The 44,663-nt window shown below is 64.9% G+C and carries 30 protein-coding genes; 22 read left to right on the top strand and 8 right to left on the bottom strand.

The window, feature by feature from the left end; translation table 11 throughout:
* The first annotated feature begins 260 nt into the window (after positions 1 to 260).
* Positions 261 to 662 (top strand): hypothetical protein, encoded by a 402-nt coding sequence (locus IRZ12_RS00660; RefSeq protein WP_296463006.1) that lies wholly within the window; start codon positions 261 to 263, stop codon positions 660 to 662.
* Here the strand turns inward: IRZ12_RS00660 and IRZ12_RS00655 are convergent.
* Positions 650 to 1,627, bottom strand: a complete 978-nt coding sequence (locus IRZ12_RS00655) for a threo-3-hydroxy-L-aspartate ammonia-lyase (RefSeq protein WP_296463004.1) — start codon at positions 1,625 to 1,627, stop codon at positions 650 to 652. The genes IRZ12_RS00660 and IRZ12_RS00655 overlap by 13 nt on opposite strands.
* 398 nt (positions 1,628 to 2,025) lie before the next feature.
* Here IRZ12_RS00655 and IRZ12_RS00650 point away from each other — a divergent pair, with 398 nt between their 5' ends.
* From IRZ12_RS00650 to IRZ12_RS00640, 3 genes are all read left to right on the top strand, one after another.
* A complete protein-coding gene (locus tag IRZ12_RS00650) occupies positions 2,026 to 2,748 on the top strand; it encodes a TerC family protein (protein WP_296463002.1) in 723 nt (240 codons plus the stop codon).
* Positions 2,749 to 2,914: 166 nt separating this feature from the next.
* Positions 2,915 to 4,642 carry a sulfatase-like hydrolase/transferase gene (locus IRZ12_RS00645; protein WP_296462997.1) on the top strand — a complete coding sequence of 576 codons (1,728 nt, stop codon included), beginning with the start codon at positions 2,915 to 2,917 and terminating at the stop codon, positions 4,640 to 4,642.
* Between the two features lie 18 nt (positions 4,643 to 4,660).
* A complete protein-coding gene (locus IRZ12_RS00640) occupies positions 4,661 to 6,058 on the top strand; it encodes an MFS transporter (RefSeq protein WP_296462994.1) in 1,398 nt (465 codons plus the stop codon).
* Positions 6,059 to 6,065: 7 nt separating this feature from the next.
* On the opposite strand, the gene IRZ12_RS00635 is transcribed toward IRZ12_RS00640, so the two are convergent.
* Together IRZ12_RS00635 and mdtD are read right to left on the bottom strand one after the other, a co-directional pair.
* Entirely contained in the window at positions 6,066 to 6,965 is a 900-nt protein-coding gene (locus IRZ12_RS00635) for a recombination-associated protein RdgC (protein ID WP_296462991.1), read from the bottom strand.
* A gap of 51 nt (positions 6,966 to 7,016) precedes the next feature.
* Complete coding sequence (mdtD, locus tag IRZ12_RS00630; protein WP_296462988.1) at positions 7,017 to 8,429, bottom strand: multidrug transporter subunit MdtD; 1,413 nt, start codon at positions 8,427 to 8,429, stop codon at positions 7,017 to 7,019.
* A 152-nt stretch (positions 8,430 to 8,581) separates the two neighbouring features.
* Between mdtD and IRZ12_RS00625 the strand changes: the two genes are divergently transcribed.
* From IRZ12_RS00625 to IRZ12_RS00600, 6 genes are all read left to right on the top strand, one after another.
* Entirely contained in the window at positions 8,582 to 8,803 is a 222-nt protein-coding gene (locus IRZ12_RS00625; protein WP_296462985.1) for a dodecin, read from the top strand.
* Between the two features lie 159 nt (positions 8,804 to 8,962).
* On the top strand, positions 8,963 to 9,601 hold the full coding sequence (locus IRZ12_RS00620; RefSeq protein WP_296462982.1) for a PepSY-associated TM helix domain-containing protein: 639 nt from the start codon (positions 8,963 to 8,965) through the stop codon (positions 9,599 to 9,601).
* Between the two features lie 13 nt (positions 9,602 to 9,614).
* A complete protein-coding gene (locus IRZ12_RS00615) occupies positions 9,615 to 10,127 on the top strand; it encodes a DUF2271 domain-containing protein (protein ID WP_296462980.1) in 513 nt (170 codons plus the stop codon).
* A 44-nt stretch (positions 10,128 to 10,171) separates the two neighbouring features.
* Complete coding sequence (locus IRZ12_RS00610) at positions 10,172 to 10,981, top strand: DUF4198 domain-containing protein (protein WP_296462977.1); 810 nt, start codon at positions 10,172 to 10,174, stop codon at positions 10,979 to 10,981.
* Positions 10,982 to 11,003: 22 nt separating this feature from the next.
* Complete coding sequence (locus IRZ12_RS00605) at positions 11,004 to 12,101, top strand: FAD:protein FMN transferase (RefSeq protein WP_296462974.1); 1,098 nt, start codon at positions 11,004 to 11,006, stop codon at positions 12,099 to 12,101.
* Positions 12,098 to 13,726 (top strand): sulfite reductase flavoprotein subunit alpha, encoded by a 1,629-nt coding sequence (locus IRZ12_RS00600; RefSeq protein ID WP_296462971.1) that lies wholly within the window; start codon positions 12,098 to 12,100, stop codon positions 13,724 to 13,726. The genes IRZ12_RS00605 and IRZ12_RS00600 overlap by 4 nt, the downstream gene beginning before the upstream one ends.
* Before the next feature lie 19 nt (positions 13,727 to 13,745).
* On the opposite strand, the gene IRZ12_RS00595 is transcribed toward IRZ12_RS00600, so the two are convergent.
* Positions 13,746 to 15,164 carry an MFS transporter gene (locus tag IRZ12_RS00595; RefSeq protein WP_296462969.1) on the bottom strand — a complete coding sequence of 473 codons (1,419 nt, stop codon included), beginning with the start codon at positions 15,162 to 15,164 and terminating at the stop codon, positions 13,746 to 13,748.
* Between the two features lie 153 nt (positions 15,165 to 15,317).
* Between IRZ12_RS00595 and IRZ12_RS00590 the strand changes: the two genes are divergently transcribed.
* Positions 15,318 to 16,511, top strand: a complete 1,194-nt coding sequence (locus tag IRZ12_RS00590; protein ID WP_296462966.1) for an MFS transporter — start codon at positions 15,318 to 15,320, stop codon at positions 16,509 to 16,511.
* 9 nt (positions 16,512 to 16,520) lie between these two features.
* Here IRZ12_RS00590 and IRZ12_RS00585 read toward each other — a convergent pair whose 3' ends face one another.
* Complete coding sequence (locus IRZ12_RS00585) at positions 16,521 to 16,913, bottom strand: ankyrin repeat domain-containing protein (RefSeq protein ID WP_296462964.1); 393 nt, start codon at positions 16,911 to 16,913, stop codon at positions 16,521 to 16,523.
* A gap of 305 nt (positions 16,914 to 17,218) precedes the next feature.
* Between IRZ12_RS00585 and glgA the strand changes: the two genes are divergently transcribed.
* From glgA to IRZ12_RS00540, 9 genes are all read left to right on the top strand, one after another.
* Positions 17,219 to 18,745, top strand: coding sequence for a glycogen synthase GlgA (glgA, locus tag IRZ12_RS00580; protein WP_296462961.1), 1,527 nt, complete (start codon positions 17,219 to 17,221; stop codon positions 18,743 to 18,745).
* Positions 18,745 to 21,891, top strand: coding sequence for an alpha-1,4-glucan--maltose-1-phosphate maltosyltransferase (locus IRZ12_RS00575; protein ID WP_296462958.1), 3,147 nt, complete (start codon positions 18,745 to 18,747; stop codon positions 21,889 to 21,891). The genes glgA and IRZ12_RS00575 overlap by 1 nt, the downstream gene beginning before the upstream one ends.
* 21 nt (positions 21,892 to 21,912) lie before the next feature.
* Entirely contained in the window at positions 21,913 to 25,284 is a 3,372-nt protein-coding gene (treS, locus tag IRZ12_RS00570; protein ID WP_296462955.1) for a maltose alpha-D-glucosyltransferase, read from the top strand.
* Complete coding sequence (gene glgB / locus IRZ12_RS00565; protein ID WP_296462950.1) at positions 25,268 to 27,463, top strand: 1,4-alpha-glucan branching protein GlgB; 2,196 nt, start codon at positions 25,268 to 25,270, stop codon at positions 27,461 to 27,463. Before treS ends, glgB begins: the two co-directional genes overlap by 17 nt.
* Before the next feature lie 3 nt (positions 27,464 to 27,466).
* Positions 27,467 to 29,554 (top strand): glycogen debranching protein GlgX, encoded by a 2,088-nt coding sequence (gene glgX / locus IRZ12_RS00560; protein WP_296462947.1) that lies wholly within the window; start codon positions 27,467 to 27,469, stop codon positions 29,552 to 29,554.
* Positions 29,551 to 31,347 carry a malto-oligosyltrehalose trehalohydrolase gene (gene treZ / locus IRZ12_RS00555; RefSeq protein WP_296462945.1) on the top strand — a complete coding sequence of 599 codons (1,797 nt, stop codon included), beginning with the start codon at positions 29,551 to 29,553 and terminating at the stop codon, positions 31,345 to 31,347. Before glgX ends, treZ begins: the two co-directional genes overlap by 4 nt.
* Positions 31,344 to 33,455, top strand: a complete 2,112-nt coding sequence (gene malQ, locus IRZ12_RS00550) for a 4-alpha-glucanotransferase (protein ID WP_296462941.1) — start codon at positions 31,344 to 31,346, stop codon at positions 33,453 to 33,455. The genes treZ and malQ overlap by 4 nt, the downstream gene beginning before the upstream one ends.
* Positions 33,452 to 36,136 carry a malto-oligosyltrehalose synthase gene (gene treY, locus IRZ12_RS00545; RefSeq protein ID WP_296462937.1) on the top strand — a complete coding sequence of 895 codons (2,685 nt, stop codon included), beginning with the start codon at positions 33,452 to 33,454 and terminating at the stop codon, positions 36,134 to 36,136. The genes malQ and treY overlap by 4 nt, the downstream gene beginning before the upstream one ends.
* A 140-nt stretch (positions 36,137 to 36,276) precedes the next feature.
* Positions 36,277 to 37,575: a solute carrier family 23 protein gene (locus IRZ12_RS00540; protein WP_296462934.1), complete on the top strand. Its 1,299-nt coding sequence runs from the start codon at positions 36,277 to 36,279 to the stop codon at positions 37,573 to 37,575.
* A gap of 33 nt (positions 37,576 to 37,608) precedes the next feature.
* On the opposite strand, the gene IRZ12_RS00535 is transcribed toward IRZ12_RS00540, so the two are convergent.
* Both IRZ12_RS00535 and IRZ12_RS00530 read right to left on the bottom strand, forming a co-directional pair.
* Positions 37,609 to 37,950, bottom strand: a complete 342-nt coding sequence (locus tag IRZ12_RS00535; protein ID WP_296462931.1) for a hypothetical protein — start codon at positions 37,948 to 37,950, stop codon at positions 37,609 to 37,611.
* Between the two features lie 97 nt (positions 37,951 to 38,047).
* Positions 38,048 to 39,616 (bottom strand): gamma-glutamyltransferase family protein, encoded by a 1,569-nt coding sequence (locus tag IRZ12_RS00530; RefSeq protein ID WP_296463010.1) that lies wholly within the window; start codon positions 39,614 to 39,616, stop codon positions 38,048 to 38,050.
* 309 nt (positions 39,617 to 39,925) lie between these two features.
* On the opposite strand from IRZ12_RS00530, the gene gshA reads away from it, so the two are divergent.
* Positions 39,926 to 41,518 carry a glutamate--cysteine ligase gene (gshA, locus tag IRZ12_RS00525; protein ID WP_296462928.1) on the top strand — a complete coding sequence of 531 codons (1,593 nt, stop codon included), beginning with the start codon at positions 39,926 to 39,928 and terminating at the stop codon, positions 41,516 to 41,518.
* Positions 41,519 to 41,536: 18 nt separating this feature from the next.
* Complete coding sequence (locus tag IRZ12_RS00520) at positions 41,537 to 43,210, top strand: Na+/H+ antiporter (RefSeq protein ID WP_296462925.1); 1,674 nt, start codon at positions 41,537 to 41,539, stop codon at positions 43,208 to 43,210.
* Here the strand turns inward: IRZ12_RS00520 and cls are convergent.
* Entirely contained in the window at positions 43,207 to 44,646 is a 1,440-nt protein-coding gene (cls, locus tag IRZ12_RS00515) for a cardiolipin synthase (protein WP_296463007.1), read from the bottom strand. The two genes, IRZ12_RS00520 and cls, sit on opposite strands and share 4 nt — an antisense overlap.
* Between the last annotated feature and the right edge of the window lie 17 nt (positions 44,647 to 44,663).

The following is a 44,663-nucleotide window of genomic DNA, read 5'->3' as shown; positions in this document are numbered from 1 at the left end:
ATCAAGGTCATCAAGCGCCGCGCGTATGGCTACCGCGACCAGGAATACTTCTTCCTGAAAATCCGTGCCGCCTTCCCCGGTAATGCTCGATGAACCTTTTTTTTTGCGCTTGGCCATCCTCTGCCTGCCGCTTTCCGGGGCGTCCTGTCGGGGATGGCGTGTGCGTCGTCGCCGATCCGGGCAGGGAAAGCGAGCGGCACATGGTTTGGTCGCTTCGGCCGTCCATTACACTGTCGGTATCTCTTTGCCGCGGGTTCGCCGTGAAGTTTTTTGTCGATCGAGATTTGTCTTGGGAAGCGTTGGCGGGCGCGCTGGGCCTGATGTTTCTCGTGTCCAGTGCCTTGCGCGGGCCGTTGCCCGAGGGGCCGTTCAGCGCACGCGTACCGGTGCTGACGCAGTATGCCGGTGCATTTCTGGCCGCGCTGCTGATGGGGGGCGCCATCGTGCTGGTCCTGTGGGGCGTCAAGCGCCTGCGTTCGGAGCGTTACGAGACCCCGCGCCGCGACCTGGCCATCGCCGTGCTGTTGATGACGATCGTGACTTTCCGCCCGGTGCAGGCAGCATGGCCCCTGTGCCAGGGTACGGGGGCGGAGGTGGCATGCGCTGCATCAGCCGGCGTAGCAGGGCCTGCAGGCACCGAGCGCGGCGTTCATGCGGCGTAAGTCTCGCGGCCGCGGGCCAAATAGGGTGCAAGTGCGAACAAATCTACGTTGCCGCCCGAGATGATGACCCCGACGCGCTTGCCCCGGACGTCAAGCTTGCCTGATAACAGCGCTGCCGCGCCCAGCACGCCGGTAGGTTCGGGCACGAACTTCATGCGCTCCATTAGGAAGAACATGCTGCGCAACAGCTCTTCGTCGGTGACGGTCAGCATGTCGTGCACATAAGCCTGGATCAGTGGGAACGTGTACTTGCCTGCCGATGTCGTGCGTGCGCCGTCGGCGATGGTTTGCGGATTCTCCACGCTCTGCAGGGTGCCGCTGCGGAACGAGCGGGTGACGTCGTCGCCAGCGGCCGGCTCCACGCCTATGACCTTGATTCCCGGCGTGTAGCCGCTTGCGGCGATGGCCGAACCCGATAGCAGTCCACCTCCGCCGCATGGTACCAGCAGGTAGTCCAGCGGGCCGGTTGCCCGCAGCAGCTCCAGCGCCGCGGTACCCTGGCCGGCGATGACGTCCGGATGGTCGAACGGAGGAATCGTGGTCAATCTCTCGCGGGCGGCCAGTTCGGCGGCGAGGGCCTCCCGTTCTTGCGTATTGCGGTCATAGGTGACGATGCGTGCGCCATAGGCGCGGGTTGCCTCGAGCTTCACTCGCGGGGCATCGTCCGGCATCACGATGGTGGCAGCGATGCCGAGCATGCGACCGGCCAACGCGACCGCCTGGGCGTGATTGCCGGAGGAGTAGGCGACGACTCCACGCTGGCGAGCCTCGTCTGGAAGGCGGGCAAGCGCGTGATACGCGCCGCGGAACTTGAAAGCGCCCATGCGCTGAAAGTTTTCGCACTTGAAGAACACGGACGCGCCGGTTTGCGCATCGACGGTTTGCGAGGTCAGCACCGGGGTTTGGTGGGCATGGCCTGCCAGCAGCGCGGCGGCGGCCTCGACGGCATGGAAGGCGACGGACATGGCGGGCTCCAACGGAAATTCCGGCCAGGTGCGGCCGACCTGCCAAGCTTATACGAAGACGCACGCCGCAGCCGCTCGGCCAGAATGCAGGTCCGCCAAGGCATGCGCAGGGGATCCTCGGGTATCTCCCAAGGTTGACGCAGGTGGCGCCAGCGGTCACAATCGCGCCTAACGTACGCGTCGTACGTTCCTCCAAAGGGGAGTAGTTCGAGGGTCGTCCGTGGCCCTTTCGCCCGATCGTCAATACGTGGAAGCTCGCCTTCCTCCGGTCGTGCGGATCACCGCCCGGTGATCGAACAAGACCTTTGCAGCCTGGCATCAGGTGCTGCATGGGTGCTCCCGTTCCCCGTCATTCCTATGCCAGCAGAGGTGCCCGAACTTCTCTGGAGACTTCCATCGTGGAATGGCTTTCGGCTCTTGCCGCAGATATCTTTACCACTCAGTTCCTCTTCGCCTTGGCCTCGATCGTCGTGATCGACATCGTGCTGGCCGGCGACAACGCCATCGTCATCGCGCTGGCGGCGCGTAACTTGCCGCCGTCGCTGCAGAAAAAAGCCATCGTCTGGGGCACGGTGGGGGCCATCGTGGTCCGCACGCTCATGACGCTGGCGGTCGTGTGGCTGCTGAAAATTCCTGGGCTCATGCTGGTGGGCGGGCTTGCGCTGCTGTGGATCGCGTACCGCCTGTTGACCGCCGAGGACGACGATCACGGCGATGCATCTGCCAATACCAGCTTCATAGCCGCCATCAAGACCATCGTCATCGCGGATGCGGTCATGGGCGTGGACAATGTGTTGGCCGTGGCGGGCGCCGCGCATGGCAGCTTCCTGCTGGTCGTGCTGGGCCTGCTCATCAGCGTTCCCATCATGGTCTGGGGCAGCCGCCTGATACTTCGTTTGATGGAGCGCTACCCGGTGATCATTTACATCGGCGCGGGCGTGCTGGTGGTGACTGCGGTCAAGATGGTCATGGGCGAGCCTCTGGTCAAGCCTTGGTTCGAGGCGCATGCCTGGGTGCAATGGTTGCTTTATCCCGTGGCCCTGGCTGCCATCCTGGGCGGTGGACGCATGGTCGTCGGCAGCCGTGCGCGCGCGCGGGGCCCCGAATCCCGCGCCGCATGAGCTTTTCGTCGCCCATTTTGGCAGGTTGGTGCCCAATTGCCCCAGAACTGGGTTAATCTTGCGGCTGCCATCCGGGGCGGTGCCGGTTCCGCCTTATGCATGGCGCCCGACCTATGGCGGGCGTCATCTTTTGTCGGATGCCACGGGCCCGCTTCTCTTGATACGCATGACTCTCGAATCCCTGACCTGCATGCCCCGGCCGGGGATGTTGTCCTGGCGCCACCTCGCATTCCGTGCTGCGCTCGTACTGCTGACCACCGTGTTGTTGATGCTGGACGACTGGATCCAGCAACGCTTCACTTCCTTCAACCAAGCCGATTTCGAGCTCAACTATTTCGCGGCGCTGTGCGCGTTCAACCTCGGCCTATGGCTTTGCGGCAGCCGCGTCTTCGTCTCCTGCATCTTGGCCCTCCTGGCCGGGATGGAGCTGGTGCAGCTCAGTCACATTTCTTATACCGGACGGCCGCTGGACCCTATCGTGCTGGCAGGCCTGTTTTCGGAATTCCAGGACGTCAAGCAGGTCGCGCTGGCTGAGTTCGCCGACCACGCCTATGTGCTGTTTGCCGTGTTGGTGCCTTATTTGACGGCATGGTGGCTGTTCATGAAGTTCATGCGGCCAGACCTGCGGCGCTGGCAGCGCGCGCTCGGCCTGGCGCTGGTGGCGGCGGGGCTGTTGTCCAAGCCTTACCGCGCTTCGTATCGCGACCTGAACGCGTTCCTGCCAGGACCGACGCGCAGCGGGTTGCACAACTCGCTCAATACGTTCAGTTTCTTCCTGGTCCACGACGTCCTGCGCGATTCCAAGGTCCTGCGCCACACCGCGCACGCGGCACCAGTTTCGGATGCCGCGTCGCCCATGGTCTCGCCGGTCGAGTCCGATACCCGCCATGTCTGGCTTTTCGTCGCGGACTCGCTGCGCAGCGAGCACCTGGGCATCATGGGGTATGAGCGCGCTACCACGCCGCGGCTGGCCCGGCGCATGGAGGATGGGTTGATCGCCCGCGCGGGCGTCGCTGCAGCCGTATCTACCGCTGCCACCATGCCGCTGATGCTCAATGCCGTGCGCGAGCCGGGCCAGCTGGGCCAGATCCGGACTTTCTCGACGAATCTGTTCAGGTTCGCCAAGGAGGCAGGCTTCAAGACTTATTGGATCTCCTCGCAGGAGTCCAAGCTACTCAACGATGCGGGCAGTCCCTACATCGACGTATCGATTACGCGGGAAGATGCACCGCAGCGTTTCCGGCAACAGGGGGACGACGCCTTGTTGTCGCTGCTGGAAGAGCAAGAGTGGCCACAGAAAACCTTCGTCGTGGTCCTCTTGCGTTCGGTCCATGCGCCTTATGAGGCCAACTACCAGCACGCCCGCGAGCATTACGCCCGCTGGCCGGACGACCCGAGCCTGCCGCGCGAGGTGCGCGGGCGCAATGCCTACGACAATGCGGTGCTTTACCTGGATTCGCTGCTCGACCGGATGATGGCTAAGTTCGACAAGCTGCCCGGCCCGCGTCATCTCGTCATCACCGGCGACCACGGCCAACTCCTGGGGACGAGGGGAATGTGGGGGCACAACGTCCTGGAGCCGGAGGTGGCGGATGTGCCGGTCCTGATCTGGAGCCGTGACGCGTCTTCCTCCGTTTCCGAGCCACTGGCGCGGCGGCGCTGGGTCAGCCACTTCGACATGGCCCGGTGGATCGCAGGACTCCTGGGCCGGGACATCAGGTACCCGTCCGCCGTCGAAGGCGTGCATTACGTGCAGGGCAAGAATCTTTACGGCGCCAATACCTTCATGGAAGTCCACGAGGGGTTGACGCTCGAATTCTCGGACGTCGTTTCGGTGGGGCATAGCTTGCCGGTTCGCCCGCGCGATCCGGCCCGCTCACTGGTGGCACGCTGAGCGCTCCATGGCTCGTTCATGTCTTCCGTCAATCAAGACTCTTCCCCTTTCGAGCTGGTGACAGGCCGCAACGCGCTGCGTTCGCTGGCGTTGGCCGGCGGCGTGGCGCTGCACGCGATCAATGTATACGTGGCCACGACCATCATGCCCACTATCGTCCAAAGCATAGGCGGGTTGACCTACTATGCTTGGAATACTACGTTGTTCGTGGTCGCCTCCATCCTCGGGTCGGCGTCATCCTACCGGCTCATCGATCGCCTGGGCCCGCGGCGCGCTTATCTCTACGCGCTGATGGTGTTTTGCACTGGTTCCCTGGCCTGCGCCAGTGCTCCGGCCATGTGGTGGCTGTTGATCGGGCGCACGGTGCAAGGCTTGGCCGGCGGCGTATTGCTCGCACTCTCTTACGCGCTGATTCGCATGGTCTATGAGCCGAGGCTGTGGCCCCGGGCCTTGGCATTCGTGTCGGCCATGTGGGGTGTTGCGACCTTGTCCGGGCCTGCCGTGGGCGGGCTATTCGCCACGCTGGGCTGGTGGCGACCCGCCTTCCTGTCGTTATTGCCCGTTGCCGCCGGGCTAGCGGCGCTCGTGGGGCGCCTGGTTCCGGCAGGCGCCCCGGAGTCCCCGTCCGGTGGGGGCGTTCCGTGGGCCAAGCTGGGAATGCTGGCGTGCTCCGTCCTCGCCATTTCCATAGGCAGCCTTTCGACGCAGCTGAGCTGGCATGTCGCCGGGGTGGCGGCCGGCCTGGCGCTGGCGGCGTGGATGTCGGTGATCGACAGGCGCGGTGCACCGAGGCTGATGCCCACGGGCGCTTATTCGACGCGTAGTGTCCTGGGGGCCAGTTATCTGACGATGGCGATGCTCGTCGTCGGGCTGACCAGCGAGATCTTCGTTCCGTATTTTCTGCAGGCAATACACGGTCGTTCGCCGCTGGTCGCCGGTTATCTGACGGCTGTCATGGCGGGAGGCTGGACGCTCGCTGCCTTGCTGTTTTCCGGTCGTACTGGCGTGGCGGTCATCCGTCTCGTGCAGGGCGGGCCCGTCGTGACGACGGTGGGGCTGGCCGCGTTGGCGCTCCTCATGCCGCATCCGGCGGGCGCCATGGCTTTCGCGGTGCTGTGTGCGGCGCTGCTCGCGGTAGGTTTCGGCATAGGCATGTGCTGGTCCCACCTCGTTACGCGCGTGTTCCGCTCAGCGCCCGCCGGCGAAGAGAACCTCGCCTCCGGAGCGGTCACGACTCTGCAGCTGTATGCCATCGCGCTGGGCGCCGCGCTTGCCGGGATGGTGGCCAATGCCGGGGGCCTGGCCGAGCCGGGTGGCCTGGAGGGCGCCCGCTCGGCGTCGGCCTGGCTATTCGGATCCTTCGCGCTTGCCCCCGCTTTGGCGGTCTGGAGCGCCAGGCGGGCGATGCGGGCTTGACCGGAAATCAGGCCTTCTCGCCTCCGAGCGCGTCCACGATGTCGGCGATGAGCTTGGCCAATTCACCGGACATGAGGGCGAAGTCGGCCTCGAAACGTTCGGCGTCATCCTGCGCCTGCACATCCGCGTTTTCTTTCAGGACGTCGAGTGGCGCGATTCGCTTGATGGCCAGGGACTCGGTCAGCACGAAGGAAACGCGATCAGCCCAGGTCATCGCCAGCCGGGTGCATTGCTTGCCGGACTCGATGTGGCGCCGCACGTCTTCCGCCTCCACTGACTGACGCACGTAGCGTACGGTCGCGCGCCCTTCGCCGGTAGAGCGCAGTTCGGTGTCTTGGTCGATGGTGAAATTGGCCGGCGCCTCGCCGCTCGCCAACCAGTCCGTCATGGCCGCGGCGGGCGAGGTCTGGACGTGCAGGCCTGCCAGCGGAAATTTGTCGATGGCCCGGTTCAGGAGCTGCAGCAGCTCATCGCAGCGGGCCGACGAGGAGGCATCGATGCACAGCCAGCCATTGCGCGTGTCGATCCAGGCGCGTGTGTCGCGCAGGATGCTGAATGCGCGGGGCAGCAGTGTTTCCCGCACACTCTCCTTGATTTCCTTCATCTGCTTGCGCCCGGGCTTGAAACCCTGCTGTTCTTCGATTTCCTGGGCCTTGGCCTTGGCCACCTGGTTTACTACCGTGGCGGGCAGCAGCTTCTTCTCGGTGCGCAGCGTGATCAGCAATTGTCCGCCCACGCCGTGCGCCAGCATGCTGCCGTTTTCAAGCGGGGGCGCCCAGCCTTGGGTCTGCAGCTCCAGGCTCGATCCAGGGGAAAAGGCGTGCGGCCGGAGTAGTTCGTCCAGCCGCTCGGGCGACATGGGCCAGGGGGCAGGAAGGCGATAGATTTGCAGATTCTTGAACCACATGGCGGACCGGGCAAAAGGGTCGATTCTATACGACCCTTGGGGCCGCATTCTTTAGCCCAGGTCCAGCGAATCGTCTTTCTTGGTTTCGCGCGGCACGTCCGGCGAGAGTTGCCAGAATATCCACGCCGATGCCGCTGTGAGCAGGCCTATGCAAATGAAGGTCGCGTGGAAAGCAGAGAGCGTGTCAGTGGGGCTACCCTGGTCGATGAGGCGGCTGAAGGCGTCCAGGATGCCACCGGCCACGGTCGCGCTCAGGCTGATGCCGAGCATTTGCATCATCGAAAGGAGGCTGTTGCCGCTGCTCGCGCCCTGCTGACCCAGGTCTTTGAGCGTCAAGGTGTTCATGGCCGTGAATTGGAGGGAATTGACGCCGCCGAAGAAAGCCATCATCAGCACCTGCGTCCAGACCGGATGAGACGGCGTGATCAGGGAAAAGCTTGCGATCGTCAATCCGACCAACACCGTGTTCACCACGAGCACGTGGCGGTAGCCGTAGCGGTTGATGAGCGAGGTGGCAATGCGCTTGCTCATCATTCCGGCCGCCGCGACCGGCAGCATCATGAGGCCGGCATGCGTGGGCGAGTAACCCAGGCTGACCTGCAGCAGCAAGGGCAGGAGAAACGGCATGCCGCTGCTGCCCAGACGCGCGAAGAGGCTGCCGAGCAGGCCGATGGAGAAGGTATGGATCCGGAATAGGGCCGGGGAGAACAGCGGGTTGGCCTGGCGCGTCGCGCGGATCCAGTAGGTGACGATGCTGATGAGCCCGAACACCAGCATCAGCACGATAGGGGCATGGCTCATCGCCCGGTGCGACAGCCCATCGAGGGCAAGTGATATGGCCGCCATGCCGAAGGCCAGCAAGCCGTACCCGACACCGTCGAACGGCGCGCGCTCGTCATTGCGTTTGTCGATCAGGTAAGTGCGCGTGGCGATGGCGCCAACGATGCCGACGGGAATGTTGATCAGGAACACCCAGTGCCAGGAGAGCTGCTCGGAAAGCCACCCTCCCAGGACGGGGCCGATCATGGGGCCGACCATGGCCGGAATCGCGACGAAGCTTAGCGCGGGGAGCAGGCGATGCTGCGGAAAGCTGCGCAAGATGGTGAGACGGCCGACGGGCATCAGCATGGCGCCTCCGGCTCCCTGGATGACTCGCGACGCGACAAGCTGGCCGAGGCTCTGTGAGGCTGCACACAGCAGCGAGCCGAGGGTGAAGAATACGATGGCGGTGAAGTAGACCTTGCGCGTCCCGAAGCGGTCCGCGAGCCAACCGGAAGCCGGAATCAGCACGGCCATGGTCAGGGCGTACGAAATCACCACCGACTGCATCCGCAGCGGACTCTCCCCCAGGCTCTGGGCCATGGCTGGCAGCGCGGTATTGACGATGGTGGTATCCAGCGTCTGCATGAAAAGGCCAATGGCCACCAGCCAGAGGGTGACGTTGAGCGTCTTTTTCGTTTCCACGGGTATGCGCCGGTCTAGGCCCTTCAGGGAGTGGCATAAGCATAGCGTGATTCCCCGGCCAGGCGCCCCGGGAGGGAGTCGGCCACGCCCGGCGCACGTGGCACGGGCATGCTCCTTGCTGGCCGCGAGGGTTCCCCAGCTAGGAGACGACGATGTCGGCACACGTATATAAGCAGCTTGAATTGGTCGGTTCTTCCACGACGTCCAGCGACGATGCCATCCGCAATGCCGTGGACCGGGCGGCCAGCACGATGCGCCACCTGGAGTGGTTCGAGGTCACGCAAATGCGGGGACACATCGAGGACGGGAAAGTTGCGCATTGGCAGGTTTGCCTGAAAGTCGGCGTGCGCTTGGAAGATGCCAAAGACAAGTGAGGCAGGGCGGCGCGGTCGCGGGCGGCCGTGCCAGCTCGTCCTCCCAGCCTGGCTCGGACGCCCTGGCCGCTCGCGAAATAGTGTGGTGGAAGCAGTGCTTGAGAATTGTTATCATTCATAATTGGATCAATTCTCTAGCAGTGCTGCGCACCGCTTCGTATGGACAAATCGTCGGATCGCTTTCTGGAACAGAAGCGTCGCTCATTCTGGTTAAAGCATCTGCATCAGTGGCACTGGATCAGTTCGGCGATTTGTCTGGTAGGCATGCTCTTGTTTGCCGCCACCGGCATCACGCTCAATCACGCCGCCCAGATCGAGGCGCGCCCGCACGTCGTTTCCAAAGAAGGGCAATTGCCGCCCGACCTCATCCGCGAGCTGGAGCAGGGGGGCGGAGCGGAAAAGGCGCCGTTGCCTGCAGCGGTTCGGCAATGGTTGCTTAGCGAATTTTCCGTCCCGGTAGGCGAGCAGCCAGCGGAATGGTCTGCGGACGAAATCTATCTTTCTCTTCCCCGGCCGGGTGGCGACGCCTGGCTGAGCGTCGACTTGCCCGATGGCGCCGTGCGTTACGAGAGCACCGACCGCGGGTGGATTTCCTACTTCAATGATTTGCACAAGGGGCGCAACACCGGCGAAGCCTGGAAGTGGTTTATCGACGTTTTTGCGATCGCCTGCCTCGTTTTTTGCGTGACGGGCTTTTTCCTGCTGCATATGCACGCGCGCAACCGGCCAGTCACCTGGCCCATGGTGGCGCTAGGCGTGGCCGTACCCTTGTTCCTGGCCCTCGTTTTCATCCACTGAAGAGGTTTTGTCTATGCGTACGCTGATCCCGGCAGCCGTCACCGGGCTGCTGGTCGGGCAGGCCCAAGCTGCCGATATGGCAGTCCGGATCGAGATTCCGCGGCTGAACGTCGCGGAGTACCACCGTCCTTACGTGGCGGTATGGATCGAAGGTCCGGACCAGAAGGTGGCCGCCAATTTGGCCGTTTGGTATGACCTCAAGCTCAAGAACGACGAGGGCACCAAATGGCTCAAGGATTTGCGCCAGTGGTGGCGTCGCAGCGGACGGGAGTTGACCATGCCCGTGGATGGCGTCAGTGGCGCGACGAGGCCGGTCGGCGAGCATCAATTGTCGTTTAGCGAGGGCAAGGCGCCGCTCGGCAAGCTGGCCGAGGGGAAATACGAGCTCGTGGTCGAAGCCGCGCGCGAAGTCGGCGGCCGTGAACTGCTGCGCATCCCGTTCCACTGGCCGCCCAAGGGTCCAGAGCAGGCGGAAGCGCGCGGGCAGCACGAGCTCGGTCGGGTCGCGCTGCAAATCAAGCCCTGATCGAACCCTATCCGAGTCCTCATGGTTTCAAAACAGGAAAGAAGATGAAGAAATCCTTGAAGTGGGTGGCACTGGCCCTTGCGTTCAGTCTTCCACTGTCGGTACAGGCGCACCGGATGTGGATGCTGCCTTCCGCGACCGTGCTGTCGGGGGCGGATCCGTGGGTGACGGTGGATGCCGCGGTATCGAACGACTTGTTCTATTTCGAGCACTTCCCCCTGCAACTGCACAACCTGACGGTCACTGCGCCCGACGGCACGCCGGCCAAGGCCGAGAACCAGTCGACCGGCCGTTATCGCAGCACCTTCGACGTACACCTGACGCAGCCGGGGACGTATAGGCTGGCCGTGGTCAATTCGGGGCTGTTCGCTTCCTACAAGGAAGATGGCAAACCGAAGCGTTGGCGCGGCTCCCCGGAAAAGTTCGCCCAGGATGTGCCGGCCAACGCCCAGGATTTGCGGGTGACCCAAACACAAGGTCGAGTCGAGACTTTCGTGACCGTCGGCAAGCCCACCGATACGGCGTTGCGTCCCACTGGCCAAGGGCTGGAACTGGCCCCCGTCACGCACCCGAACGACTTGTTCGCCAAGGAAACCGCAACCTTCCAACTGCTGCTCGACGGCAAGCCGGCTGCCGGCATCGAAGTGTCCATCGTGCCGGGTGGCATTCGCTACCGCGACCAGCTGAACGAAATCAAGACGAAAACCGACGCGGAAGGGAAGTTTTCCGTGACGTGGCCGGCTCCCGGCATGTATTGGATGGAAGCCGAGGTTCGCGACGACAAGGCCTCGTTCAGTGCGGCCAAGGAGCGGCGAGCGACTTACGTGGCGACGTTCGAGGTGCTGCCTGAATAATCCGCTTGTGGCGTACGTCCCCATGCGGGCCAAACGACAGGAGGGCGCGAGCGAGGGAAGCGGGGCGGGGGCACGCGCGCCCTCGACGCCCGCGCCGCCGCACGGCTCCCAAGACGCCGCGCCGCGCGTGCTCATCCCCCCGGCCTTGTCCCAGGAGGCGCTGAGGCTGCCAGCGGCGCACGCGCGCGTGCGCACGATGGGCGGCCTGACGATGGGGACGGGCTGGTCGGCCAAGTTCGTCGCCGGCGGCTCGCCGCCGGCGGATCTGGAAGCGCTCGTGCTGGCAGAGCTCGATCTCGTCATCGAGCAGATGAGCACATGGCGCGAAGATTCCCATTTGAGCCGTTTCAATGCTGCGCCGGCCGATTCGTGGCAGGTGCTGCCGGAGGCGCTGTTCGTCGTTCTTGAGCACGCGATGCACGTTGCGCGTGAAAGCGGTGGGGCCTACGACCCGACCGTCGGTCCGCTGGTCAACCTCTGGGGATTCGGCCCGCAGGGCGCGCGGGGCCGCCCGTCCCATGCAGAGGTGGCCGCCTTGCGGGCGCGCGTAGGCTGGCATCGCATCGAGCTAGACGCTTCCCGCAAGCGGGCGCGCCAGCCCGGAGGCGCATATGTCGACCTGTCCGGCATCGCCAAGGGGTACGCCGTGGATGCGGTTGGCCGCGCATTGCGGCGTGCTGGGGTGACGAGTTATTTGGTGGAGATCGGGGGCGAGCTGTACGGCCATGGCGTCAAGCCGGATGGCCAGCCCTGGTGGGTCGATCTGGAGCGTCCCCCGGATGCGGGGGAGGCGCTGCCCCTCACACGGGTCGCGTTGCATGGATTGGCGGTCGCCACCTCGGGTGATTACCGCCGCTATGCGGCCGACGGCCGCGGCGAATACAGCCACACCATCGATCCGCGCACCGGGCGGCCGATCGACAACGGCGTGGCGTCCGTGACGGTGCTGCATCCGGAATGCATGGTTGCCGACGCCATGGCCACGGCCCTCACGGTCATGGGGCCCGAGGAGGGCTTGGCCTGGGCTTCGCGGCGGGGCTTGGCCGCCTATATCGCGTGGCGCGCCGCAGGCGGCTACCAGGAAGCGATGACGCCCAATTTCGCGGCGATGATGGAATGAATGGGATATTTCGCCAAAGGTGGCATGCCACTGCCGCTGCCGCGGCGACGTTGTTGACGCTGACCGCATTGATCGTGGTCATCGGCACCGGCCGACCCGTCGAGCCGGAGGTCCGGCGGATCGTCGCGGGAGCGCTCGTGGCGGCCTGCTATGTTCTGTTTTGCTTCTGGGTTGCCGCGCGTCACCGCGGAGCGGCGGCTCCTGTTCCTTTACCTTGGGCGCCGGATGCGTTGCTGGTGGCGTATGCCAGCCAGACCGGCTTTGCGGAGCAGATCGCGCGCCGAAGTGCGCGTGCGCTCGAGGCTGCCGGGGTACCTGTGTGCCTGGCGAGCCTGGGGGAACTGGGCGGACCGGCCCTGCAGCGCTTCCGCAAGGCGTTGTTCGTGGTCAGTACGACCGGCGAGGGCGATGTCCCCGACAGTGCAGCGAGGTTTGCGCGCAAGACTCTTTCCGGGAACCTGCCCCTGCCGAACCTGGCATACGGCGTCCTGGCGTTGGGCGACAGCAGCTACAGGGAATACTGTGCCTTCGGCAAACTGCTGGCTGCCTGGCTGCACAGGCAGGGCGCCGAGCCGATGTTCGACACCCTCTGCGTGGACGACGGGGACGCGGGTGCGCTGCGGCACTGGCAGCATTACTTGAGCGTGTTGGGTGCGAGCGTGGAAATGGAGGACTGGGCTCCGCCTAGCTATCAGGCGTGGACGCTGACCGGGCGCCGCCTGCTGAACCCGGGCAGCCCAGGCGGGCCAGCGTACCATGTGTGCCTGTCGCCCGCTTCCGGCAGCAAAGCCGAGTGGATGGCGGGCGACATCGCAGAGGTTGGGCCGCGCAATGATCCAATGGCGGTCGAGGCGTTCCTGCGCGAGCTTGGCATGGACGGAGGGCAGAAAGTGGCCAGCAGCCAGGAAGGCGAGCAGCCGCTGCGCGAGGCGCTGGCCGACCGCCTGCTACCCCACGATGCGGCCGGGCTCGCCGCGCTGCGCGGTTTGCCGGCCGACCGGCTCGTCGATGCCCTGCCTGCCATTCCCCATCGCGAGTATTCCATCGCGTCGCTCCCTTCGGACGGAAGCCTGGAGCTGCTGGTGCGCCAGGTGCGATATCCGGACGGCAGGCTCGGGTTGGGGTCTGGCTGGCTGACCCGGCATGCGGAGCTGGGCGCATCCATAGCCGTCAGGCTGCGCAGCAATGGAGGTTTTCATCCTCCCCCCCCGAGTCGTCCCTTGATCCTGATCGGCAATGGCACGGGCATGGCAGGGCTGCGCGCTCACCTGAAGGCGCGGGTGGCGGCGGGCGCTGGGCGCAATTGGCTTTTGTTCGGCGAACGCACGCCGGGCGCGGATTTTTTCTTTCGCGACGAAATCGAGGCTTGGCGCGCCGGAGGCTTGTTGACCCGAGTGGATTTGGCTTTTTCCCGGGAGCCGGGCTGGCCCCGCTATGTGCAAGACTGCCTGCGGGGCGCCGAACCCGAGCTCGCCGCCTGGGTCGAGCAGGGGGCTGCCATCTATGTCTGCGGCAGCCTGCAGGGCATGGCCGCGGGCGTCGGCGCCGAGCTGGAGCGCATCCTGGGCCGTGACCGCCTCGACGAACTGGCCGAGCAGGGGCGTTATCGGCGCGACGTGTATTGATTCGCCACAAACGGATCCGTCAGGTCCGCTCGCTGGCTCCCTTATGGCCGCTGACTTCCGCACCGGCGTCGCGGCGCAGCCGCGTGAAGCTGAGCAGCGCGCTCAAGGCCAGCAGGGCGACGAGCATGAATGCGATGCGGAAATCGCCAACCTGGTATGACCCATCCCCCGCGCCTCGCGCCGCGGCAGCCGCGTGGAGCGCGACGGCACCGACCGCGATGCCCAGTCCCATCGACATTTGCTGCGTCGTGCTGAACAAGGTGTTGGCCGTGCTCATTTGCGGTTGGGGTACTTCGGCGAAAGCCATCGTCGTCAGCCCGGTGAACTGCATGGAGCGGGTCATGCCGCACACCAGCATGATGAGCACGATGAGCGGCACGGGTGTTTCCCGCGACAGCGCGGCACATAGGGCGATGGACGCCGCGGCCAGTGCCCCGTTGAATACCAGTACGTTCCGGAAGCCAAAGCGCCGCAGTGCTTGCGTCGTGCCCAACTTCATGCCCAGGTTGCCCAGCATGCTCGCCAGATACAGCATGCCGGCCTCGAAGGCGTTCAGTCCGAAGCCCACCTGAAACAGGAGCGGCAGCAGGAAGGGCATGGCGCTGATGGCCGTGCGGGAAATGGTGCCTCCTATCATGACGGAGCGGAACGAGGCCACGCCCATGACGGTCGGGTCGATCAGCGGATGCGGATGGCGGCGCAGGTGCAGCGCGAGCGCGATTCCGAGCATGACGCTGGCGGCGATCAACCCGGCAGACAGTAGCCAACGACCACCGTATCCCAGCATTTCGACGCCTACCATGAGCGCACTCAACGCCAGCCCGCAGAGGGCAAAGCCGACTGTGTCGAGCGGTCGCCGCGGCTGCGGCGGTGACTCGGGGACGTAAACGCGTATCAGGAAAATGCCCGCTATGCCGAATGGCACGTTCAGCAGAAAAATCCATTGCCAGCTCAAATACGTAGCCAGAAAGCCGCCCAGCGGCGGCCCAATGACAGGAGCAATCAGTCCCGGCCAGACGATGAACGCCATGGCGCGGACTAGATCCTCCTTGCCCGTATTGCGCAGGACCGCCAGCCTGCCGACCGGGACCATCATCGCGCCGGCCATGCCTTGGAAGATCCGGGCCGCGGTGAATTGGACGACGCTGGTGCTGAGGGCGCACAGCACCGAGGCCAGGGTGAAGGCAGCGACGGCCCAGGCGAACACGCGGCGGGTGCCCAGCCTGTCCGCGACCCAGCCGCTGACCGGGATGAATACGGCCAGCGTCACCAAGTACGACGTCATCCCGATGCTGAGGTGGACGGGGTTGGTGCCGAAAGTCGCCGCCATCTGCGGCAGTGCAGTGGCAATGACGGTGCCGTCCAGCGTCTCCATGAAGAAGGCGGCGGCGACGATGAGCCAGATGACGTTGAGTTTCTTCGGCTGGGCAGTGGTCATGAAACGGCGCTGGGCATCCGTGCCGGAAAGCGCGCGGGCAGTATATCGCCTCTGTTACAGGCTGGCGGGATCATCGTCCGGTCTCCCCGCGGCGCAAATCACCTAGAATCACGAAAGACCAAGAACCCAGGCCCCCGCGGCGACAAGCAGAACATGCAAGAACGGACAGATAGCACGGTGCGGCGCAACGCGCTCGTGCTCAGTTGTGCGCAAGTGCTGGGCGGGGCCAATCCGGCCATCGTCATTTCCCTGGGCGGCCTCGTGGGCCAAATGCTTGCGGAAGACAAAGCGCTGGCAACCTTGCCGGTCAGCCTCTACAACCTCGGGGTCGCCTTGGGCACTGTTCCTGCAGCGATGTTGATGCGCCGATACGGTCGCCGCGCGGCGTACATGCTGGGGGCCGCCATCGGGGCCGTGGCGGGCTTGCTGGGGGCCCACGGCATTGCGTCGGGGGTGTTCGCACTCTTTTGCCTGGCCACCGCAATTGCGGGCATCTATGGCGCCTGCGTGCAAAGTTATCGCTTCGGGGCCACCGACGGGGCCGATCCCGCCTTTCGTCCGCGCGCGATTTCGTGGGTCATGGTCGGCGGCCTCGTGGGGGCGGTCGTCGGTCCTCAGACCGTCATCTGGACGCGCGACGCCGTCGCCGGCATGCCTTTCGCCGGGAGTTTCCTCGGGCAGGCCGTGCTGGCCTTGCTTTCGATTCCCATCCTGATGATGTTGCGGGGGACCGTCAAGCCGGCGGCCGAGCGCAGCGGGGGGCGGCCGCTTCTCGAGATCGTGTCGTCGGGCCGCTTCGTCGTGGCCGTGATGGCTGGCATCGTGTCGTTCGGGATGATGAGCTTCGTCATGACCGCGGCCCCGATCGCGATGGTCGCCTGCGGGCATACGGTCGGCCAGGCCGCGCTGGGCATTCAATGGCATGTGCTCGCGATGTTCGCGCCGAGTTTCTTCACCGGGCGCCTGATCAACCGTTACGGGAAGGAGCGCGTGACCATGGCGGGGCTGGTGCTGATGGCGGTATCGGGCACGGTCGCGCTGTCTGGCCTCTCCGTGGCGCACTTCTGGCTGTCCCTGGTGTTCCTTGGCGTGGGATGGAACCTCGGGTTCATTGGCGCGACGGCCATGGTCACCGATTGCTACCGGCCTGAGGAGCGGACCAAAGTCCAGGCCTTCAACGATCTGCTGGTGTTCGGGTCGGTTGCCCTTGCGTCGTTTTCTTCCGGCAAGCTGTTCAATGCCGCGGGTTGGGAAACCATCAATTGGCTGCTGTATCCGGCGGTGGCCGTGGTGCTGGTTCCATTGCTTTGGCAGTGGGGACGCTCCGCACGCGGCCAGGCTGCCTGACAGGCCGCTTCAAGCTTTGCCGAGCAGTTCGGAACGGCCGAACATGTGCGCCGTAGTGCGCGCCGAAGGGGTGCCGAGGTCCGGGTCCGCCCCCCCGGCAAGCAGCGCTTGCACGACGTCTTCGCTGCCCTTGAACACGGCTCCCGCCAACGGGCTTTGGCCCCGATCATTGACGCGGTTGGGGTCGGCGCCGTGTTGCAGTAGTTTTTTTACTATTTCGGCATGCCCGTAATAGGCCGCCAGCATGATGAGGCTATCGCCTTTTTCATTCGTGAGATCGGCGGGAGCACCCGCCTCCAGGTAAGCCCCGAGTTCCTCGGCCCGGCCTTCCCTGGCCAATTGAAAGAGCTTGCCGGCCAGGGCGAGCACGGACGCGCTGGGTTGGTATTCGTTCGGAACCATATCATGTCTTCCTGAGATAGCAGACTCCACCCGGTCTCCCAGGAAGCAGTCATTGAAACTCGGATGGGCGTGGCCCTCCGGCCATGGCACGCATATTGCCCCTTGAGCACCAAGGGATGCAAATCCCGGGGAAAGCGTCGGCCGGACGTGTACATCTTGCTCATGGCGGTAATTTTTATCGGTGCCTGTGGCGCCTTGCACCATGCGCGCTTCGGCAGAACCCCCGAGGGCCCCCTTGATTCTCACTCATCCCGCTGCCCATGGGGAAGCATCTTTGCCGGAGAAAAATCTTGCTGCCGAGAGTCTTGCTTGTTACATCAGAGGCTTTGCCGCTCGCAAAAACCGGAGGGTTGGCCGACGCCGTGAGCGGATTGGCGCGAGCGTTGCGCGACGCGAGCGTCGACGCCACGATCTTGATGCCCGCCTACCCAAGCGCCCTGGATGCGGCCATCGAACTCGAAATGGTTGCGGAACTGCCCGGCTTGGTGGGCGGGGATGCCACAGTCTGGGCCGGCTGGGCCGCGGATGCTGAAATCCCGGTGCTGCTGCTACGGAACGATGCGCTTTACATGCGCCCTGGCAATCCATACGTCGACCCGGACGGCCGGGAATTCCCCGACAACGCGATACGCTTTGCCGCGCTGGCGCAGGCGGCACAGCGGATTTCCATGGGGGCGACGCCCATACGTGTTCCCCATATCGTGCACGCCCACGACTGGCATGCGGCTTTGACGCCACTGTATTTGCACGCCGCAGGCGTAAAACGCCCCAAAACCGTGCTGACGATCCATAATTTGGCTTTCCAGGGCAATTTCCCCTTGTCCCTGGCAGACGAACTGGGCATTCCGCCGGCGTACCGCGGCAGCGACGGGGTGGAATTCTGGGGGCAGCTGAACTTCATGAAGGCGGGACTGCGCTATGCGGACCGGCTTACTACCGTGAGCGCTACCTATGCGCGCGAAATTCTGACGCCCGATTTCGGCAACGGGCTAGAGGGCGTGCTGTGCCAGCGTACCCATGAACTGAAGGCCATTCCCAATGGGATCGACGCCGAAATCTGGGATCCCAGCATCGACCCGTTCTTGCCGGAGCACTTCTCGGCCCTCGACATGCGCGGCAAAGTGCGCAACAAGCTGGAGATGCAGCGCGCCTTCGGGTTGCCGACCGATCCCGAGGCGCCGGTCCTGGCCATGGGCAGCCGCCTGACGGCGCAGAAGATGGCGGACGTGGCGGTCGAAATATTCCCCAGGTTGCTTGCAGCGCATCCGCGGCTGCAGGTCGCGGTGCTGGGTTGCGGCGAACGGTCGGTCGAGGAGAAACTGCGGGCGCTGGCCGAGCAGCATCCGCGCAATCTTGGCGTGCATATCGGTTATGACGAGCGGCGCGGGCATCTATTGCATGCCGGGGCGGACATGCTATTGCACGGGAGCCGGTTCGAACCTTTCGGCCTGACGCCGCTCTATTCGATGTTGTATGGAACCGTGCCCATCGCCTCGCGGGTGGGCGGCCTGGCCGATAGCATCACCGGGCTATCGTCCGAGCCGGGGGCAGAAGTGGGAGCTGCCACGGGCATCTTGTTCGATGGCCAGACCCCCGACGACATGCTGCGGGCAGTGGAGCATGCATTGAGCATATTTGCACAACCGCACAAATGGACGGCTTTGCAAAAGAACGGCATGACCACGCATTTCGGTTGGGAGGCTCCGGCCGCGCAGTACCTCAATCTGTACCGCTCGCTGGCTCCGGTCGCGCCGGTGGGGGCGCCGATGGTGGCGAGGCGCTCCGGGGTGATCGCCCCGCAGGCCGCTCCGGACGTCCGGAAACGGGCTTGATGGCAGCCGCCCAGCGCACTCCGCTTCGTATCTACCAGGCGCGCGGCGCGGACCTGGGCCCGGTGCTTGACGAATCCGGGCAGTTGGCCGCCGCGTGGCGCAGCTTGATCGAGAAGGCAGCGTCGCTCGGCTTCGGGCAGGTGTTGGTCGAGGCTGACCGGGCAGAGGATCCCCAGGCTGCCAGTGCGTTGGTCCGCGCCGCCGCCCGGCGGCGCTTGGCGCTTTACCTGGATTGCGGGAAGCTTGGCGGCGCAACCGCGCAGGCCGGCTCCGATGTGCTCGATCCGCGCGCCATGCGTCCGGTGACGACGGGCGAATCGGCCACGACGGTCGACTGGGCCGCGCGCGCTGCCGCTTGGCGCGAGCTGGGCATAGGCGGTTTATTGCTGCGCGGGCTGGGAAACGTGCCGCCGGATGCGCTGCGCAGCCAGTTGGGCCAGGTGTCCGACGCGGCGGCCGGCCTTGACTTGCTTGCCTGGACACCCGGCCTTTCGCGGGCTGCCGTCCGCAGTCTCAAGGGCCTGGGATTTTCTTACGTTTTCTCCTCGTTCGCTTGGTGGGATTTTCGCAGCGCGTGGCTGATGGACGAGCGCTATGCGCTCGAGGAAGTCGGCTCGGTGCTGGCGTTTCCGGTCGATCCGTACCGGCCCGGTGCCGTAGGCGTGGGCGTCCCGGATCCGCAGGTCCGCCGCCGGGCGGCCGTGCGGGCTTTATGGGGTGCGGTGGCCACCGGTGCGGGATGGCTGGCCCCAATGGGATTTGAACGTTACGGCTTGGATGGCGCCCCGCACGACCAGCTCGACCTGACCGAGGACGTCAAGGCGGCCAATCGGTGGCTGGCCAGTGCATCCACCGACGGCCTCGAGTTGGTGCAACTGGCTGGCGCCGGCCCCGGCTGGACGGCGGCACTGCTGCGCCGGACGTTCTCGCCGCGGGGCAAGCGGCTCCATTTGCTGCTTTTCAACGCGAATTTGCTTGCGCATGCCGAGGTCGACTGGGCTGCACTCCAAGCTCGGCTACCCGATGGTGCACAACGCGTCTTGCGCGCACGGGGCGCAGGCCATCCTTCGTTGCCTGCCAGCCTGCCCGTGCGTCTCGAACCGGGGGCCGCGGCCATCCTCGAAATGGGGTCTGCGCCACCCGTGCTCGGCGGCGCGCCGCGCCGCCGCTCGCTGACGGCGGCCCTGGCTGCCCCGCGCGTGGCGATCGAAGCCGTTTCGCCAGTGATCGAGGGAGGCCGTTTCGCGGTCAAGCGCACCCCGGGGGAAGCGCTGCGCGTGCAGGCCGACATATTCATGGATGGCCACGACAAGCTCGCCGCGGACTTGCTCTGGCGGGCCGCGGACGAAAGCTCGTGGACGCGCATTCCCATGCGGCTGGTGGACAACGACCGGTGGGAAGCGATGTGCCGCCCGGAACGGATAGGCATGGGTTGGTTTGCGATCGAGGCATGGCGCGACACGTTCTCGACTTATGTGGACGAGCTGGGCAAGAAATCTGCCGCAGGGTTGGACGTGAGCGTCGAGGTCGACGAGGCCAGGGACTGGGTGATGAATGTGCTCAGTGCGCCCGGCACGGACCGCCAGGATGACGTACGCGCCCGGGCGGGCGAGGCTGCGCAGCGCTTGCCGGGGCTCTCCCCGGAGGATTGCCTCCAATGGCTGCAATCGCCCGAGGCGGCAGCGCTGATGCGGGCCCTCGATCCACGGGAGTTCGCGTCGCGTTCGCCGGAGTTTCCCGTTCGGGTCGAGCGTCGAGTTGCGCAATTCGGCAGCTGGTATGAGCTTTTTCCCCGGTCCCAAAGCGGAGACCCGGGCCGCCACGGCACGTTTGACGACGTGATTGCCAGGCTGCCGGCGATACGCGAGATGGGGTTCGACGTCCTGTATTTTCCGCCCATTCATCCCATCGGGCGCAAGAACCGCAAGGGACGCAACAACGGCTTGGTGGCGGGCCCCGGCGATCCCGGAAGCCCCTATGCCATTGGCTCGGAAGAGGGGGGGCACGACGCCATCCATCCCGAACTTGGAACGCTGGACGATTTCCGGCGATTGGTCGATGAGGCGGCCCGGCATGGGCTCGAGATCGCGCTCGATTTTGCCGTTCAATGCTCGCCGGACCATCCCTGGTTGAGAGAGCATCCCGAATGGTTTGCCTGGCGTTCGGACGGTTCGCTTCGTTACGCAGAAAATCCGCCCAAGAAGTACGAAGACATCGTCAACGTCGACTTCTATGCGCGGCCGGGAGGCCGCGACGCGGCGTCCGGGCTATGGCTGGCTTTGCTGGACGTGGTGTTGTTCTGGGTGGGCCAAGGCGTGCGGATATTCCGCGTGGACAACCCCCACACCAAGCCGCTGCCTTTCTGGGAGTGGCTCATTTCGCAAGTGCATGCCCGCCATCCCGACGTGGTGTTCCTGTCGGAAGCCTTCACCCGCCCCAAGATGATGTATCGGCTCGCCAAGCTGGGATTCTCGCAGTCGTACACCTACTTTACGTGGCGCGAAACCAAGGCGGAGCTGACGTCGTACCTGGAGGAAATCTCCCGCCCGCCGGTCTCGGATTTCTTCCGCCCCAATTTCTTCGTCAACACGCCGGACATCAACCCCCGTCACCTCCACGATTCAGGACGCCCCGGCTTCCTGATCCGGGCGGCGCTCGCGACGACCATGGCCGGCTCATGGGGCATGTACAACGGATTCGAATTGTGCGAGGCGACGCCGGTCCCGGGCAAGGAGGAGTATCTCGATTCGGAGAAGTACGAAATCCGGGCCTGGGACTGGGACCGCCCCGGCAACATCGTGGCCGAGATCGGCATGCTCAACCGCATCCGGCGGGACAACCCGGCCCTGCATTGCCATACGGGCATTGCTTTTCTCAGGACCGACCATGACCAGGTTCTCGCCTATACCCGGTTTACGCCGGAACGCGACAACGTGGTGCTCGTGGTCGTCAATCTCGATCCCCATGGGGCGCATGGCGCCCACGTGGAATTGCCCCTTTGGGATTTTGGATTGCCGGACGACGGGGTATTGGGCGTCGAAGACCTGCTGTATGGCCACCGTTTCGACTGGCATGGAAAGATGCAGTATGTCTATCTGGAACCGGACGCACCCTATAGAGTGTGGCGGATCGCTCGGCGCTTCTAGACACATCGGCAGCGAGGACGCATGAACAGCAAGCGCGCGACATCGGTGAACGCCGTCAACCGGGGAGACCCGCTCTGGTACAAAGATGCGGTCATCTACCAACTGCACGTCAAGTCCTTCTTCGATGCAAATAACGACGGAATAGGCGACTTTGCGGGGCTGCTGGCCAAGCTCGATTACATTGCCGAATTGGGCGTGGACACGATCTGGCTCTTGCCGTTCTATCCCTCGCCGCGCCGTGATGATGGATACGACATCGCCGAATATCGCGGCGTGCACCCGGACTACGGTGATCTGTCGGACGTCAGGCGCTTCATTTCGGCAGCACACGACCGAGGCATGCGCGTGATCACCGAACTGGTGGTCAACCATACGTCAGACCAGCACCCGTGGTTTCAGCGGGCCAGGCGCGCCAAGCCCGGCTCGGCGGCACGCAATTTCTATGTCTGGTCGGACAACGACCAGGCCTATGCAGGCACGCGCATCATCTTCCTCGACACCGAGAAATCGAATTGGACCTGGGATCCGGTGGCGGGTGCGTATTTCTGGCACCGGTTCTACTCCCACCAGCCGGACCTGAACTACGACAATCCGCGGGTGCTCAAGGCGATCCTCAGCGTCATGCACTTCTGGCTAGACCTCGGGGTGGACGGGTTGAGGCTGGATGCCGTGCCGTATCTGGTCGAGCGCGAGGGCACGAACAACGAGAACCTCCCCGAGACCCACGCCATCCTGCGCAAGATCAGGCAAGACCTGGATGAGCATTACGAAGGGCGCATGCTGCTCGCCGAAGCCAACCAGTGGCCGGAGGATGCGCAAGAGTATTTCGGCCAGGGGGATGAGTGCCACATGTGCTTCCACTTCCCGCTGATGCCGCGCATGTACATGGCCATCGCGCGGGAGGATAGATTCCCCATCACCGACATCATGCAGCAGACGCCGGATATTCCGCCCAACTGCCAGTGGGCGATTTTCCTGCGCAATCATGACGAACTGACGCTGGAGATGGTCACCAGCAGCGAGCGGGACTATCTGTGGGAAGTTTATGCGGCGGACCCCCGGGCCCGGCTCAACCTCGGAATCCGGCGGCGCCTAGCACCGCTGATGGAGCGGGACCGGCGTCGCATCGAGTTGATGAATAGCCTCCTGCTCACCATGCCCGGCACGCCCGTCATTTACTACGGCGACGAAATCGGCATGGGCGACAACATCCACCTGGGAGACCGCGACGGCGTGCGCACTCCCATGCAATGGTCGGCGGATCGCAACGGCGGCTTCTCCCGGGCAGACCCGGAACGCCTTGTGTTGCCGCCGCTGATGGGCAACCTGTACGGGTACGAGGCCGTCAATGTCGAAGCACAATCGCGCGATGCCCACTCGCTGCTGAACTGGATGCGCCGCATGCTCGGCAAGCGCAGGCAGTATCGGGTGTTCGGCCGCGGAACCCTGCGCTTCTTGTATCCCGGAAACCGCAAGATCCTTGCCTATCTGCGCGAATACGAAGAGACCACCATACTCTGCGTCGCGAATCTTTCACATACGCCCCAAGCGGTTGAGCTCGATCTCGCCGAATTCGAGGGGCGGGTGCCCGTCGAGCTGATGGGCGGGACGTCTTTCCCGGCCATCGGGCGCCTGACGTATCTGCTGACGCTTCCTCCTTACGGATTTTATTGGTTCGAACTGAGCCCGTCGGCCTCGCCGCCAAGCTGGCACCTGGCCACCGCGGACCAGCTGCGGGAGTTCAGGACCTTGGTGCTGCGCGGCAAGACCGGCTACGAGCTGACCGCGGAGTCCCGGCGTACGCTCGAGCAATCGGTCTTGCCCGAATACCTGTCGCTGCGGCGGTGGTTTGCCTCGAAGAACGAGCGCATCGTCTCGGGCCACATCGTCTATGGCGTCAAGCTACCTGCCCAGGACGAGCTTTATCTGACCGAGATCGAAGCCGTGCTGGGCGGCCGGAGCGAGCGCTACGTGGTTCCGCTGGGGCTGATCTGGGAAGAAACGCTGCCGCCGTTGCAGCAGCAGCTGGCGCTGGCCCGGGTGCGCCGCGGTCCCATGGTGGGCATGGTCACCGATGCATTCAGCTTACAGAGCTTCGCCATCGCGGTGATCGACAGCCTGCGCCACGGCGTCGAGCTCGAAGCGCGATCCGCCGGAGACGGCGGTCGTAGCGCGCGCATCCGGTTCCTGCCCGAAGCCGGGCTCGAGGCCGTGACCGTCGATGCGGAGACGCCCATTCAATGGATGTCGGCCGAGCAATCGAACAGCTCCTTGGTGATCGGGACGCACGCTGTCCTGAAAATCGTCAGGCGCGTGACGGCGGGTATCCATCCCGAGAGCGAGATGACCCGTCGACTGACGCAGCTCGGTTTTCGCAATACCGCCGCGCTGTTGGGCGAGGTCGTGCGGGTGGACGAAGACGGCACGCCCCACACCCTGATGCTCGTGCAGCAGTATGTAGACAACCAGGGGGACGCCTGGAACTGGACGCTGGAATACCTGCGCCGCACGCTCGACGATGCGGCGCTGACGGACGAGAGCCTGGAGGATTACGGCAAGGAGTTGCGCGGGTATGCGACGCTCGCGGCCGCCATGGGACGCCGCCTGGCGGAGCTGCATGCCGCGTTGGCCCTTCCGTGCGACGATCCGGCCTTCGCCCCGGCCAGGGCGACCGCGGACGATTGCGCGCGCATGGTGGCCGAGGCACGGCACAGCCTCGATCGCTCGCTCGACATACTGGCGGCGCGACGGGAGTGGGGTGAGTTGTCGGACGAGGTGCGGCTGTTGCTGGATCATCGCCGACGGCTCGAAGCGGCGGTCGATGGGCTGTGCGAGGGCGTAAAGAACGCTCTCCTGACTCGGGTCCATGGCGATTTCCATCTCGGCCAAGTCCTCGTGGCGCAGAACGACGCCTACATCATTGATTTCGAGGGCGAGCCCGCCCGCACCATGGAGGAGAGGCGTCGCAAGAGCCATCCGATGCGAGACGTGGCCGGCCTGCTTCGCTCGTTCGACTACGCGGCCGCGGTGGCGGCGCACGCCCCGGATGCGAGTGCCCCTGCGACGGGGCCGAGCCCCATCGCGGGTCCATCCATCGATACCGTGGCCCAACGACGCAACGCCTTGCTCGACCGGTTCCGCGCAGAAGCTTCAGACGCGTTCCTCGCCACGTACCGAGAGACCGCGGCCGCTGCGCCGCAGCCGTGGATGGATGCGGAAGCGGAGCAGGCCTTGCTGCTGTTGTTCCTGATCGAGAAGGCAGCTTATGAAGTGAGCTACGAAGCGGCCAATCGACCGGCCTGGATAGGCGTACCGCTGCGCGGCCTGGCGGCTTTGGCGCGGCGCTTGGATCCGGAAATTCGGAAGGAAGACGATCTTGACGGACAGTCGTGAACGAGGAATCCTCGCCGAGGACATCGATGCGCTGGCGGCCGGCCAGCATCCGGACCCTTTCGCCGTCCTGGGCCCGCATCCGGTCGGGGAAGCGCTTTGCATCCGAGCTTTCCTACCCGGCGCCGCCTCCGTCGAGGCCGTTTCGGATGCCGGACGCGTGCTGGCCCTGCAGGCGTTGCGCGACGGTGTTTTCGAAGGGCAGGCCGATGCCGGCTTCCTATCCCGCATGACGGGGTACCGATTGCGCATCCAATGGCCGGGAGGCCAGCAGGAGACGGAGGATCCTTACTCCTTCGGCCTGCTCTTGCCCGAAGAGGACCTGGTCCTTCTCAGCCGCGGGTGCCACGAGCGCGCAGACGAATGCCTGGGCAGCCATTGCGTGGAGGTGGACGGCGTGCCGGGCGTGCGCTTTGCAGTCTGGGCGCCCAATGCAAGGCGCGTCTCGGTGGTAGGGAATTTCAATGCCTGGGACGGTCGGCGCCATCCCATGCGGCTGCGCCACGCGGCGGGAGTCTGGGAGCTGTTCGTGCCCCGGCTGCAACATGGGGAGCCATATAAGTACGAACTGGTCGGTGCCGACGGCACTTTGCTGCCGCAAAAGGCTGACCCTTACGCCAGGCAGGCCGAGCCGGCGCCCGCCACGGCGTCCATCGTGGCCGATCCCGAACCCTTCCGATGGACGGATGATGGGTGGATGGCTGGCCGCGCCGGGCGGCACGCGCCCGATGCTCCGATTTCCGTATACGAGGTGCACGTCGGCTCGTGGCTTCGACGCGAGGACGGCAGCACGCTGAATTGGCACGAGCTGTCTGACCGCCTCATCCCGTATGTGCGCGACATGGGATTCACCCATATCGAATTGATGCCGATCATGGAATATCCATTCGGCGGTTCGTGGGGCTACCAACCCCTGGGCCTATTCGCGCCGACGGCGCGTTACGGTTCGCCGCGGGACTTCGCCGCCTTCGTGGATCGTTGCCACGGCGCGGGCCTCGGCGTAATCCTGGATTGGGTACCGGCCCACTTTCCAACAGACGGGCACGGCCTGGCGCGCTTCGATGGCACGGCTTTGTACGAATACGAAGACCCGCGGGAAGGCTTCCACCAGGATTGGAACACCTACATCTACAACCTCGGACGCAATGAAGTACGCAATTTCGTCATGGCGAGCGGCCTGGCCTGGCTGCGGCGCTACCACATAGACGGATTGCGCGTGGATGCGGTCGCTTCCATGCTGTACCGTGACTATAGCCGCGGCGAGGGCGAATGGATCCCGAACTACTATGGGGGGCGGGAGAATCTGGAGTCCATTTCCTTTCTGCGGGAGTTGAATGAACGGGTGCGCCAGCAGGTTCCCGGGGCGATGATGATTGCCGAGGAGTCGACTGCGTGGCCCGGCGTGACGGCGCCGGTGGCCGAGGGTGGGTTGGGTTTCCACTACAAGTGGAACATGGGATGGATGCACGATACGTTGCGCTATCTTCGCGAGGACCCGCTGTATCGGCGCTACCACCACCACGACATGACCTTCGGCTTGGTGTACGCCTATTCCGAAAAATTCATGTTGCCCCTCTCGCACGACGAAGTCGTGCACGGCAAAGGATCGCTGATCGGGAAGATGCCCGGCGATCGCTGGCAGCGTTTCGCCAACCTGCGCGCGTATTTCGGGTTCATGTGGAGCCATCCCGGAAAGAAACTCCTGTTCATGGGGGGCGAGATGGCCCAGGAGCGTGAGTGGAACCACGACCGGCAGCTCGACTGGGACGTGCTCGCCGATCCATTGCATGCCGGCGTGCAGCACCTGGTGCGGGACCTGAATCGCGCGTATGTCGGCCTTCGCGCGTTGCACAAGCGGGACGCCGACCCGGCGGGATTCCGGTGGGTCGTTGGCGACGATGACCGTAACAGCGTTTATGCATTCCTGCGCAGCGACGGCGAGCGGTACGTCCTCGCCGTCTGCAACATGACGCCGGTGCCGCGGCAGGGGTATCAGGTGGGCGTTCCAACGGGCGGATGGTGGAGGGAGGTCGTCAATACCGATGCGGCCGATTACGGCGGTTCCGGCATGGGCAACGGCGGTGGCGCCGAGGCCCGGCATGGCCCGTTTCACGGCCTGCCGCATTCGTTGGTGTTGACGCTGCCGCCGCTCTCGACGCTGTTGCTCGAACCCGAGGGCTAGCGCATGCGGATGCTTGCCGATCGTCTGCTGCCCGGCCGGCCTTATCCGTTGGGTGCGCAATGCGACGGGCTCGGGGTGAATTTCGCCGTTTTCTCAGCCCACGCCACCCGGATAGACCTGTGTTTGTTCGACGAGTCGGGGCGCAGGGAGATCGCGCGCATGCCCCTACCCGAGTGCACTGATGAAGTCTGGCACGGCTATCTGCCGCGCGCTGGTCCCGGCTTGGTCTACGGTTACCGGGCATACGGCCCGTATGAGCCGCAACACGGCCACCGGTTCAATCCACACAAGCTGCTACTGGACCCGTACGCCCGCAAACTGGTCGGTGCCGTGCGCTGGACCGATGCCCTGCACGGTTACCGGAAAGAAGATCGCGGCATGGATCGAAGGGATAGCGCCGCAGCCATGCCCAAGTGCGTCGTGGTGGACGACGCCTTCAATTGGCACGGGGACCAGCGGCCGGAATGGCCCTGGGGGCAGACGGTGATCTACGAGGCGCACGTGCGGGGCCTCTCCATGCTGCGCGAGGACCTGAGGCCGATCGAACGCGGCACCTTCCGGGCCCTCTCCGATCCGGCCTTCATCGATCACTTGTTGACCCTCGGCGTGACCTCGATCGAATTGATGCCCATCCACGCCCACGTCAATGATCGTTTCCTCGTCGAGCGAGGGCTGCGCAATTACTGGGGCTACAGTCCGCTGGGTTTCTTCGCGCCCGAGCCCTCTTATCTGTCGCGCGACCAGTTGGATGAAATCCGCGTCGCAGTGCGCAGTCTCCATGTCGCGGGCATCGAGGTGATTCTGGACGTGGTCTACAACCACACCTGCGAAGCGGGGGAGACGGGCCCGACGCTGTGCTGGCGTGGGCTCGACAATGCCAGTTATTACCGTCTCGTCCCCGGAGACGAGCGCCACTATATCAATGACACCGGCTGCGGTAACACGCTCGACTTGACCCATCCGCGCGTCCTGCAAATGGTGATGGACTCGCTGCGCTACTGGGCCGAGGCGTTCCGCGTGGACGGGTTTCGCTTCGATCTCGGGGTTACGCTGGGGAGGGAAGAGGGCGGTTTTGATCCGGGCGCGGGATTCTTCGACGCCCTGTTGCAGGATCCCGTCCTGTCCCGGCTGAAACTGATTTCCGAACCCTGGGATATCGGGCCCGACGGTTACCACGTCGGCCGCCATCCCCCTGGCCTGGCCGAGTGGAACGATCGCTTCCGCGACGGGGTGCGCCGCTTCTGGCGCGGCGACGAAGGCATGCGGCCGGACTTGGCCACGCGGCTGGCCGGGTCGGCCGATCTTTTCAACCGGCGCCATCGCAAGACTTGGGCGTCTGTGAACTATGTCACCGCGCACGATGGGTTCACGCTCGCCGACCTGGTGAGTTATTCGCACAAGCACAACGAGGCGAACGGGGAAGACGGGCGGGACGGCCACAACGAGAACTACAGCAGCAATTGGGGCGTAGAAGGGCCAACCTCCGATCCGGACATCCTGGCGACTCGGGCAGCGGTGGCGCGCGCCATGCTGGCGACTTTGTTTTGCTCTCACGGCACGCCGATGCTGCTTGCGGGAGATGAGTTCGGACGCACGCAGTTCGGCAACAACAATGCCTACTGCCAGGACAACGAGATTTCCTGGCTGGATTGGCGGCAAGCCAATTCGGAAGAAGGACGGGCGCTGATTGCTTTCGTATCGAGGCTGGCCGCCCTGCGGCACGAGTACGCATCATTGCGCCATGAGCGCTTCATGGTGAACGACCATTTCGTCGCGGAAGGGCTGCCTGAGATTGCCTGGTTTGATGAGCTGGGCGAGCCTATTTGGGACGACGCTTGGAACGATCCGCAGCGCCGCACGCTCGGCTTGCGCCGGGCAGTGAGGCAAGGCGACGAGCTTGAAGTGACGCTATTCCTTGTCAACGGACACGGATACGCCGTGACTTTCGTGCTACCCCCCTCATCGGTACCCTGGCGCGTGCTGATTGACACTGCCCGGCCGGAGGAGCCGGAGTCGGTCCTGTCTAGTCCGTCCCTCGAACTCGAACCACGCAGCGCGGTATTGCTGGGATGCAGGATGAGGACACCATGAAGAAGCCCTTGCTTGCCGAAAAGTTTGGTGCGCGCTTGACCCGACCCGGTCGCACGCGCTTCAGGATTTGGGCGCCCGGCCGCATGCAGGCATGCGTGGAGCTCGAGCCGGGACGGCCGGCAGCGAGGGAGTTTCCCATGCAGCCGAAGAAGGATGGCTGGTTCGAGGCCGAAATCGATTGCGGCGCCGGGACGCGTTATCGGTACCGCTTCGAGGACGGATTATCGGTTCCCGACCCCGCCTCGCGGATGCAGGATGGCGACGTGCACGATGCCAGCGTGGTCGTGGATCCCTCCGCCTATCGTTGGCGCAATGCCCGCTGGCGGGGGCGTCCCTGGAGCGAAGCCGTCCTCTACGAGCTGCACGTGGGCGCGCTGGGCGGCTTCGATGCCGTGCGGGCGCAATTGCCGCGTCTTGCCAATCTTGGCATTACGGCGGTCGAACTCATGCCCATTGCCGATTTTCCCGGGGGTAGGAATTGGGGCTACGACGGCGTCTTGCCTTATGCACCGGACCGCGCCTACGGCACGCCGGACGCGCTCAAGGCGCTCATCGACGAGGCGCACGGCCTGGGGCTGATGGTGTTCCTGGACGTGGTCTACAACCACTTCGGCTCCGACGGTAATTACCTGCATGCCTACGCGCCGTCGTTCTTCCGCGAGGACGTGCAAACCCCCTGGGGGCCGGCCATCGATTTCCGCCGCAGGCAGGTGCGGGAATTTTTTACCGGCAATGCCATGTATTGGCTGCATGAATTTCGCTTCGACGGCCTGCGTCTCGATGCGGTACATGCCATCTCGGAGCAGGACTGGCTGGAGGAAATGGCGAGCGAAGTCCGCCAGGCGCTGGACAGCCAGCGCCATGTGCACTTGGTGATCGAACACGACGGCAACGCCGTTTCCTTGCTGGAGCATGAATTCGATGCACAGTGGAATGACGACGGACACCACGTCCTGCATAGGCTGCTGACTGGTGAGAACCAGGGGTATTACCGGGACTATGACGAGCGTCCCGCAGCCTTGCTTGCGAGGTGCATGGCCGAGGGCTTTGTGTACCAGGGCGAGCCGTCCGTGCATCGGGAAGGCCAGCCGCGCGGGCGGCCGTCGGCGCATCTACCTCCGACGAGCTTCGTCTTGTTCTTGCAGAACCATGACCAGATCGGGAACCGTGCTTTCGGCGAGCGCCTGACCCAGCTCATGCGCGAGCGGGGGCGCATGGAGGCGTTGAAGGCCGCCGTCGCGCTGGTGCTGCTTTGCCCGCAGATCCCCTTGATCTTCATGGGCGAGGAATATGGATCCGAGACGCCGTTCCTCTATTTCACCAGCCATGGCCCAGAATTGGCGCAAGCAGTCCGGGAAGGCCGGTGCCAGGAGTTCGCCGGCTTCGAGGCCTTCGCGCAGGACACCGCCGGCGCGAATATTCCCGACCCCAACGATGCCCGGACCTTCGATGCATCATGCGCCGGGTTATGGGAAGACGCGGGCGATTGGTGGGCGTATTACCAGGCGCTCTTGCGTTGCCGCCGGGACGTGCTTATGCCGCAATTGGATGCGGCCCGGGCGCTACACGCCAGCGCGCTGGGATCCCACGCCGTCGAGGCGCGTTGGAGCTTGGGAGATGGGCGCGTGCTTGCCATTCATGCGAACCTCGGGGACGATGCGGTGGTCTGCACCGCCCCGGCCGAATCAGCGCAGCCGCTGTTCGAGAGCCGTGCGGACGTGGCACGCCGCTTGCGGGAAGGGGTGCTCGAAGCGGCCTCTACGGTCGCATGGATGGAGGCAGGATCGCCATGAGTGCGTCCGACGAAGATCTCGAGCGGCTGGCCGAGGCAGCGGGCATCGCCGTGCGCTGGGAGGACGCGATGGGGCAGTCCCATATCGTCTCGCCGGATGTGTTGCGGCGCATGCTCGCGGAGTTCGGGCTGGATGCCGATACGCCTGCGGGCGTCGCGGAGAGCCTCGCGTACCTGGCCAGGGTGGAACGCAGCCAACCGTCTCCGTTGAGAACGGCAGAGCAAGGGCAAGCGTTCGAGCTGCCATGGCCCGGGAACGAGGCGGAAATGCCGTTTCGCATCGAGTTCGAGGGCACAGGGCAGGGATGTGACGGCATTGCGCGCCGTTCGGCTTCGGGTGCGTTTGTCGTTCCTGGCATTGATCGTCCCGGCTACCACACCTTGCTGATCGGTGAAGGTAGCTGCACGATTGCCGTTGCCCCACGGCGCTGCTTTACCGTTTGCGATGCCCTGCATCGCAACGATGTCCGCATCTGGGCCTTGGGAGCCCAGCTTTATAGCCTCCGGCGGGAGTCCGCGGCCATCCAGTCGGGGTTCGGGGATTTCACGGCGTTGGGCAGCCTGGCCGAACGGGCCGCGCAGCAAGGCGCGGCTGCGGTGGCGGTCAGCCCCGTGCATGCGATGTTCAGCGCAGATCCCTGGCGCTATAGCCCTTATGCGCCGTCGAGCCGCTTGTTCCTGAATGTGCTGTGCATCGATCCGGCCGCGATGTTCGGTACGCAGGCGCTGGCGGCGGTGTCGGCCCGGGGCCTGGATCGCGAGCTGTCGCGCCTCGAATCGCTGGATTTGATTGACTGGCCTGCTGCCGCCCAGGCCAAGCTAGGCATCTTGCGCGCCTTGTTCGACGATTTCCCGCGCAACGTCGACGCCAAGGCCTATGAAGACTTCCAGGCATTCCAGCGGCAAGGCGGGGCGCCGCTCGAGGCGCATGCGCGCTTTGAGGCCATCCACGCCTGGCGCGTGGCGGAAACTGGTCTTCGGGCCGGGTGGCGCCATTGGCCGGAGGCGTTCCAGTCGGCGACCAGCGCGGAGGTGGATCGCTTCGCCCAGCATCACAGGCGCGAAGTGACTTTCCACGCATTCTTGCAATGGCTCGCCGCTCGGGGGCTGGCGGGCGCGCAATCGGCGGCGCGGGCCGCAGGCATGCCTATCGGCCTGATCTCCGATCTGGCAGTCGGCACCGACCCCTCGGGGAGCCATGCGTGGACGAGGCAGGAAGAAGTGCTCGCGAGGTTGTCGCCCGGCGCACCACCAGACATCTTCAATCCCAAGGGACAGGACTGGGGCCTGACGGCGTTCTCGCCGCGTGCCCTGCGGGCGAGGGGTTATCGGGCGTTCATTGAGCTGTTGCGCGCGAGCCTGGCTCACGCGGGCGGCGTACGCATCGACCATGCCCTGGGGCTCGCCCGGATGTGGCTGGTCCCGGAAGGGGCATCTCCGGCCGAAGGTGCTTACGTGAGTTATCCCTTCCAGGACCTGATGCGCCTGATCGCTTTGGAGTCGTGGCGCTATCGGGCAATCGTGGTGGGCGAGAACCTGGGTACGGTGCCCGAAGGTTTCAACGCGCGGATCGAAGGCGCAGGCATGCTCGGCATGAACGTGCTCTGGTTCACGCGCGAGGGGCACGGTGCGGGCGCGCCGTTCAGGCAGCCGCAGCACTGGTCGCCTTGCGCGCTCGCCACGACGACCACGCACGATTTGCCTACGGTGGCCGGATGGTGGCAAGGCACGGACATTCGCTGGCGCGAACGATTGGGCCTGCTTGCCGAGCACAGCAATGGGGCCGCCGAAATGGATGCGCGCATCCAGGATCGCGCGCGGCTGTGGCAAGACCTCGGCCTGGCGGGGCTCGCAGCGGCGAATGCGCCCGTGCCCGACCGGGCACCTGTGGCGTCGATTCTCGGCTTTCTTGCCGCGACTCCCGCTCCGTTGATGTTGGTGCCGCTGGAAGACCTGCTCGCGTTGGAAGAGCAGCCCAACCTTCCCGGGACGGTCGATGCTCACCCGAACTGGCGCCGGCGCCTGCCGGTTTCCGTGGAGTCTCTTTTCTCCCGGCCGGACGTGGCGGACCGGGCAGCCGTGCTGGACCGTGCGAGGAGGGCGCCATGACGCATGCCACCGCCTCGAAGGAGGGGGCCTCCACCGTTGCGCCGGGTGTGCCGCGCGCCACGATACGCCTGCAATTCCATGCCGACTTCACCTTCGAATCGGCGCTGGACCAGCTTGATTATTTCGCCCAACTGGGCATTAGCCACGTGTATGCCTCGCCCATCACGAGCGCTCGGCCCGGCTCTCTGCACGGCTACGACACGGTGGACTATGAAACGGTCAACCCCGAATTGGGCGGCGAGGAGGGCCTGCGCCGCTTCGTGGCGGGGCTGCGCGCGCGCGGCATGGGGTTGATCGTCGATGTGGTGCCCAACCACATGGGCGTGAGCCGGCAAAATGCCTGGCTGTGGAGCGTGCTTCGGCTCGGGCGCGCCAGCCCTTATGCCGAATATTTCGACATCGATTGGGAGCCGGCCGATGCGGCATTGTGCGGAAAAATGCTGGCTCCGTATCTCGGCGACCAGTACGGCAACGTGCTGGCGGCTGGCGAGCTCTCATTGGAGTGGGACGAGGCGCGCGGCGAGTATCTCGTCGCCTATTTCGATGCGCGTTTTCCGCTAGCGCCGGAATGTTCGGACGAGATCGCCGCAAATGGGATCGAGGCCTACGATGCTTCGCGGTTAGAGGGTAGGGTTCGGCTGCATGCGCTTCTCGAACGCCAGCATTACCGGCTTGCCTGGTGGCGCAGTGCCGCCGAGGAAATCAATTGGCGGCGCTTTTTCGAGGTCAGCGATCTGATCGGCGTGCGGGTCGAGCGCGAGGACACCCGCGAGGCGATCCATCGGCTGCCCTTCCGGCTTTATGCCGAAGGACTCATCGACGGCGCGCGCGTGGATCACATCGACGGGCTGGCCGATCCCGAGGGATATTGCCGCTATCTGCGCGAAAGCCTGTGCGCCCTCAATGACGGGCGACCTCCCGGATGCCCGAAAGATGTGCCCTACATCGTGGTCGAGAAGATACTTGCGGGGGATGAACACTTACCCGCCTCATGGCGCGTCCACGGCACGACCGGGTATGACTTCATGAACGACGTGGGCGCGCTGCTTCACGATCCGCAAGGTGAGCTTCCCCTCACGGAACTGTGGAAAACGGTTTCCGGCGAGACACGAGGGTTCCGCACGCTGGTCGCGGATGTCCGGCGCAAGTTGCTCGCGCAGAATTTCGCCGGGGAAAGGGAAGCATTGGTCGGCGTGCTTCACCGTATCGCGCGCGCGGATCTCTCGACGCGTGATTGGGGCCTGCCCGCCATTCGCCGCGTGCTGACCGAGCTCTTGGTGCACTTTCCCGTTTATCGGACCTACGTCGGCGCGGCCACGCCGCTGGCTGCCGACGACGTGGCCATGAGAGTCGCGTGCAAGGGAGCCCGCAGTAGCTTGCGCCCGGCTGATTTCGGCCTGCTGGATTTACTGGTGCAGTGGCTGGGGCAAACTCCCGATCCCATGACGGCGCCGGCGCTGCGTGCCTGGCGTTTGCAGGCGATACGGCGCTTCCAGCAACTGACTGCGCCGTTGGCGGCCAAGTCCGTCGAGGACACCGGGTTTTATCGCTACGGTCGCCTGCTGTCGCGCAACGAGGTAGGCGGCGATCCAGGCATGTTTTCACTCGATCCGGAGGGGTTCCACCGCAAGGTCCTCGCGCGCGCGTCGCGGCTGCCTGACGCGATGCTGGCGACGGCAACGCATGATCACAAGCGCGGCGAGGATGCGCGTGCGCGCTTGGCCGTCCTGACCGAATTGCCGGAGGAGTGGCGCAGGGTGGTGGAAGCATGGATGCGCCGGCATGAGGCCCTCAAGCCGAAGGAGGGGTTAAGGCCCGCGCCGGCGGACGAATACATGCTGTACCAGACACTGTTCAGCGCTTGGCCTCTCGATTTGTCACTCAGCGACGAAGCTGGCGTGCGGGCGTTCGCGGACCGCGTGGCGGCATGGCAGACCAAGTCCCTGCGCGAGGCCAAGCTGCGTTCGAGCTGGGTGGCGCCTGCTGACGAATACGAACAGGTGTGCGAAGCCTTCTTGCGCACCGTGCTGGACCCACGCCGCAACGGCCGCACACTTCTGGAGTTGTCGGCCTTCGTGGCGCGCGCGGGGGCGGCGGGCGCGCTGAACGGCCTGGTCCAGGCCTTATTGCGATTGACCGTGCCGGGCGTGCCGGACCTATACCAGGGCACGGAATTCTGGGATTTCAGCCTCGTCGACCCGGACAACCGCAGGCCGGTGGACTATGCGCAGCGTCGCGCCGCGCTGCAGGCCGGCCACGACGATGCGGCCCTGGTCGCCCGCTGGCGCGACGGAGGCATCAAATTCGAGTTGATACGTCGCGCATTGGCGTTGCGGCGCCGAGACCCCGAGCTTTTCCGCCGCGGGGATTACCTGCCGCTCCCGGCACGCGGCGAGGCCGAGGATTCGATATTGGCCTTCGCCCGCCGCCATGAGGACAGGATCGCGCTCATCGTGGTGCCGCGATGCGCTGCAGCGCTCGTGCTCGCGTCCGGGGGCGCTTCGCCCGTGCCGCATGTCGCACCGCAGGCCTGGGGCGCGACCGAGGTGGACGTGTCCGGCGTGATCTCCCAAGGCATGCTGCGCAACGCGCTCACAGGCGGGGAATGCCAGGTCGAGGGCGGCGCGGTCCGGCTCGCCGAGGCCCTGGCCGACTTCCCGGTCGCTTTGCTGCACGCCTGACGCGACGAGCGCCAGGCGCCTTTCTTTTCTCCCTCTTTGCGCTCCTGTTGCACGGGCGCCTCCCGCCACTGAGCCGGAACCTCTAAACTTGCGCTGCCTCGAGTGGGCGAAATCGAATAAATAAAGAGAGGGAGTGATCTATGGCGGATTCTTATTTCCCGGCTTGGCGCGAGCAGGCCGGCGGCGTGCAGCAGGGGCAGGTCATCGCACCCGATGAGCGATTGCCATGGCCCCAGATGCTGGCCATGGGCGTACAGCATGTGGTCGCCATGTTCGGGTCCACCGTACTGGCGCCCCTCCTGATGGGCTTCGATCCGAACCTGGCGATTTTCATGTCTGGCATCGGGACGCTGCTCTTTTTCCTAGTCGTCGGAGGCAGGGTCCCGAGCTACCTGGGGTCGAGCTTTGCATTCATCGGCCTGGTCATTGCCGTGACCGGCTACGGCGGGAGCGGCTTGAACGGAAACATTGCCGTGGCGCTGGGGGGCATTATCGCGTGCGGCGTGGTGTATGCCTTGATCGGGCTGATCGTGATGGCCGTGGGCACCGGCTGGATCGAGCGGCTCATGCCGCCCGTCGTCACGGGCGCCGTGGTGGCGGTCATTGGGTTGAACCTGGCCCCCATTGCCGTCAAAGGCGTGTCCACCAACGGCTTCGACGGCTGGATGGCACTCGCAACGGTGCTGTGCGTGGGAGGCGTGGCCGTCTTCACCCGGGGCATGTTGCAACGCCTGCTGATTCTCATCGGCCTGTTGCTGGCCTATGCGCTGTACGCGGTGCTGACGAATGGCATGGGGTTGGGCAAGCCGATTGATTTCACGCCCGTGGCGCAAGCCGCATGGTTTGGATTGCCCACATTCACCGCGCCGGTTTTCCAGCTCGACGCGATGGTGCTCATCGCCCCGGTCGCCGTGATTCTCGTGGCCGAGAACCTGGGGCACCTCAAGGCTGTCGGCGCAATGACCGGCCGGAACCTGGATCCATACGTCGGCCGCGCATTCGTCGGCGACGGCTTGGCCACCATGTTGTCGGGCAGCGTCGGGGGGACAGGCTTGACCACCTATGCCGAAAACATCGGCGTCATGGCGGTCACGCGCATTTATTCGACGCTGGTATTCGTCATCGCTGCGCTGTTTGCCATCCTGCTTGGATTTTCGCCCAAGTTCGGGGCCGTGATCCTAACCATTCCCTCGGCCGTGCTCGGGGGCGTCTCCATCGTCGTGTTCGGGTTGATCGCAATCGCGGGGGCACGCATCTGGGTGGAAAACCGGGTCGATTTCTCCGACAACCGGAACCTGATCGTGGCGGCGGTGACCTTGGTGCTGGGGGCGGGCGACTTCACGCTGCACTTCGGCGGATTCGCGCTCGGCGGCATTGGGACGGCCACCTTCGGGGCGATCTTGCTCAATGCCTTGTTGGCGGGGCGGCGCCAGGCATGAGTTGGGGCCGGCCCGGGGGGCCGGCCGATCGGGTCACGAGGCGGGCAACCTGGCCTCCCAGCGTCCGCCTTGCCGGTAAAACTCGTAGCGATGTTTGCCTTCGCGGCGGTTACCCCTCACGTCGGCGCTGGTCGTGACGTCGCACGTTACGCCCTGCCCCGCGGCGGTGCAGTTTTCCACGGACTTGACCTCCAACGAGCGGGCCATGTTGGTCGCGGAAGGAGCGTCGAAACCCTGTTGGTTGTTCATCGCCTGGATTTCACGCTGCATGGCATTCTGCAATGCCTGGGTAGCCTGTTCCCGGGTTGGGACTTCCTGCGCGTAGACGGCGGCGCAACAGCCGGCCAGCCCGAGGGCCAAGACGAGCTTCTTCATTGCATACTCCTCAGTAGACAGCTACGTCTTTCAATCTAGTCGGCTTGGTGCCCCGCGTTTGTAATGTTTTACGTGGAATCTTGTCGTTTGGTAATGCTCACCAGGCCGCAACCCCGCCATCGCTGCGCGGATCGGCGCCACCCTCGAGCGTACCGTCGGGATGCCGCAGTATCGCTCCCGCATGCCCCATGGTTTCGTCGTAGGGGCGCAGGATTTCCACCTCATGGCCGCGGGAGCGCAGCGCTTCGGCCACGGAGGGTGCGAAGCGCGACTCCAGCTTGAGCGTGTCCGAGGTCTGGCCCCAGGTGCGGCCGAGCAGCCAGCGCGGCGCAGCCACTGCTGCCTGCGGGTCCATGCCGAACTGCACGATGCGCGTGAATACGGCGCTTTGCGTCTGCGGCTGGCCGTCGCCGCCCATATTGCCGTAGACCAGCGTGCGCCCGTCGTCCAGCTGCGCCATGGCGGGGTTGAGGGTATGGAAAGGCTTGCGGCCGGGCATGAGCGGATTGCGGCTGCGCGGGTCGAGCGAGAAACTACAGCCCCGGTTTTGCCAGTTGATGCCCGATTCCGCCAGGACGACCCCGCTGCCGAATTCGTGATAAATGCTTTGGATGAAGCTGACCGCCACGCCTTGCGGGTCCACGACGCCCATCCAGATCGTGTCGGCTGGCCCCCTGCCTTTGCCCCAAAGTGCGGCGCGCGACGGAGAAATCTCCCGCGCCATGGCGTCGAGCCGCTCCGGTTCCAGTAGTGCCTGAGGATCCACGTCCATGTACGCCGGATCGGTGATGTGGCTATCGCGGACCCTGAAGGCGAGCTTCGTCGCCTCGACGCAAAGATGCACGTAGTCTGCCCCGAAGGGGTCGGCCGAGCCATCCAGCACGCGATCGAGCTGCCCAAGTATCAGCAGCGACACCAGGCCCTGGGTGGGGGGCGGGACGTTGTAGACCTTGCCCTGGGAGTGATGTAGCACCAGGGCTTTTTTCCACACGGGCCGATGCCGTTCCAGGTCGGCCGCGGCGAGGGGGCTGCCCACGGCCGCGAGATCCCGCGCGATGACCCGGGCGAGGTCGCCCCGGTAGAAATCCTCCAGGCCCGCGCTGGCGAGCTGCTCGAGCGTGGCGGCGAGCCTCGGTTGGCGGAATAGGGCGCCGGGTGCGGGTGGCCCTCCGTTGTCGAGGAAGGTTTCCGCAAAGCCCGGGATGGAGCGCAGTTCTTCCAGTTTCGCGGCCGTGCAGGCGGCTTGGCTGGTCGTGACCGGCATGCCGTGCCGGGCGTAGGCGATGGCGTCTTCCAGCAGCCGCTCCAGCGGAAGACGCCCGCCCAGGTGTTCGCGGGACCAATCGTAGGCGGCGCTCCAGCCTGACACCGTGCCGGCAACCGTGTTGGCCGCGAGCCCGCCGCGGAAGGGAATCGCGTCCAGCCCCTGGCGCCGGTAGCCGTCGATGTCGGCAGCTGCCGCCGCTGCGCCGCAGGCCTCGAGCGCAGCCGGGGGATGCCCCGGACGGCTCACCAGCCAGAAACCATCCCCGCCTATGCTGTTCATGTGGGGGTAGACAACGGCGATGGTGGCGGCGGCCGCGATCATCGCTTCGACGGCATTGCCGCCCTCACGCATGATTGCCAGCGCGCTCTGCGAGGCGAGCGCGTGCGGGGCGACCGCCATGGCATGACGGCCTCGGACGGGGGCGGGCGTGAACGGAGAGGCTGGCATAGGAGCTTCCCATCGTGCGGAAAGCCTAATTGTGGCCCAGACTCGGCGCGCGGTCATGTCCCGGCTGGGCATCGGTGCCGCGCGGTATGCTGTAGGGCATATCCGGGAGCGTGATCGATGTCACGTCAGGGAATTCCGGTTCCGGAACCTCCCGTCCTTATAATGTGCCGCCGTGCGGCGTACGCGAGTTTGGCCGCAGTTGGGATATAAACATGCCCATTGGTGCGCACTTGGTGCCGCCGCGCGAATTCAAGGATATCCGTGAGTGATCTGTTAGACAGCCGCCTGGCGTTGCTCGATCAGCCCGCGCACCGAGAGGTGCTTGGCCGCCGACTGCATGGCATAGAAAAAGAAAGCCTGCGGGTGGATGGCGAGGGGCGCCTGGCGTTGACGCCACATCCTGCCGGCCTCGGGGCCGCCCTGACGCATTCCAGCATTACGACCGATTATTCCGAAGCCCTGCTCGAGCTGATCACGGCACCCCATACCGGCCACGAGCCGCTGCTGGAGGAACTGCGCGACATTCATCGGTTCGTCTATGGCGAAATCGGCAGTGAAGTGCTGTGGAACCAGTCCATGCCGTGCGGGCTGCCCCCTGAAAAGGACATACCGATCGCATGGTTCGGTTCGTCCAATATCGGCATGCTCAAGCATGTGTATCGGCGGGGGTTGGCGTACCGCTATGGCAAGGCCATGCAGTGCATCGCCGGCATTCATTACAACTTTTCGTTCGACGAGGCATTCTGGCCACTGGTCCCCGAGGCGGGCGAACCGCCCGACATGTCGCGCCAGGACCGGCAATCGGCGCGGTATGTCGCGCTGATACGCAACTTCAACCGATACAGCTGGCTGCTGATGTACCTGTTCGGCGCCTCCCCCGCGCTGTCCGAGGATTTTCTGCAAGGGCGGCCCCACGAGCTCGAACGCCTCGACGAGCGCACCCTTTACCTGCCGTATGCCACCAGCCTGCGCATGAGCGATCTTGGCTACCAGAACAAGGCGCAGGCGGGCTTGAAGCCTTGCTATAACGATTTGCCCACTTATCTTGCGCGTTTGTACGAGGCCGTCAGCACGCCCTGGCCGGAATACGAGAAATTCGGGACTATCCGCGACGGGGAATGGGTACAGCTCAATACCAACATTCTCCAGATCGAGAATGAATACTATTCGAGCATCCGGCCCAAGCGCGTCGCCCGCACGGGCGAGCGGCCGCTGCGCGCGCTCGCCGAGCGGGGAGTGCAGTACGTCGAAGTACGCTGCATGGACATCGATCCTTTCCTGCCCGTGGGCATAGACGAAACCACCAGCCGGTTCTTGGACGCGTTCCTGTTGTACTGCGCCCTGGAAGACAGTCCGTTGTTCCCCGAAGGCGGGCACTGCTCGCGCAGCGCCAATAATTTCCTCACGGTGGTCAAGCGCGGCCGCGAGCCGGGCTTGCAGCTGAATCGCGATGGCAAGCCCATCGCGCTCAAGACTTGGGCGATGGAATTGCTCGACCGGATCACCGCCTGTGCCGCGCTGCTGGACCGCGTCCATGGCGAGACAGGTTATTCGGCGTCGATCGCGCCGCAGCGGGCGAAGGTGGAGGCGCCGGAGCTGACCCCTTCGGCGCGGGTGCTCGAGGCCTTGCGTTCGAGCGGCATGACGTTCCAGGCTTTCATGTTCGAGCTCAGCCGGCGCCATGCCGAATATTTCCGCGGCAATCCCTGTTCCGGGGAGTTGCTTGCGAAGTTCCGGCGCCTCGCGGAGCAGTCGCATGCGGAACAGCAAGCGCTGGAGAGGGAGCAGACAGGCGATTTCGCCGAATTCGTCGCCGCGTACCAGGCAGGCCTTTCGCTCGGCACGGTGGACTAACCCGGGAAGGCGCCGCCCATGCACATTGTTTTTACCGTCCTTGTGTTGTTGTTGGCGGTGGCGATGTCCGGGGTGGCCTCCAAGATGTCGCCGGTGCGCCTGCCCTTGCCGCTGTTCCAGATTGCGATCGGCGCGCTGCTGGCGGCCCCCGTCTTTGGCCTGAAGGTCAGCTTCGACCCCGAACTGTTCCTGTTGCTTTTTATTCCGCCGCTCCTGTTCGTCGACGGCTGGCGCATCCCCAAGCGCCAGCTGTACCAGCTGCGCGGGCCCATCCTTGCGCTGGCCTTGGGCCTGGTGCTGTTCACGGTGGTCTGCGTCGGGTACTTCATCCATTGGCTGATTCCGGCCATCTCGCTGCCGGTCGCCTTTGCACTGGGAGCAGTGCTTTCCCCCACTGACGCGGTGGCGGTGTCGGCCATCGTTGGCAAGAACCGGCTACCGCCCAAGCTGCAGCACGTGCTCGAAGGCGAAAGCCTGTTGAACGACGCCTCCGGCCTCGTGGCCTTCAAGTTCGCGATCGCGGCCGTGCTCACCGGCTCGTTCTCGCTCTGGGAGGCCAGCCTGAGCTTCGTCGTCATCGCCGTGGGTGGCCTCGCGGTGGGTGCTGCGCTCGCCTGGCTGCTCAGCCTGGGGCGCAAGCTGGTCGCCCAATGGACGGACGACGAACCCGCCATCCAGGTCGTGCTGTTGATGCTGACACCATTTGCCGCCTACCTGGTGGCCGAGCACATTGGCGTGTCCGGCATATTGTCCGCCGTGGCGGCGGGCATCGCCATGACCTATACCGATTCGGGGCCGGGCTCCTCCGCCATGCGGCTGCAGAGCAACAGCGTCTGGTCCATGCTCGAATTCGTCTTCAACGGCATGACCTTCATCCTGCTGGGCCTGCAGCTCCCCAGCGTCATCGGCTTGGCGCGGGCCGATGCGCAACAGGCCGGCGACGTGCCGGTCTGGCATCTGTTCGCCTACGTGGCGGCCATCACGCTCGTTCTCATCCTGCTGCGCTTCTTGTGGGTTTGGCTGGCCTATCACCTAAAGAGCTTCAAGTTGCTGTTGCAAGGGTCGACGGTCAAGCCGGTCAATACCTGGGTGCTGCTGGTGACCTCGCTGTCCGGCGTGCGGGGATCGATCACGATGGCCGGCGTGCTGACCGTGCCGCTGGAGATCGCGGCCGGCACCCCGTTTCCCGGGCGTGACCTGCTGATCTTCCTGGCGACGGGGGTGATCCTGTGTTCGCTGCTGCTCGGCAGCATCTTGCTGCCCCTGGTGCTGCCCAGAGTGCCCTCGCCGGTCGAAAGCATGCGGGAACGGGAGGAGCGCGCCGCCAGGCTGCGGCTTGCCCAAGCCGCGTTGGAAGGCCTGGAGCGGGCCCAGAACCGCATGCGCGATGGCTTGGACGACGATGCCGAGGCGGTGTTGACCGAGGTTAGCGCGGGCCTGGCCAAGATCTTCCGCAATCGCATCGATGCCGAGAGCGATACGCGCGAAGTCGCCGCGCGGGCCGACTTGCACCGCAATTTCGAACGGGATCTGCGCATGGCGGCGATTTACTCCCAGCGCGCCGAGCTGCGTCGAATGCGGGACAGCCGCGAGATCGACGACGACGTGTATCTCTCGCTGCTCCGGGACGTGGATCTAGCGGAGAGCTGGCTGACGGGCTCGCTGGTCAGCAAGCGCAATCCGATGCACTAGAGCATGGGGGAGAACAGGCGCGCAAAGGAGTCGAACAACCTGCGGGCGAACGTCGTTTTCCGGTCCTTGGTGACTCGGGCGGCGTGGCGCAGGTCTAGTTCGAATTGCCGGCCCAGCTGGCGTGCCATCGCCTCGCCATAGACGAGGGCGGTGACTTCGAAGTTCAGTTCGAAGCTACGCTGGTCGAAGTTGGCGGTGCCGATGAAGGAATACGTATCGTCGACCAGCAGCGTCTTGGAGTGGAGCATCCGATCACGGTATTCCCAAATCTTGACGCCCGCTTCGAGCAGTTCATCGAAATAAGATCGGGCGGCTGCGGTAACCACCAGGGAGTCGCTGCGTTGGGGTACCAGCAGGCGCACGTCCACGCCTTTCTGCGCGGCAGTGACCAGGCTTAGCAGCGCCGGCTCGCTGGGTACGAAATAAGCCGTGGTCAGCCACACCCGCTCGGTGGCGGCGTGGATGGCGGCGATTTGCGTGCGGTGGATGGCTTGGCGCGGATCGTCAGGGCCCGAGGTGAGTATCTGGACATAATGTTCGCCCGCTGGCATGTCGGGCAGGAGCGCGTCCAAGTCGCGCTCCTCGGTCCTTTGGTGGGTGGCGTAGGCCCAGTCTTCGAGGAAGGTCATCTGCAGCCAGCGCACGGCACCGCCTTCGATGCGCAGGTGCACGTCGTGGTAGGCGTCCGGGCGAATGCGTTCGTCCTCGTCGTCGGTGACGTTCAGCCCGCCGGTGAATCCCAGCTTGCCGTCGCAGATGAGGATCTTGCGGTGATTGCGGTAATTCGTGACCGGCCGCAGGCGGCGGCCGATGCGGATATTGTGGAAAAAGCCGATCTGGACGCCCGCCTCGCGCAGCGGGGTCAGAAATCTTCGACTCAGCGCGTCGGACCCGAGCGCGTCGACCAGCAGGCGGACGGTCACCCCTTCGCGTGCCTTGCGCACGAGGAGGTCGCGGATGAGGGTGCCGATGCGGTCGGGGTCGAAAATGTAGAACTCGACGTGGATGTGATGACGGGCCGCAGAGATCGCCTCGACGAACGCGTCATAAGTTTGCGCACCGCCGACGAGCAGCTGCACGTTGGTGGCCGAGGAGGGCGGAATGTCGCAGGTGGCGCGGCCCAGCGCGGCGATGCGCGCCACCGCCGCAGGGGCTTCGTACTGTTGTTCGCGCAAGAACGCACGCTCGGTCTGGCTGGCGATCAGCAGGCGGGTCCGCAGTCGCTTGATGCGGCGCCGCTTCAAGCGTTGGGGGCCAAGAAAATAGTAGACCGCATAGCCCACGTAGGGCATGAATGCCAGCACCAGGATCCATAGCACGGTAGACAGGGGCGATCGCCGCTGCCAGACGATCCAGACGGTGACGCTGCCGATGTAGAGCGCCCAAGCCACGGACCAGGCATTGACCAAGTGGTGGTGGATCTCGGCAGTGGCCATCGCGCCTATAACGGAAT

This window comes from Pigmentiphaga sp. (assembly GCF_019689535.1).
In the GTDB taxonomy this organism is placed as follows: Bacteria; Pseudomonadota; Gammaproteobacteria; order Burkholderiales; family Burkholderiaceae_B; genus Pigmentiphaga.
The sequence above is the reverse complement of the archived record's forward strand: the minus strand, read 5'-3'. Positions and strand labels throughout refer to the sequence as shown.

Coding starts and splice junctions, on each gene's coding strand:
- IRZ12_RS00655 (WP_296463004.1), bottom strand. CDS start 1,627: ATGTCCGTCGCCTTCCATGCCGTCGAGGCCGCCGCCGCGCTGCTGGCA.
- IRZ12_RS00645 (WP_296462997.1), top strand. CDS start 2,915: ATGACTCTCGAATCCCTGACCTGCATGCCCCGGCCGGGGATGTTGTCC.
- IRZ12_RS00640 (WP_296462994.1), top strand. CDS start 4,661: ATGTCTTCCGTCAATCAAGACTCTTCCCCTTTCGAGCTGGTGACAGGC.
- IRZ12_RS00635 (WP_296462991.1), bottom strand. CDS start 6,965: ATGTGGTTCAAGAATCTGCAAATCTATCGCCTTCCTGCCCCCTGGCCC.
- IRZ12_RS00625 (WP_296462985.1), top strand. CDS start 8,582: ATGTCGGCACACGTATATAAGCAGCTTGAATTGGTCGGTTCTTCCACG.
- IRZ12_RS00620 (WP_296462982.1), top strand. CDS start 8,963: ATGGACAAATCGTCGGATCGCTTTCTGGAACAGAAGCGTCGCTCATTC.
- IRZ12_RS00615 (WP_296462980.1), top strand. CDS start 9,615: ATGCGTACGCTGATCCCGGCAGCCGTCACCGGGCTGCTGGTCGGGCAG.
- IRZ12_RS00610 (WP_296462977.1), top strand. CDS start 10,172: ATGAAGAAATCCTTGAAGTGGGTGGCACTGGCCCTTGCGTTCAGTCTT.
- IRZ12_RS00605 (WP_296462974.1), top strand. CDS start 11,004: ATGCGGGCCAAACGACAGGAGGGCGCGAGCGAGGGAAGCGGGGCGGGG.
- IRZ12_RS00600 (WP_296462971.1), top strand. CDS start 12,098: ATGAATGGGATATTTCGCCAAAGGTGGCATGCCACTGCCGCTGCCGCG.
- IRZ12_RS00595 (WP_296462969.1), bottom strand. CDS start 15,164: ATGACCACTGCCCAGCCGAAGAAACTCAACGTCATCTGGCTCATCGTC.
- IRZ12_RS00590 (WP_296462966.1), top strand. CDS start 15,318: ATGCAAGAACGGACAGATAGCACGGTGCGGCGCAACGCGCTCGTGCTC.
- IRZ12_RS00585 (WP_296462964.1), bottom strand. CDS start 16,913: ATGGTTCCGAACGAATACCAACCCAGCGCGTCCGTGCTCGCCCTGGCC.
- IRZ12_RS00575 (WP_296462958.1), top strand. CDS start 18,745: ATGGCAGCCGCCCAGCGCACTCCGCTTCGTATCTACCAGGCGCGCGGC.
- treS (WP_296462955.1), top strand. CDS start 21,913: ATGAACAGCAAGCGCGCGACATCGGTGAACGCCGTCAACCGGGGAGAC.
- glgX (WP_296462947.1), top strand. CDS start 27,467: ATGCGGATGCTTGCCGATCGTCTGCTGCCCGGCCGGCCTTATCCGTTG.
- treZ (WP_296462945.1), top strand. CDS start 29,551: ATGAAGAAGCCCTTGCTTGCCGAAAAGTTTGGTGCGCGCTTGACCCGA.
- malQ (WP_296462941.1), top strand. CDS start 31,344: ATGAGTGCGTCCGACGAAGATCTCGAGCGGCTGGCCGAGGCAGCGGGC.
- treY (WP_296462937.1), top strand. CDS start 33,452: ATGACGCATGCCACCGCCTCGAAGGAGGGGGCCTCCACCGTTGCGCCG.
- IRZ12_RS00540 (WP_296462934.1), top strand. CDS start 36,277: ATGGCGGATTCTTATTTCCCGGCTTGGCGCGAGCAGGCCGGCGGCGTG.
- IRZ12_RS00535 (WP_296462931.1), bottom strand. CDS start 37,950: ATGAAGAAGCTCGTCTTGGCCCTCGGGCTGGCCGGCTGTTGCGCCGCC.
- IRZ12_RS00530 (WP_296463010.1), bottom strand. CDS start 39,616: ATGGCGGTCGCCCCGCACGCGCTCGCCTCGCAGAGCGCGCTGGCAATC.
- IRZ12_RS00520 (WP_296462925.1), top strand. CDS start 41,537: ATGCACATTGTTTTTACCGTCCTTGTGTTGTTGTTGGCGGTGGCGATG.
- cls (WP_296463007.1), bottom strand. CDS start 44,646: ATGGCCACTGCCGAGATCCACCACCACTTGGTCAATGCCTGGTCCGTG.